The sequence below is a fragment of the Nakamurella sp. genome (assembly GCF_044224575.1).
Classification (GTDB): Bacteria; Actinomycetota; Actinomycetes; order Mycobacteriales; family Nakamurellaceae; genus Nakamurella.
Genome location: NZ_JBGAKE010000001.1, coordinates 1 through 57,671, shown reverse-complemented (window position 1 = coordinate 57,671; position 57,671 = coordinate 1). Strand labels below are relative to the sequence as shown.

The 57,671-nt window shown below is 71.5% G+C and carries 51 protein-coding genes, 2 tRNA genes and 1 pseudogene (1 of these 54 running past the window's edge); 40 read left to right on the top strand and 14 right to left on the bottom strand.

Going from position 1 to position 57,671, the window contains the following annotated elements; all coding sequences use genetic code 11:
- On the bottom strand, positions 1-860 hold the 5' portion of the coding sequence (locus ACILSK_RS00270; protein ID WP_395725109.1) for a PH domain-containing protein. 781 nt of this gene lie to the left of the window's left edge; the window shows 860 of its 1,641 coding nt (coding positions 1-860); its start codon is at positions 858-860; its stop codon lies off the left edge, out of view.
- Positions 850-1,461 carry a PH domain-containing protein gene (locus tag ACILSK_RS00265; protein ID WP_395725108.1) on the bottom strand — a complete coding sequence of 204 codons (612 nt, stop codon included), beginning with the start codon at positions 1,459-1,461 and terminating at the stop codon, positions 850-852. Before ACILSK_RS00265 ends, ACILSK_RS00270 begins: the two co-directional genes overlap by 11 nt.
- A 283-nt stretch (positions 1,462-1,744) precedes the next feature.
- Between ACILSK_RS00265 and ACILSK_RS00260 the strand changes: the two genes are divergently transcribed.
- From ACILSK_RS00260 to ilvC, 3 genes are all read left to right on the top strand, one after another.
- Complete coding sequence (locus tag ACILSK_RS00260; protein WP_395725107.1) at positions 1,745-3,547, top strand: acetolactate synthase large subunit; 1,803 nt, start codon at positions 1,745-1,747, stop codon at positions 3,545-3,547.
- 157 nt (positions 3,548-3,704) lie between these two features.
- Complete coding sequence (gene ilvN / locus ACILSK_RS00255) at positions 3,705-4,217, top strand: acetolactate synthase small subunit (protein WP_395725106.1); 513 nt, start codon at positions 3,705-3,707, stop codon at positions 4,215-4,217.
- Positions 4,218-4,265: 48 nt separating this feature from the next.
- The gene (ilvC, locus tag ACILSK_RS00250) at positions 4,266-5,294 is read left to right on the top strand and encodes a ketol-acid reductoisomerase (protein ID WP_395725105.1); all 1,029 of its coding nucleotides are present in this window, start codon (positions 4,266-4,268) and stop codon (positions 5,292-5,294) included.
- A gap of 78 nt (positions 5,295-5,372) precedes the next feature.
- Here the strand turns inward: ilvC and ACILSK_RS00245 are convergent, their stop codons facing one another.
- From ACILSK_RS00245 to ACILSK_RS00235, 3 genes are read right to left on the bottom strand one after another with little or no spacing between them, the layout of a single operon-like run.
- Positions 5,373-5,657: a hypothetical protein gene (locus ACILSK_RS00245; protein WP_395725104.1), complete on the bottom strand. Its 285-nt coding sequence runs from the start codon at positions 5,655-5,657 to the stop codon at positions 5,373-5,375.
- Positions 5,654-5,842, bottom strand: coding sequence for a hypothetical protein (locus tag ACILSK_RS00240; protein ID WP_395725103.1), 189 nt, complete (start codon positions 5,840-5,842; stop codon positions 5,654-5,656). The genes ACILSK_RS00245 and ACILSK_RS00240 overlap by 4 nt, the downstream gene beginning before the upstream one ends.
- Before the next feature lie 34 nt (positions 5,843-5,876).
- A complete protein-coding gene (locus ACILSK_RS00235) occupies positions 5,877-6,536 on the bottom strand; it encodes a hypothetical protein (protein WP_395725102.1) in 660 nt (219 codons plus the stop codon).
- 564 nt (positions 6,537-7,100) lie between these two features.
- Between ACILSK_RS00235 and serA the strand changes: the two genes are divergently transcribed.
- The 8 genes from serA to ACILSK_RS00195 all read left to right on the top strand — a co-directional run bounded on the left by serA (position 7,101) and on the right by ACILSK_RS00195 (position 15,362).
- On the top strand, positions 7,101-8,693 hold the full coding sequence (serA, locus tag ACILSK_RS00230) for a phosphoglycerate dehydrogenase (protein ID WP_395725101.1): 1,593 nt from the start codon (positions 7,101-7,103) through the stop codon (positions 8,691-8,693).
- 80 nt (positions 8,694-8,773) lie between these two features.
- Positions 8,774-9,796, top strand: coding sequence for a 3-isopropylmalate dehydrogenase (locus ACILSK_RS00225; protein WP_395725100.1), 1,023 nt, complete (start codon positions 8,774-8,776; stop codon positions 9,794-9,796).
- Between the two features lie 31 nt (positions 9,797-9,827).
- On the top strand, positions 9,828-11,501 hold the full coding sequence (gene cimA / locus ACILSK_RS00220; RefSeq protein ID WP_395725099.1) for a citramalate synthase: 1,674 nt from the start codon (positions 9,828-9,830) through the stop codon (positions 11,499-11,501).
- A 38-nt stretch (positions 11,502-11,539) separates the two neighbouring features.
- On the top strand, positions 11,540-12,313 hold the full coding sequence (locus ACILSK_RS00215; RefSeq protein ID WP_395725098.1) for a fumarylacetoacetate hydrolase family protein: 774 nt from the start codon (positions 11,540-11,542) through the stop codon (positions 12,311-12,313).
- 467 nt (positions 12,314-12,780) lie between these two features.
- Positions 12,781-14,307, top strand: a complete 1,527-nt coding sequence (gltX, locus tag ACILSK_RS00210; protein WP_395725097.1) for a glutamate--tRNA ligase — start codon at positions 12,781-12,783, stop codon at positions 14,305-14,307.
- Positions 14,300-15,073: an HAD family hydrolase gene (locus ACILSK_RS00205; protein ID WP_395725096.1), complete on the top strand. Its 774-nt coding sequence runs from the start codon at positions 14,300-14,302 to the stop codon at positions 15,071-15,073. Before gltX ends, ACILSK_RS00205 begins: the two co-directional genes overlap by 8 nt.
- Before the next feature lie 64 nt (positions 15,074-15,137).
- Positions 15,138-15,209: transfer RNA gene (locus tag ACILSK_RS00200), tRNA-Gln, on the top strand.
- An 80-nt stretch (positions 15,210-15,289) separates the two neighbouring features.
- Positions 15,290-15,362, top strand: a tRNA-Glu gene (locus tag ACILSK_RS00195).
- A 197-nt stretch (positions 15,363-15,559) separates the two neighbouring features.
- Here ACILSK_RS00195 and ACILSK_RS00190 read toward each other — a convergent pair.
- Positions 15,560-16,261, bottom strand: a complete 702-nt coding sequence (locus tag ACILSK_RS00190) for an IclR family transcriptional regulator (protein ID WP_395725095.1) — start codon at positions 16,259-16,261, stop codon at positions 15,560-15,562.
- Positions 16,262-16,375: 114 nt separating this feature from the next.
- On the opposite strand from ACILSK_RS00190, the gene leuC reads away from it, so the two are divergent.
- The 3 genes from leuC (at position 16,376) to ACILSK_RS00175 (ending at position 19,389) form a co-directional block, all read left to right on the top strand.
- The gene (gene leuC / locus ACILSK_RS00185) at positions 16,376-17,824 is read left to right on the top strand and encodes a 3-isopropylmalate dehydratase large subunit (protein ID WP_395725094.1); all 1,449 of its coding nucleotides are present in this window, start codon (positions 16,376-16,378) and stop codon (positions 17,822-17,824) included.
- A gap of 90 nt (positions 17,825-17,914) precedes the next feature.
- A complete protein-coding gene (gene leuD, locus ACILSK_RS00180) occupies positions 17,915-18,517 on the top strand; it encodes a 3-isopropylmalate dehydratase small subunit (RefSeq protein ID WP_395725093.1) in 603 nt (200 codons plus the stop codon).
- A gap of 218 nt (positions 18,518-18,735) precedes the next feature.
- Complete coding sequence (locus tag ACILSK_RS00175; protein ID WP_395725092.1) at positions 18,736-19,389, top strand: HU family DNA-binding protein; 654 nt, start codon at positions 18,736-18,738, stop codon at positions 19,387-19,389.
- Between the two features lie 166 nt (positions 19,390-19,555).
- Here ACILSK_RS00175 and ACILSK_RS00170 read toward each other — a convergent pair whose 3' ends face one another.
- Both ACILSK_RS00170 and ACILSK_RS00165 read right to left on the bottom strand, forming a co-directional pair.
- Complete coding sequence (locus ACILSK_RS00170) at positions 19,556-20,461, bottom strand: NUDIX domain-containing protein (RefSeq protein WP_395725091.1); 906 nt, start codon at positions 20,459-20,461, stop codon at positions 19,556-19,558.
- Entirely contained in the window at positions 20,451-22,775 is a 2,325-nt protein-coding gene (locus ACILSK_RS00165; RefSeq protein WP_395725090.1) for an RNA degradosome polyphosphate kinase, read from the bottom strand. The genes ACILSK_RS00170 and ACILSK_RS00165 overlap by 11 nt, the downstream gene beginning before the upstream one ends.
- A gap of 129 nt (positions 22,776-22,904) precedes the next feature.
- On the opposite strand from ACILSK_RS00165, the gene ACILSK_RS00160 reads away from it, so the two are divergent.
- The 3 genes from ACILSK_RS00160 to ACILSK_RS00150 all read left to right on the top strand — a co-directional run bounded on the left by ACILSK_RS00160 (position 22,905) and on the right by ACILSK_RS00150 (position 26,095).
- Positions 22,905-23,723: a lysophospholipid acyltransferase family protein gene (locus ACILSK_RS00160; protein WP_395725089.1), complete on the top strand. Its 819-nt coding sequence runs from the start codon at positions 22,905-22,907 to the stop codon at positions 23,721-23,723.
- Complete coding sequence (locus ACILSK_RS00155; RefSeq protein WP_395725088.1) at positions 23,720-24,739, top strand: NAD(P)H-dependent glycerol-3-phosphate dehydrogenase; 1,020 nt, start codon at positions 23,720-23,722, stop codon at positions 24,737-24,739. The genes ACILSK_RS00160 and ACILSK_RS00155 overlap by 4 nt, the downstream gene beginning before the upstream one ends.
- 252 nt (positions 24,740-24,991) lie before the next feature.
- A complete protein-coding gene (locus ACILSK_RS00150) occupies positions 24,992-26,095 on the top strand; it encodes a D-alanine--D-alanine ligase family protein (protein ID WP_395725087.1) in 1,104 nt (367 codons plus the stop codon).
- 3 nt (positions 26,096-26,098) lie between these two features.
- Here ACILSK_RS00150 and ACILSK_RS00145 read toward each other — a convergent pair whose 3' ends face one another.
- Positions 26,099-26,689: a DUF3515 domain-containing protein gene (locus tag ACILSK_RS00145; RefSeq protein ID WP_395725465.1), complete on the bottom strand. Its 591-nt coding sequence runs from the start codon at positions 26,687-26,689 to the stop codon at positions 26,099-26,101.
- Positions 26,686-26,919: an Lrp/AsnC ligand binding domain-containing protein gene (locus ACILSK_RS00140; RefSeq protein ID WP_395725086.1), complete on the bottom strand. Its 234-nt coding sequence runs from the start codon at positions 26,917-26,919 to the stop codon at positions 26,686-26,688. Before ACILSK_RS00140 ends, ACILSK_RS00145 begins: the two co-directional genes overlap by 4 nt.
- Positions 26,920-27,148: 229 nt before the next feature.
- On the opposite strand from ACILSK_RS00140, the gene ACILSK_RS00135 reads away from it, so the two are divergent.
- The 4 genes from ACILSK_RS00135 (at position 27,149) to ACILSK_RS00120 (ending at position 30,653) form a co-directional block, all read left to right on the top strand.
- Positions 27,149-28,102: a thiamine-phosphate kinase gene (locus tag ACILSK_RS00135; protein ID WP_395725464.1), complete on the top strand. Its 954-nt coding sequence runs from the start codon at positions 27,149-27,151 to the stop codon at positions 28,100-28,102.
- A gap of 117 nt (positions 28,103-28,219) precedes the next feature.
- Positions 28,220-28,891: a uracil-DNA glycosylase gene (locus ACILSK_RS00130; RefSeq protein WP_395725085.1), complete on the top strand. Its 672-nt coding sequence runs from the start codon at positions 28,220-28,222 to the stop codon at positions 28,889-28,891.
- Entirely contained in the window at positions 28,888-30,111 is a 1,224-nt protein-coding gene (locus ACILSK_RS00125; RefSeq protein ID WP_395725084.1) for an MFS transporter, read from the top strand. Before ACILSK_RS00130 ends, ACILSK_RS00125 begins: the two co-directional genes overlap by 4 nt.
- Positions 30,108-30,653: a potassium channel family protein gene (locus ACILSK_RS00120; protein ID WP_395725083.1), complete on the top strand. Its 546-nt coding sequence runs from the start codon at positions 30,108-30,110 to the stop codon at positions 30,651-30,653. Before ACILSK_RS00125 ends, ACILSK_RS00120 begins: the two co-directional genes overlap by 4 nt.
- A gap of 27 nt (positions 30,654-30,680) precedes the next feature.
- Here ACILSK_RS00120 and ACILSK_RS00115 read toward each other — a convergent pair whose 3' ends face one another.
- Positions 30,681-32,072: a chloride channel protein gene (locus ACILSK_RS00115; protein ID WP_395725082.1), complete on the bottom strand. Its 1,392-nt coding sequence runs from the start codon at positions 32,070-32,072 to the stop codon at positions 30,681-30,683.
- A 116-nt stretch (positions 32,073-32,188) separates the two neighbouring features.
- Positions 32,189-33,253, bottom strand: a complete 1,065-nt coding sequence (locus tag ACILSK_RS00110) for a nicotinate-nucleotide--dimethylbenzimidazole phosphoribosyltransferase (protein WP_395725081.1) — start codon at positions 33,251-33,253, stop codon at positions 32,189-32,191.
- Positions 33,254-33,437: 184 nt separating this feature from the next.
- Here ACILSK_RS00110 and ACILSK_RS00105 point away from each other — a divergent pair, with 184 nt between their 5' ends.
- The 7 genes from ACILSK_RS00105 (at position 33,438) to ACILSK_RS00075 (ending at position 40,158) form a co-directional block, all read left to right on the top strand.
- Positions 33,438-33,638, top strand: a complete 201-nt coding sequence (locus tag ACILSK_RS00105) for a hypothetical protein (protein ID WP_395725080.1) — start codon at positions 33,438-33,440, stop codon at positions 33,636-33,638.
- Between the two features lie 89 nt (positions 33,639-33,727).
- Positions 33,728-36,424, top strand: a complete 2,697-nt coding sequence (locus ACILSK_RS00100) for a valine--tRNA ligase (RefSeq protein ID WP_395725079.1) — start codon at positions 33,728-33,730, stop codon at positions 36,422-36,424.
- Positions 36,421-37,953, top strand: a complete 1,533-nt coding sequence (locus tag ACILSK_RS00095; RefSeq protein WP_395725078.1) for a bifunctional folylpolyglutamate synthase/dihydrofolate synthase — start codon at positions 36,421-36,423, stop codon at positions 37,951-37,953. Before ACILSK_RS00100 ends, ACILSK_RS00095 begins: the two co-directional genes overlap by 4 nt.
- Before the next feature lie 11 nt (positions 37,954-37,964).
- Positions 37,965-38,390: a DUF4233 domain-containing protein gene (locus tag ACILSK_RS00090; protein ID WP_395725077.1), complete on the top strand. Its 426-nt coding sequence runs from the start codon at positions 37,965-37,967 to the stop codon at positions 38,388-38,390.
- Positions 38,391-38,454: 64 nt separating this feature from the next.
- On the top strand, positions 38,455-38,865 hold the full coding sequence (gene ndk / locus ACILSK_RS00085; RefSeq protein WP_395725076.1) for a nucleoside-diphosphate kinase: 411 nt from the start codon (positions 38,455-38,457) through the stop codon (positions 38,863-38,865).
- Between the two features lie 89 nt (positions 38,866-38,954).
- The gene (locus ACILSK_RS00080; protein ID WP_395725075.1) at positions 38,955-39,443 is read left to right on the top strand and encodes a GNAT family N-acetyltransferase; all 489 of its coding nucleotides are present in this window, start codon (positions 38,955-38,957) and stop codon (positions 39,441-39,443) included.
- Positions 39,444-39,459: 16 nt separating this feature from the next.
- Positions 39,460-40,158, top strand: a complete 699-nt coding sequence (locus tag ACILSK_RS00075) for a cyclase family protein (RefSeq protein WP_395725074.1) — start codon at positions 39,460-39,462, stop codon at positions 40,156-40,158.
- 33 nt (positions 40,159-40,191) lie between these two features.
- Here the strand turns inward: ACILSK_RS00075 and ACILSK_RS00070 are convergent, their stop codons facing one another.
- Positions 40,192-40,476 carry a hypothetical protein gene (locus ACILSK_RS00070; protein ID WP_395725073.1) on the bottom strand — a complete coding sequence of 95 codons (285 nt, stop codon included), beginning with the start codon at positions 40,474-40,476 and terminating at the stop codon, positions 40,192-40,194.
- Between the two features lie 484 nt (positions 40,477-40,960).
- Here ACILSK_RS00070 and ACILSK_RS00065 point away from each other — a divergent pair, with 484 nt between their 5' ends.
- The 12 genes from ACILSK_RS00065 to ACILSK_RS00010 all read left to right on the top strand — a co-directional run bounded on the left by ACILSK_RS00065 (position 40,961) and on the right by ACILSK_RS00010 (position 56,269).
- Positions 40,961-44,179: an Rne/Rng family ribonuclease gene (locus tag ACILSK_RS00065; protein ID WP_395725072.1), complete on the top strand. Its 3,219-nt coding sequence runs from the start codon at positions 40,961-40,963 to the stop codon at positions 44,177-44,179.
- Between the two features lie 188 nt (positions 44,180-44,367).
- Positions 44,368-44,679: a 50S ribosomal protein L21 gene (rplU, locus tag ACILSK_RS00060; protein WP_395725071.1), complete on the top strand. Its 312-nt coding sequence runs from the start codon at positions 44,368-44,370 to the stop codon at positions 44,677-44,679.
- A gap of 34 nt (positions 44,680-44,713) precedes the next feature.
- Positions 44,714-44,992 (top strand): 50S ribosomal protein L27, encoded by a 279-nt coding sequence (gene rpmA / locus ACILSK_RS00055; RefSeq protein WP_395725070.1) that lies wholly within the window; start codon positions 44,714-44,716, stop codon positions 44,990-44,992.
- Positions 44,993-45,078: 86 nt separating this feature from the next.
- Positions 45,079-46,551 carry a GTPase ObgE gene (gene obgE, locus ACILSK_RS00050; RefSeq protein WP_395725069.1) on the top strand — a complete coding sequence of 491 codons (1,473 nt, stop codon included), beginning with the start codon at positions 45,079-45,081 and terminating at the stop codon, positions 46,549-46,551.
- Positions 46,548-47,774 (top strand): glutamate 5-kinase, encoded by a 1,227-nt coding sequence (proB, locus tag ACILSK_RS00045; RefSeq protein WP_395725068.1) that lies wholly within the window; start codon positions 46,548-46,550, stop codon positions 47,772-47,774. The genes obgE and proB overlap by 4 nt, the downstream gene beginning before the upstream one ends.
- Complete coding sequence (locus ACILSK_RS00040) at positions 47,761-49,101, top strand: glutamate-5-semialdehyde dehydrogenase (RefSeq protein WP_395725067.1); 1,341 nt, start codon at positions 47,761-47,763, stop codon at positions 49,099-49,101. The genes proB and ACILSK_RS00040 overlap by 14 nt, the downstream gene beginning before the upstream one ends.
- A 28-nt stretch (positions 49,102-49,129) precedes the next feature.
- On the top strand, positions 49,130-49,780 hold the full coding sequence (gene nadD, locus ACILSK_RS00035) for a nicotinate-nucleotide adenylyltransferase (RefSeq protein WP_395725066.1): 651 nt from the start codon (positions 49,130-49,132) through the stop codon (positions 49,778-49,780).
- Positions 49,777-50,175, top strand: a complete 399-nt coding sequence (rsfS, locus tag ACILSK_RS00030; protein WP_395725065.1) for a ribosome silencing factor — start codon at positions 49,777-49,779, stop codon at positions 50,173-50,175. Before nadD ends, rsfS begins: the two co-directional genes overlap by 4 nt.
- The gene (locus ACILSK_RS00025) at positions 50,172-50,819 is read left to right on the top strand and encodes a histidine phosphatase family protein (RefSeq protein ID WP_395725064.1); all 648 of its coding nucleotides are present in this window, start codon (positions 50,172-50,174) and stop codon (positions 50,817-50,819) included. Before rsfS ends, ACILSK_RS00025 begins: the two co-directional genes overlap by 4 nt.
- 21 nt (positions 50,820-50,840) lie before the next feature.
- Positions 50,841-51,710 carry a RimK family alpha-L-glutamate ligase gene (locus ACILSK_RS00020; RefSeq protein WP_395725063.1) on the top strand — a complete coding sequence of 290 codons (870 nt, stop codon included), beginning with the start codon at positions 50,841-50,843 and terminating at the stop codon, positions 51,708-51,710.
- A gap of 1,244 nt (positions 51,711-52,954) precedes the next feature.
- Positions 52,955-53,875 (top strand): ComEA family DNA-binding protein, encoded by a 921-nt coding sequence (locus ACILSK_RS00015; RefSeq protein WP_395725062.1) that lies wholly within the window; start codon positions 52,955-52,957, stop codon positions 53,873-53,875.
- A gap of 3 nt (positions 53,876-53,878) precedes the next feature.
- Positions 53,879-56,269, top strand: a complete 2,391-nt coding sequence (locus ACILSK_RS00010) for a DNA internalization-related competence protein ComEC/Rec2 (RefSeq protein ID WP_395725061.1) — start codon at positions 53,879-53,881, stop codon at positions 56,267-56,269.
- Between the two features lie 381 nt (positions 56,270-56,650).
- Here the strand turns inward: ACILSK_RS00010 and ACILSK_RS00005 are convergent.
- A pseudogene (locus tag ACILSK_RS00005) lies at positions 56,651-57,539 on the bottom strand (IS5 family transposase).
- Between the last annotated feature and the right edge of the window lie 132 nt (positions 57,540-57,671).

Sequence of the window (57,671 nt, the reverse complement as noted above, 5' to 3'; positions counted from 1 at the left end):
GCGACGATGCCGCGCGGCTCCACGGTGGACTTCATGATGTCGGCGGCCCGATCCGGCACGAACGAGGAGAACCGGAACCAGATGACCAGGGCCCCGGCGAAGATCAACGGGATCGTGTTGTTGGTGACCGTCGCCAACAGCATCTCCGGCGTGTTGAGCACCGCGATCACGTCCGGTCCCTTGCCGACGGTCTCGGTGTGCCGCCACGCGAGGTAGCGCCGGATGGTCTTGGACCGGCCCCGGTACTTCTCGTCGTCCCCGCCCTCGTGGGCGCGTCCGGATTCGAGCGCGACCCGCAGCTCGTCCAGCCGGCGGCCGGACAGGCTGGCCAGGCTGACCGCCGCGCCGGCCCCGTCGCCGGGGGATTGGACGTTGAGCCCCCAGACCCCGATGAGCCGCTGGACCAGCGATCGATGCGCCTCCAGCGCGGTGATCCGGCTGATCGGCACGATCCGCACCATCCGGTTGATCAGACCGCTGCGCACCCGGAGCACCCCGGCGATCACCGAGTACTTGCGGACGTACCACTGGGCCGTGGCCACCATCATGATCAGCGCAAACAGGGCGACGTTCACCTGCCACGGGGCGCCGCCCAGGATCGTGACCATCAGGAACGGAATGGCCTGCCGGAGCGTGTTGGCGGTCTCGGTGACCAGGTAGATCGGGTGCAGCCGGGTGTCCGGAACGGCGACGCCCATCGCGCTGGGCAGGCGCGAACCGCTCTCCACCATCGCCGGCCCGGCGGCCGGGGCCGCCTGCGTCAACGTGACCGGCCGGCGCGCCGTCGGGTCGGGCGCGGTCGGGTCGGGTGGGATCGGCTCGGACGGGATCGACGCGGAGGTCATCGGTTCAGACGTCATCGGCCACGTCCGCCAGTTCGGCGATCCGGGTGCACACCGCGTCGGCTTCGGGCCGGCCCAGTCCGGAAACGGACAGCGTGTCGGCCGCGGTGGAGATCCGCAGCGTGGCCATCCGGTAGTGGTCGGCGATCGGCCCGCGCTCCACCCGCAGGCTCTGCACCCGGTGCATCGGAATGACGCTGCGCTTGATGAACACGATGCCGTGCTGGATGTCGATCTCGGTGGGGGAGATGGCGTACCAGAAGACCCGGAACCGGATCGGCGGCAGCACGACGAGCGCGGCGATGCCGACCACCGCCAACACCGTGAACAGCGACCAGCGCATCCACCACTCGCCCCAGGGAATGACGATGGCCAGCGCGGCGAACAGTAACAACGTGGGGATCAGGCTGATCAGCCAGCGCCAGCGCCAGTAGGCGATCACCCGCCGGGACAGCCGATGCCGTTCCCCGACGGTGTCGCCGATCAGCGGTTGCATGCCGTCCGGATCGGCGTTCGCGGCCGAAGTGTCCGGGTCGGGCGGGCCGGCCGGCGTCGCCGGGACGGCGGCCGTCTTCGGTGGCGCCTCGTCGGGCACCCCGGGCGCGGGCCGGCTGGTCACGCGCATCAGGGTAAGGCCGCCGGATCGGCACGGATCCCACCCCAGCCGGGGAATCGGCGCCGCGCCGCCGGGCTGAGGAATTGACAGCGCATCGGACCGCGTCCTACTCTGCGCTCGTGGCTCAGAACCTCGTAATCACCTAGCGCGTCTTCGCCGAAACGGCGACGACGCGCAACCCCTTGGACACCGGACTCGGTGACGAGGGGTTTTTTGTTGTCCGATTGTGTCCCGGGCCCGTCACACCCACGCAACACGGCACGTCACTGAAGAAGAAGAGGATCCGATGACGCAGGGTCGCACCGCAGTCATACCCCCCGCCGCGAACGCCGCCGCCGCCCGCACGGTCGAGCGGGTCACCGGCGCGGCCTCCGTGGTGCGGTCGCTCGAAGAGGCCGGCGTCGACGTCGTCTTCGGCATCCCCGGCGGTGCGGTGCTGCCGGTCTACGACCCGTTGCTGGACTCGACCAAGGTCCGCCACGTGCTGGTCCGCCACGAGCAGGGTGCCGGGCACGCGGCCACGGGATACGCACAGGCCACCGGGCGCGTCGGGGTCTGCATGGCCACCTCCGGCCCGGGGGCCACGAACCTGGTCACCCCGATCGCCGACGCGCAGATGGACTCGGTGCCGATGGTGGCCATCACCGGGCAGGTCGGTCGCGCCATGATCGGCACCGACGGCTTCCAGGAGGCCGACATCTGCGGCATCACGATGCCGATCACCAAACACAACTTCCTCGTCACCGATCCGGCCGAGATCCCACAAACGATCGCGGCCGCGTTCCACCTGGCGGCAACCGGCAGACCCGGTGTCGTCCTGGTGGACATCCCGAAGGACGTCCTGCAGTCGGAGACCACCTTCGTCTGGCCGCCGGACCTCCATCTCCCGGGTTACCGGCCGACCATGCGGCCGCACGCGGGACAGATCGCCGCCGCCGCCAAGCTGATCGCGAACTCGCGGCGTCCGGTGCTCTACGTCGGTGGTGGGGTGTTGAAGGCTCGGGCGACCGAGTCTCTTCGACAGCTGGCCGAGTCGACCGGTATTCCGGTCGTCACCACGCTCATGGCCCGCGGGGCCTTCCCGGATTCGCACATCCAGCACCTGGGGATGCCGGGGATGCACGGCACCGTGGCGGCAGTGGCGGGCATGCAGCGGGCGGACCTGATCGTCGCCCTCGGTGCCCGATTCGACGACCGGGTCACCGGCCAGCTTTCGACCTTCGCGCCCGGCGCGACGATCATCCATGCCGACATCGACCCGGCGGAGATCGGCAAGAACCGGGTCGCCGACGTGCCGATCGTCGGTGACGTCGCCGAGGTCATCGCCGACCTGGTCGCCGCCGTCGCCGCCGAGCAGGCGGCCGGCGCGGTCGCCGACCTGACCGCCTGGTGGGCCGAACTCGACGACTTCCGCGACACCTTCCCGCTCGGCTACGACTGGCCGAACGACGGTTCGCTGTCGCCGCAGTACGTCATCGAGCGGCTGGGCCGGATCGCCGGCCCGGATGCGATCTACGCGGCCGGCGTCGGGCAGCACCAGATGTGGGCGGCCCAGTTCATCAGCTACGAGAAGCCCTACACCTGGCTCAACTCGGGCGGTCTTGGCACCATGGGGTACGCGGTGCCGGCGGCGATGGGCGCGAAGATGGGCCGCCCGGATGCGACCGTGTGGGCGATCGACGGCGACGGCTGCTTCCAGATGACCAACCAGGAGCTGGCCACCTGCGCGATCGAGGGCATTCCGATCAAGGTGGCCATCATCAACAACGGCAACCTGGGCATGGTCCGCCAGTGGCAGACGCTGTTCTACGGCGAGCGCTACTCGCAGACCGACCTGGGGACCCACAAGCACCGCATCCCGGACTTCAAGATGCTGGCCGAGTCCTACGGGTGCGTGGGCCTGCGCTGCGAGTCCAAGGAAGAGGTCGACAAGACGATCGAAGCCGCGATGGAGATCAACGACCGTCCCGTGGTGGTCGACTTCACCGTCGGCAAGGACGCCCAGGTGTGGCCGATGGTCGCCGCCGGTACCGGCAACGACCACATCATGGCCGCCCGCGGCATCCGGCCACTGTTCGAAGAAGAATGAGTCCGACGTCAGTGTCACTGCTCGACGAGGAGTAACCGCACCGCACCCGCGGGCGCGCAATCAGCGCGGCCGCGTGTGCCGGTGCGCCGTCCACCCGATAGCCTGACCGGTCGGCTGCCCTTCTGCCGGGCCCGACCTCACCGAGGAGTGCAATCCGTTGTCCCGCCACACGTTGTCCGTGCTCGTGGAGAACAAGCCCGGCGTGCTCGCCCGAGTGTCCTCGCTGTTCTCCCGCCGCGGCTTCAACATCCATTCCCTGGCGGTCGGGCCGACCGAGAACCCCGAGGTCTCCCGGATGACCATCGTGGTCGCGGTGGAGGGATTGCCGCTGGAGCAGGTCACCAAACAGCTGAACAAGCTGGTGAACGTGCTCAAGATCGTCGAGCTGGCACCCGCGCAGGCGGTGCAACGGGAACTGCTGCTGATCAAGCTGCGCTCCGACGGCACCACCCGGCCGCAGATCGTCACGATCGTGGACATGTTCCGGGCGCACATCATCGACATCACCCCGGAGGCGGTCACCGTCGAGGCCACCGGGACCAGCGACAAGCTCGAGGCTCTGGTGAAGATGCTGGAGCCGTTCGGCGTCCGGGAGATGGTGCAGTCCGGCATGGTCGCGCTCGGCCGCGGCCAGCGTTCCATCACCTCGTCCAGCAGCCGGGCAGAATAACCCCGCAGTTCACCGGTACCACAACACCAGAAAGCAGGAACTCAACCCATGGCCGTGGAGATCTTCTACGACGACGACGCCGACCTGTCGATCATCCAAGGGCGCAAGGTCGCCGTCATCGGCTACGGCTCACAGGGCCACGCGCACTCGTTGAGCCTGCGTGACTCCGGCGTCGACGTCCGCGTCGGCCTGCCCGAGGGCTCCAAGTCCCGGCAGAAGGCGGCGGACCAGGGCCTGCGGGTGGTCACCCCGGCCGAGGCCGCGGCGGAAGCCGACGTGATCATGATCCTGACCCCGGACCACGTGCAGCGGCACGTGTACGCCGAGTCGATCGAGCCGCACCTGACCGCGGGCAAGGCGCTGGCCTTCGGCCACGGCTTCAACATCCGGTTCGGCTACATCAAGCCGCCGGCCGATGTCGATGTCATCATGATTGCCCCGAAGGGGCCGGGGCATCTGGTCCGCCGCGAGTTCGTCGACGGCAAGGGAGTGCCCTGCCTCATCGCCGTCGAGCAGGACGCCACCGGTGGCGCCAAGGCGTTGGCCCTGTCTTACGCGCGGGCCATCGGCGGTACCCGGGCCGGCGTCATCGGAACGACCTTCCCGGAGGAGACCGAGACCGACCTGTTCGGTGAGCAGGCCGTGCTCTGCGGCGGTATGTCCCGGCTCGTCCAGCAGGGCTTCGAGACCCTGGTGGAGGCCGGCTACCAGCCGGAGATCGCCTACTTCGAGTGCCTGCACGAGCTCAAGTTGATCGTTGACCTGATGTACGAGGGCGGCATCGCCAAGCAGCGCTGGTCGGTGTCCGACACCGCCGAGTACGGCGATTATGTGTCGGGTCCCCGTGTTGTTGATGATCACGTCAAGGAGAACATGCAGACCATCCTGGCCGAGATCAAGGACGGCTCCTTCGCCGCCCGGTTCATCGCCGACCAGGACGCCGGGGCGCCGGAGTTCAAGAAGTTGCGCGCCGAGCAGGAGCAGCACCCGATCGAGGAGACCGGCCGCAAGCTGCGTCCGCTGATGAGCTGGGTCGCCGTCACCGACGACTACGAGGGCACCGCCGCCCGCGGCTGATCGCCATCGATCGCACCGACGACAACGGCGCCACCGGAGGTCGGGCCGGTGGCGCCGGGCGGACCGTGCCGGATCGGCTCAGAAGGTCTTGCCGCCGACCGACCGGAACCAGGTGCGCGAGCCGCTGTTGAGCATGAACACCACGATCAGCACCGGCACCACGACGCCGAGCAGGTAGCTGACGCCGAACGCCCCGGAGACGATCAGGCCGACGATGGCCAAGACCGCGTACAACGCACAGGCGATCACCAGGATCTGGCCGTTCTTGCCGTTGATGGCGGTGACGCCGCCGGCGATGAGCAGCGCGGCGACCACGATGAGCCCGATGGTGATCACGATCAGGAACATGCCGACCCCGCTCACCGCGTTGCAGGCATCCTGTGTCCAGAGTCGTAGTAGACCGAGTTCGAGTCGCAGACCGCGCTGCTGGCCGCGCTCGGCACGCTGCCGGCGAACAGCGCGATGATCGACCAGAGGATCCCAAGCCCGCCCCACACGAAGGCGAGCACGGCCCCGGCGGTGACCATCCCAGGCCGGCCGGCCTTCACCGGCTGCCCCGTAGCCGCCGGGGTAGCGACACGTCTACGGCCGCGCCGGATTGCGGTGGTGGCGGGTACTGTGCTCCACGTCACTATCCCGGCTGCCCGGGCGGCGGCTGCTGCTGGTAGGGCTGCTGCGGGTATCGGGTTGCTGGAACCCGCCGGAGATTGGGTGTGCCTGATTGCTGGAAGCCGCCCGACGGATAGCCGCCCGGCTGCTGGCCGGGCTGCGGGTCTTCGAGATCCGCTGCTGTCCGCCCTGCTGGGCGTACGGGTCGTTGGGATTGCCGGGGTAGCTCATCGTGCCGTCTCGTCTCTGCCTCGTCGCCGTTAGAAGCTCGGCCGCCCTTGCTCTTGAACCAGGCCTTGCTCGGCGGCTGGAGCAGCAGCGCGATGATCGCGGCAGAGATCGCCGAGCTGACGCCGAGCTACGGCCGGCGCCCGACCAGCTGCTGATCAGGCCGATCAGCTCGAGCACGGCAGCCACGATCGCCACGATCGTCAGGATCTTGGCGTTCTTGCCCTGCAGGGCCATCAGGCCGGACCAGATGTACAGCGCGCCCACCGCCAGGACCAGGATCGAGATGACGATGACGATGCCGCCGAGCAGGAAGCCAACGACGTAACCGGTCAGCGCGCTCCCGGCGAACAGCGCCAGCAGCCCGACCAGGATGGACAGGCCGCCGACAACGAAGGCGAGCACGGCCGCCGCCGTCACCATGCCGGGGCGGCCAGCAGCCCGCTCGGATGCGGCGCCGTAGGCCCCCGGCGGGTGGGTCCCCTGGGCCCCGTACGGCTGGCTTCCATAGGGCTGGCTCGTAGGGTACTGCCCCCGGCGGGGGTAGTCACCGGCCGGCGGGTAGCCGGTTGGCCGGGTCCGGCTGGCTCGGGGTTCAGCCGTACGGATCGTTGCCGGGGCCGGGGTAACCGGAGGGTGTGCTCATGGGGGGTCCGTTCTGTCGGAGCGCCGGCCGACACCTTGTCGACCACGATGCACGCAAGGACGATATCGCCGCGGGTCACCTTGAAGAACAAATTGAAATCGTGTTGATACCGCCATAGGTGTGAATCACTCGCGCGTGGTGGGGTGACCGCGCGCGGGCGTCCTCCCGGATACGGCTACATGATTGCCCGGACCATGGCCCGCCCCCGAGAACCGGTGTTGCCGTGCGCGGCCGCCACGGTCGCCGGGCGACGTCGGGTCGATCCTCGACCGGCAACGAACGGCGCGGTGGACCGAAAACCCAACTGTGGAGATGAACAAGCCGTGCCCAAACCCGTCGTGCTGATCGCCGAGCAACTGGCCCCTGCGGCCGTCGACCTGCTGGGGAGCGAGGTCGAGATCCGGCACGTGGACGGCGCGGACCGCGACGCGCTGCTGCCCGCGCTGAAGGAGGCCGACGCGGTCCTCATCCGGTCGGCCACCCGGATCGATGCCGAGGCGCTGGCCGCCGCACCGCAACTGAAGGTGGTCGCCCGCGCCGGCATCGGCCTGGACAACGTGGACGTGCCCGCGGCGACCGCCAAGGGTGTGCTGGTGGTGAACGCGCCGCAGTCGAACATCATCACCGCCGCCGAACACGCGGTCGCGCTGCTGCTGTCGGTGGCGCGCAAGGTGCCCGCCGCCGACGCCTCCATGCGGGCCGGGGAGTGGAAGCGCAGCACGTTCACCGGCGTGGAGATCGCCGACAAGACGGTCGGCGTGGTCGGCCTGGGGCGGATCGGCCAGCTGTTCGCCGCCCGGATCGCCGCGTTCGGCACCACCGTCATCGCCTACGACCCGTACCTGCAGCCCGCCCGGGCCGCCGCCCTGGGCGTGCGCCTGGTGGATCTGCCGACCCTGCTCGCGACGGCCGACATCATCTCGATCCACCTGCCGCGGACGCCGGAGACCCTGGGCCTGGTCGGCGCCGCCGAACTGGCGACCGTCAAGCCCGGCGTGATCATCGTCAACGCCGCCCGCGGCGGCCTGATCGACGAGCAGGCGCTGGCCGACGCGCTGACCGATGGCCGGGTCGCCGGCGCCGGTATCGACGTCTTCGTCAACGAGCCGCTGGACGCGAACAGCCCGCTGCGCACCGCGCCGAACACCGTGCTCACCCCGCACCTGGGCGCCTCCACCGCCGAGGCGCAGGACAAGGCGGGCACCGCGGTCGCCCGGTCGGTTCGGCTCGCCCTTCGCGGTGACTTCGTGCCGGACGCGGTCAACGTGCAGGCCGCCGGGCCGGTCGCGGACGAGCTCCAGCCGTGGATCCCGCTGGTCTCCCGCCTGGGCACCATCCTCACCGCGGTCACCGGTGGGGTGCCCAGCCAGGTGGTGGTCGAGGTGCGCGGTGACCTGGCCGCGATGGATACCTCGATCCTGCAGTTGGCCGCGGTCCGCGGGATCTTCGGCGGGGTCATCACCGACGCGGTCACCTTCGTCAACGCGCCCGCCCTGGCCGCCGAGCACGGACTGACCCTGACCGGGGTCTCCACCGAGGAGATCGGCGACTTCCGATCGTCGGTGCGACTGCGGGCGGCCATGGCCGACGGCGGCCAGCGCACGGTGTCGGGCACCCTGTCCGGCCCGCGACTGGTCGCCAAGCTGATTGAGATCAACGGCCGGCACTTCGACCTGCGGGCCGAGGGCGACCTGCTGGTCTTCGCCTACGCCGACCGGCCCGGGGTGATGGGCACCATCGGGGCGCTGCTGGGCGAGCAGCGGATCAACATCGAGGCGGCTCAGCTGTCCCAGGAGCTGGACGGGCACGCGGCGATCATGGTCCTGCGGGTGGATCGGATCCCGGATCAGGCCCTGCTGGATCGCATCGGAGTCGCGATCGAGGCGATCCAGGTCCGGGGCATCCCGGCCGGGTGAACGCCCGGAAATAGCGCGGTGGCGCGGACGGTACCCTTTGCCGGGCTCGGAACGGCATGAGCGCATGAGAGAGGTCAACAATGAAGCTGGCGGTCATCCCCGGTGACGGCATCGGTCCAGAGGTGGTGGCCGAAGGTCTCAAGGTGCTGCGCGGGGTGGTTCCCGACGTCGTGACCAACGACTACGACCTCGGGGCGGCCCGCTGGCACCGGACCGGCGAACTGTTGCCGGATTCGGTGCTGCGCGAACTGCGCGAGCACGACGCGATCCTGCTCGGCGCGGTCGGCGACCCGACCGTCCCGTCCGGCATCCTGGAGCGCGGGTTGCTGCTCCGGCTGCGGTTCGAACTCGACCACCACGTGAACCTGCGGCCGGCCCGGCTGTACCCCGGGGTGCCCGGCCCGCTGGCCGGCGACAAGGCGATCGACCTGGTCGTGTTGCGGGAGGGCACCGAAGGTCCCTATGTCGGCAACGGCGGCATCCTGCGCAAGGACACCCCGCACGAGATCGCCACCGAGGTGTCGCTGAACACCTATTTCGGCGTCGAGCGCGTCGTCCGCGACGCCTTCCGCCGGGCGGCCCGCCGGCCGCGCCGGCATCTGACCCTGGTGCACAAGACCAATGTCCTCACCCACGCCGGTCAGCTCTGGAGCCGGGTGGTCGAGGAGGTGTCCATGGAGTTCCAGGACGTCGCCGTTGCCTACTGCCACATGGACGCCGCGATGATCTACCTGGTCACCGACCCGGGCCGGTTCGACGTCGTGGTCACCGACAACCTCTTCGGCGACATCTTCACCGACCTGGCCGCGGCCGTGTCCGGTGGTATCGGGCTCGCCGCGTCCGGCAACCTGGACGTGTCCCGGGCCAACCCGAGCATGTTCGAGCCGGTGCACGGCAGTGCGCCGGACATCGCCGGCACCGGGACCGCCGACCCCACCGCGACCGTCCTGTCGGTGGCCCTGCTGCTGGACCACCTCGGCCTGCCCGAGGCCGCCCGGCGGGTGGAAGCGGCCGTCGCGTTCGACCTGGCCACCCGGCAGAGCGGGTCGGTCGCCCGCACCTCGGCCATCGGCGACCGGCTGGCCGCCCTGGCCGCCAGCTGACCCCGTTCCCTGTGAGAGTGCCGTGACCACCATGACTGCCCCGACCGCGCGTCCGGCCGTCCGCCGCAGCTCGCCGCTCGGCGACGCCTTCCACGTCTTCGACACGACCCTGCGGGACGGAGCCCAGCGGGAGGGCATCACCTACTCGGTGGTCGACAAGATCGCCGTCGCCACCCTGCTGGACGAACTCGGGGTTGGGTTCATCGAGGGTGGCTGGCCGGGGGCGATGCCCAAGGACACCGAGTTCTTCGCCCGGGCCGCGGCCGGTGAACTCTCGCTGACCACCTCGAAGCTGGTCGCGTTCGGCGCCACCCGCAAGGCCGGCGTCCGGGCCGACGCCGACCCGCAGGTGCGGGCCCTGCTCGACTCCGGCGCCGAGGTGATCACCCTCGTCGCCAAGTCCGACGTCCGGCATGTCGAGCGGGCGCTGCGGACGACCCTGGACGAGAACCTGGCCATGGTCGGCGACACCGTGCGGCTGCTGGTCGAGCACGGCCGCCGCGTGTTCCTGGACTGCGAGCACTTCTTCGACGGGTTCGCGGCCGACCGGGATTACGGCCTGCGGGTGGCCGAGGCCGCCGTGACGGCCGGCGCCGACGTGGTTGTCCTGTGCGATACCAACGGCGGCATGTTGCCGATGGGCATCGAGCGGGTGGTGCGGGAGGTTCGGCAGCGGGGCGGCTTCCGGATCGGCATCCACTGCCAGGACGACACCGGCTGCGCGGTGGCGAACACCGTGGCCGCGGTGCAGGCCGGGGCCACCCACGTGCAGTGCACGGCCAACGGGTACGGAGAACGGGCCGGCAACGCCGACCTGTTCGCCGTCGTCGGCAATTTGACCACCAAGATGGACCTGCCGGTGCTGCCGGACGGCGCGCTGGCCGAGATGATGCGGGTCTCGCACGCGCTGGCCGAGCTGGCCAACATCGCGCCGAACACCCACCAGGCCTACGTCGGCTCGTCGGCGTTCTCGCACAAGGCGGGTCTGCACGCGTCGGCCATCAAGGTCGACCCCGACCTGTACAACCACCTGGACCCGACCCTGGTCGGCAACGACATGCACATCCTGATCACCGAGATGGCCGGGCGGGCCTCGGTCGAGCTCAAGGCCAAGGAGCTGGGCGTCGACCTGGCCGGCCGGCCGGACGCGGTGGGCCGGATCGTCGATGCGGTGAAGGACCGGGAGGCGGCCGGCTGGTCCTACGAGGCGGCGGACGCCTCGTTCGAGCTGCTGATCCGGGACGAGCTGGCCGCGACCGATGCCGCCGCCGCCGATTCCGGCGCCGCGTCGGTTCCCCCGGTGCGGCCGTTCACCCTCGAGTCCTACCGGGTGATCGTGGAGAACGTCGGCGGGTCGGTCACCAGCGAGGCGACCGTCAAGGTGCACGTCGGCGGCCGGCGGATCATCGCCACCGCCGAGGGCAACGGGCCGGTGAACGCGCTGGATTCCGCGTTGCGCAACGCCGTCGCCGAGCAGTACCCGGAACTGAATCAGGTCGAGCTGATCGACTACAAGGTCCGCATCCTCGCCGGGCATGCCGGCACCGACTCCATCACCCGGGTGCTGGTCACCAGCGCGCAGCAGGGCGTGCCGAGTCCCGAGGAGTGGACCACCGTCGGGGTGCACGCCAACGTGGTCGAGGCATCCTGGCAGGCGCTGGTCGACGCGCTGGTCTACGTGCTGCCGGTGGGCAACCCGACCTGACCCGGCCCGATCCCGACCGACCCGACCTGAGGAGCCCCATGCGACTGGCCCGGATCGCCCATCCCGACGGCGTGGCCTTCGCGGCCGTCGACGGCCCGGACGGCGGCGAGCAGCGGGCCCGGGAGATCGCCGATCACCCCTTCGGTGCGCCGGTGTTCACCGGGAAGTCCTGGCCGCTGGCCGACGTCCGGCTGCTGGCGCCGATCCTGCCGTCCAAGGTGCTGTGCCTGGGCCGCAATTTCCGCGACCACGCCGCGGAGATGGGCAACCCGGTGCCGACCAGCCCGATCCTGTTCATGAAGCCGTCCACCAGCGTGATCGGGCCGCACGCGCCGATCCGGCTGCCCGCGTCGTCGAACCGGGTGGACTACGAGGGTGAGCTGGCCGTGGTGATCGGCCGGCCCTGCCGGGACGTCAAGGCCGATGACGCGACCTCGGTGATCCTGGGCTACACCGTCGCGAACGACGTGACCGCCCGCGACCAGCAGAAGGCCGACGTGCAGTTCACCCGGGCCAAGAGCTACGACACGTTCTGCCCGCTCGGCCCCTGGATCGAGACCGAACTGGACCCGTCGGACCTGCGGATCAGCACCGAGCTGGACGACAGGGTCGTGCAGGACGGGACCACCGCCGACATGGTGTTCTCGATCGGTGAGTTCCTGGAGTACGTCAGCGCCGTCATGACGCTGCTCCCTGGCGACGTGCTGCTCACCGGCACCCCGGCCGGCGTCGGCCCGATGGTGGCCGGCCAGAGCATCTCCGTCACCGTCGAGGGCATCGGCACTCTGACCAACCCCATCCAGGACCGCTGACCCCCAATCCCGCTGCACCAATCCCGCTGCACCAATCCCGCTGCACCGGTCCTGCTGCACCGGTCCTGCTGCACCGGTCCTGCTGCACCGGGCCCGTTGCACCGGCCCCGTTGATGCCGGCCCCGTCATTCCCGTGGCCGCCCTTGGCCGCGCGGATCAACGTCGCCGGCGCGGCTGAAGTCGTTGACTTCCGTCCCACCCGTCCCAATCCGTGCGAGATGATCCGCGCACAGGTCCACACCCGCGGGTGTGGATGCCCGCGCGGCTGAACGGGTTGACTGCAGTCCCAGCCTTCACATCCGGTGCAGTTTGATCCGCGCCGGCGCAGTTGATCCGCGCAGCAGGGCCGCGACCGCTATCCGCTACGCGCGGCGGGGGCGCCATGGGAGGTGCGGGCGGCGGGTCGGGGCACCGGCGGCGCGGGAATAGGGGAGTGGTTGCGGCGCGGGCGATAGGGTCAGCCTGCTATGACTCAGACACCTCCCGCGCCGGATCGCCCGGTACGCGCCCGCTTCTGTCCATCGCCGACCGGTACGCCGCATGTCGGCCTGGCCCGAACCGCGCTGTTCAACTGGGCGTTCGCCCGGCACCACGGCGGCACGTTCATATTCCGGATCGAGGACACCGATTCCGCCCGGGATTCGGAGGAGTCGTATCTCGCCATCGTCGACGCGCTGACCTGGCTGGGTCTGGATTGGGACGAGGGGCCCAACGTCGGCGGCCCGCACGCGCCGTACCGGCAGAGCCAGCGGGGCGAGATCTACCGGGAGGTGGTCGCGGAGCTCGTCGCCGCCGGCCACCTGTACGAGTCTTACTCCACCACCGAGGATGTGACCGCCCGGCATCTGGCTGCCGGCCGGGACCCCAAGCTCGGCTACGACAATCACGACCGTGCGCCGGACCCCGAATTGGTGCGGGCCGCGCAGCAGGCCGGCCGCGCGCCCGTGTTGCGACTGCGGATGCCGGACCGGGACATCGGCTTTCATGACCTCGTCCGCGGGGACATCACCTTCCCGGCCGGCACGGTGCCCGATCCGGTGCTGGTGCGCGGGACGGGCGAACCGCTGTACACGTTGGTGAATCCGGTGGACGACGCGCTGATGGGGATCACCCACGTGCTGCGTGGGGAGGACCTGCTGCCGTCCACCCCGCGGCAGATCGCCTTGTACGAGGCGCTCATCGACATCGGTCGGGCGCAGCTGGTGCCCGAATTCGGTCACATGCCCTTCGTCACCGGCGAGGGCAATCGCAAGCTGTCCAAGCGGGATCCCCAGTCCAACCTGTTCCAGTACCGGGACGACGGTTTCATCACCGAGGGCATGGTCAACTACCTGGCCTTGCTGGGTTGGTCGCTGCCCGCCGTCGGCGGTGAGGACCGGGACGTCTTCAGTCCGGCCGAGTTGGTCGCCGCGTTCGACGGCACCCGGATCTCCGGCAACCCGGCCCGGTTCGACCGCAAGAAGGCGACCGCGATCAACGGCGCTCACATCCGCCTGCTCGCCCCGGACGACTTCGCCGGCCGGCTGGGGGAGTACCTGAGCGGCACCGGTGTGCTGCCGGCCGACCCGTCACCGGAACAGCTCACGCAGGTGGCCGCGGTCGCCCCGCTGGTCCAGGAGCGGTCCGCGCTGCTGTCCGAGGCGGCCACCATGGCCGGGTTCCTGTTCGCCGGTGATGCTTTCGCCGTCGACGAGGCGGCCGCGGCCAAGGTGCTCAAGCCGGACGCCGCCGCCGTGCTGGACGAGGCGATCGAGGCCATGACGGCGGTGCCCGAGTTCACCGCGGCCGCGCTGGAGGCCGAGCTCAAGACGCGGCTGATCGACAAGCTCGGGCTCAAGCCCCGGGTCGCCTTCGGCGCGGTCCGGGTCGCCGTCACCGGACGGACCGTGTCCCCCCCGCTCTACGAGTCGATGGAGCTGCTCGGCCGGGACGTCTGTACGGTGCGCCTGCGCGCCGCCCGGTCGGCTCTCCCGGTGGACCCGGCTGGTGCCTGAACCCGGCGTCCGAACCGTCCTGTTCGACGTCGACGACACCCTCGTCGATTTCGCCGGTGCAGCCCGTGCCGCGCTGGCCGAGGTGGTCGTGGCAGCCCTGGGCGGCGATCCCGCCAGCACGCCGGGCGCCGGGGCCGGGGCGGACGAGGATCTGGTCGCGGCCGCCCAGCACGCCTGGCAGCAGGTGTCCGAGCACGAGTACTCGCGCTTCACCGCCGGCGAGCTCGACTTCGACCAGATGCGGCTGAGCCGGATGTCGGCGTTCCTGCGCACGATCGACCGGCCGGGGGCCCGGCGGCTGGATCACGAGCTGATGGAGCAGCGGCGGAACGAGGCGATCTTCGGGCACTTCCGGCTCTTCGACGACGTGCCGGCCGCACTGCACCGGTTGCGGGCGGCGGGGATCGCGGTCCGCGTCCTGTCCAACAGCGACGGGGCCTACCAGCGAGCCAAGCTGACGGCCGTGGGCCTGGGCGACCTGGCCGCGGACGGGTTCTTCTCCGGCGAGCTCGGCGTGGCCAAACCCGACCCCAGAATCTTCACGCTGGCCGCCGCCCGGCTGGGCCGGGCGCCGGCCGAGGTGGCCTACGTGGGTGACCGCTGGGAGGTCGACGTGCTGGGGTCACTGGCCGCCGGCATGGCGTCGGTGTGGCTCAACCGAGCCGGCGCGGACCGGCCGGACGGACAGCGTGCGACCGGTCCGGTCGCGCAGATCGCCACCCTGGACGAGCTCGTGGTCGCCGGCGGCGGGCTGCATTTGGGATGAGGGGCACCGGCCCGGTAGTATTGTCGGCCGGTGCCTCGCCCGGTCTGCCGGTCGAGATACCCAGTGGGGTATGGTGTAATTGGCAACACTAGGGATTCTGATTCCCTCATTCTAGGTTCGAGTCCTAGTACCCCAGCGCTCGATCGGCCGAGGCAACCCGGCTGGTCGTGTAGCATGTTCGAGGCTCGGCAATGATGCCGGTCGAGAATGTTCTAGGGCCCCGTCGTCTAGCGGCCTAGGACGCCGCCCTCTCACGGCGGTAGCGAGGGTTCGAATCCCTTCGGGGCTACAGAAGCACAGAACAGGCCGGACGCTCAGCGTCCGGCCTGTTCGCTTTTCCCGGCCCCCTTCTTCCGTGTTGATCATGGGCAGGCGGCCGTGTGACTCGTTTCAGAACGGCCGCCTGCCCATGATCAACACGAGAGTGCGGCCCGCCCGGAGGACACGAGGGGGGCGGCGTGCCCTGGGGAGGGGGCACGCCGACGGTCACATGGCCGCGGTCAGCGCCTGCGCCGCCTCGATCAGGTCGTCGGCCCACTTCGCCCCCGGTTGCCGACCGATCCGGTCCACCGGGCCGGACACCGACACCGCGGCGATCACTCCACCGCCCACCGCGCGCACGGGCGCCGACACCGACGCGACGCCGGCCTCCCGCTCCGCCACCGACTGCGCCCAGCCGCGCCGGCGCACCGCGTCCAGGGAGCGTTCGGTGAAGGACGCCTGCGCCAGCACCGCACGCCGGTAGCCGGCATCGGCCCAGGCGGTCAGCACCTGCGCGCCGGAGCCGGCCGTCATCGGCAGCCGGGCACCCAGCGGCACGGTGTCCCGGAGACCGGAGGCGGGCTCGGCGACGGCCACGCAGACCCGGGACAGGCCGTCCGCCCGATACACCTGCACGCTCTCGCCCGTCCGGTCGCGCAACCGGGGCAGCACCCCGGCCGCGGCCGCCACCAGTGGATCCGGGGTGCCGGCCGCCAGCGCCGCCAGGCCCGGGCCCTGGTACCAGCGACCACCCGCGTCCCGGGCCAGCAGGCCGTGCACTTCCAGTCCGACGGCCAGCCGGTGTGCGGTGGCCCGGGGCAGGCCGGTGGTTGCGCACAGTTCGGCCAGCGTCGAGGGCTGCGCGGCCGCCGCGGTCAGCACGGCGACGGCTTTGTCCAGAACGCCGATACCGCTATGCTGTCCCACGAGGCGATACTAGTTTCCCACATATTGAGATGTCCACCCGGCCGCCGAACGCCGCGGGCATCGGCGGTGGATCGGTTCGCCGGCAGCTTTCCGCACCTCGAAGGAGATCAGGCAATGGGGCTCACGCTGGCCGAGAAGATCTGGAACGCGCACGTCGTGCATTCCGCGGAGGGTGAGCCCGACCTGCTCTACATCGACCTGCACCTGATCCATGAGGTCACCAGCCCGCAGGCGTTCGACGGGCTGCGCCAGGCCGGCCGGAAGGTGCGCCGCACGGATCTGACGCTGGCCACCGAGGACCACAACGTGCCGACCCTGTTCACCGAGAGCGAGGTGGGCGGCATTCGCAGCCGCAACCTGCTCATCGACGACCCGGTCTCGCGGACCCAGGTGGAGACCCTGCGTCGCAACTGCGACGAGTTCGGCGTCCGGCTGTTCCCGATGGGCGACTTCGAGCAGGGCATCGTGCACGTCGTCGGCCCACAGCTGGGCATCACCCAGCCGGGCATGACGATCGTCTGCGGCGACTCGCACACCTCGACCCACGGCGCGTTCGGCGCGCTCGCGTTCGGCATCGGCACCAGCGAGGTCGAGCACGTGCTGGCTACCCAGACGCTGCCGCTCAAGCCCTTCAAGACCATGGCAATCAACGTGGAGGGCTCGCTCGCGCCGGGGGTCACCGCCAAGGACATCATCCTGGCCGTGATCGCCAAGATCGGCACCGGCGGGGGCCAGGGGTACGTGCTCGAGTACCGCGGGGCGGCGATCCGGGCCCTGTCCATGGAGGGCCGGATGACGATCTGCAACATGTCTATCGAGGCGGGCGCCCGGGCGGGGATGATTGCCCCGGACGAGACCACTTTCGAGTACGTGGCCGGCCGCGAACACGCTCCGACAGGTGAACTCTGGGAGCAGGCCGTCGAGTACTGGCGTTCGCTGCGCACCGACGACGACGCGACCTTTGACGCCGAGGTCGAGTTGGACGGTGCTGCACTGACCCCGTTCGTCACCTGGGGGACCAACCCGGGACAGGGTCTGCCGCTGTCCGACGTGGTGCCTGACCCCACGACGATGGCGGACGACAACGAGCGACTGGCCACGGAGAAGGCCCTGGCCTACATGGATCTGACCCCGGGCACCCCGCTGAGCGAGATCCATGTGGACACCGTCTTTCTCGGTTCGTGCACGAACGGCCGGATCGAGGACCTGCGGGCGGCCGCGGACATCCTGCGGGGCCGGCGGATCGATCCCACGCTGCGAATGCTGGTGGTGCCGGGGTCGATGCGGGTCCGCGCACAGGCCGAGGAGGAAGGCCTGGACAAGGTCTTCCTGGACGCGGGCGCGGAATGGCGCAGTGCCGGATGCTCGATGTGCCTGGGCATGAACCCCGACCAGCTGGCCCCGGGCGAGCGCAGCGCATCCACCTCCAACCGCAACTTCGAGGGCCGGCAGGGCAAGGGCGGGCGCACGCATCTGGTCTCGCCGCTCGTCGCGGCGGCGACCGCGGTGCGCGGCACCCTGTCCTCCCCTGCCGATCTCGAGCCGGCAACCGCCGGGGTCTGAGCCACCCCGCACCAGCCGCCGCCGGACGCGTGTCCGGTCCGCCCCGTCCCCGCCCTCGACTTTCCACAGACAACTCCCACGGAGACAACGATGGACGCCTTCCACACCCACACCGGGATCGGCATCCCGCTGCGCCGGACCAACGTGGACACCGACCAGATCATCCCGGCGGTCTACCTCAAACGGATCACCCGAACGGGCTTCGAGGACGGACTGTTCGCCGCTTGGCGCGGCGACTCCACGTTCGTGCTCAATCACGCCGAATTCGGCAAAGGATCGGTGCTCGTCGCCGGGGCCGACTTCGGCACCGGATCCTCGCGTGAGCATGCGGTTTGGGCGCTGATGGACTTCGGGATCAGGGTCGTCATCTCGCCTCGGTTCGCCGACATCTTCCGCGGGAATTCGGCCAAGGCCGGCCTGGTGGCCGCGCAGATCACCCAGGACGAGGTCGAACTGCTGTGGAAGCTGCTGGAGAACGAGCCGGGCACCGAGGTGACCGTCGATCTGGAAAAGCAGACGATCACCGCCGGCTCGCTGGTCATCGCATTCCAGATCGATCCGTACACCCGATGGCGCCTGCTGGAAGGCTGGGACGACATCTCGCTGACCCTGCGGCACGCCGACGAAATCGAGAATTTTGAGGGCAACCGGCCGGCGTACAAACCGGTGACCCGGCAGCCGTCGCCGTCCTGACCTCCGTGCGAGAACGGTTGAATCACAGCAGATTTCGCTGCGTCATCGGGTCGGTGAGGTGGTCCGGGGCCCCCTGGAGGGGGCCGCGGAGTTGCTGAGAACCGTTAGAACACACTGCATCCTGGGCGTGCCGCACTGGCGCTTTGGTCCAATTGCGCCTACCGTTTGCCACCAATCGGCCCCGACGTGCCGCGGGCCCGAAGTGCCCGGGAGGGACAGTGAACAAGACCGACCTCATCAACCAACTGGCGGACCGGTTGGATGGTGACAAGAAGCAGGCGCAACTCGCGGTGGAGGGGGTCATCGACCTCATTCAGCGTGAGGTCCAGAAGGGCCGGAACGTCTCGATCTCGGGCTTCGGCGTCTTCGAGAAGCGTGCCCGGGCGGCCCGGACCGCGCGCAATCCGCGCACCGGAGAGGCGGTGAAGGTCAAGAGGACCAACGTCCCTGCGTTCCGCCCGGGCAAGTACTTCAAGGACGTCATCGCCGGCACGGTCAAGCTGCCCAAGCCGACCGGTCAGGTGTTGACCGCCCGCGCGGCCGCGGCGCAGGCCCGGGCCGCCGCGGCGGCGGCGCCGGCCAAGACGACCACCCGGACCCGCGCGGCGGCGGCCAAGCCGGCGGCGACCACGACCCGCACTCGCGCTGCCAAGCCGGCCGCAACGGCCACCGCCGCCGCACCGGCCGCGACCACCCGGACCCGGTCCACCGCAGCCAAGACCGCGGCGGCGCCGAAGGCCGCCGCCCCGCGGACCCGGGCAACGGCGGCGAAGTCGGCCGCCGCACCGAAGGCGGCCGCGCCGAAGGCAGCCGCCACGAAGGCGCCTGCGCGTCGGGCCTCGGCCAAGGCCGCTGCGCCGGCGTCGAGCTGAACAACCTCCGAGGGGCCCCGGCGGCGCGGTTCCGACCGCGCCGCCGGGGCCTTCGGCTGTGCGGGGCGCCGCCCGTCGCTGCGACGGACCGCCGTCCGTGGCCTGCTGGCGCCCGGCCGATACAACAGCCGGCCGAGGCGGGACGGCCGACGCGGACCGGATCAGCTCAGATCGCCGGCGCCGGATACGGATCGGACTGCACCAGCCGGCGACCGTCGAACGACAGGAACCAGTAGGCCGCCTTGGGTGTGCTGACGCCGGCCACCGGCACGTCGTCGCGCGCCGCCAACGACTTCACCACTCCGGGGATCACGCCGCCCTGGCTGCAGACCACGGTGGTCGTCCCGGGTTCCTGCTCGGCGGCCAACTCGACCACCCGTCGCCGGGCGCCGGCCGGGTCGTCCCGGTACGACTCCTCGGACAGTGCGCGCTCCGTGCACACTCCGGTGCCGAGCTTCTCGGCCAGTGGGGCGACTGTGGCCCGGCACCGTTCCAGCGGTGCGCTGTGCACCGTCATCGGCGCGAATACGCTGAGTTCCCCGACGAGCGCGGCGGCCTGCCGGCGGCCCTTGGCGTCCAGCGGTCGACGGTCGTCCTCACCCGACCAGGCCTCCCGTTGTCCGGCCCGGGCGTGCCGGACCAGCAGCACTCCCTGCTGCACCGCGGGTTCCAGCGCGAAGGTGGCGAGCACGGCCCGGTCGAACTCGTAGCTCATCCGAGACCCGGCCTTGGCCACGGGCAGCCATTCGAGCTTGTCGACTTCCTTGTTGGGCGTGAAGAACCCGGTCATCCGCCGGGCGGCGAAGTAGTGCACGGTCTTCGGCCCGGCGCTGGTGGTGTACGACACCGTGGTCAGCGAGCGGCCGATGGCTGCCCGGAACCCCGTCTCCTCCTGGACCTCCCGGGCCGCCGTCACCTGGATCACCTCGCCGTGCTCGGCCTTGCCCTTGGGTAGGGACCAGTCGTCGTACCGCGGCCGGTGGACCAGGGCGATCTTGAGCCCCTCCTGCCGGGACGGCCGCCACAGCACCGCGCCGGCGGCCCGGATGATGCCCGGCGGCTCAGTCGCCACGAGCCACCGGACCCCGCAGGAGGACCTCCTGCACGTCGACGCCGGGGCCGTCGGCCGGGGACGGGCTCCAGCCGTCCGGACCCAGCGTCCAGCACCGCGTGTCGGGCGCGGTGATGAGGTCGAACAGGCGGGCCATCCGGTCGGTGGCGCTCTTGGCCTTGACCTGCACGAGCGCCTCCACCCGGCGATCCAGGTTGCGGTGCATCATGTCCGCACTGCCGATCCAGTACTCCTCGGTGCTGCCGCCCCCCTCGACCGGCTGGGCGCCGTTGCGGAAGTAGAAGATCCGCGAGTGCTCCAGGAACCGTCCGACAATCGAGCGAACGGTGATGTTCTCGGACAGCCCGGGGACGCCCGCGCGCAGCGCACAGATGCCGCGCACGGTGACGTCCACGCTCACCCCCGCCCGGGACGCCCGGTACAGCGCATCGATGACCCGTTCGTCCACGATCGAGTTCATCTTCAGCCGAACGAGGCCCCCACGGCCGGCCTTCTGGTGCTCGATCTCCCGCTCGATCCGGGTGATGATCCCCCGCCGGATGGAATGCGGTGCCACCAGCAGGTTCCGGTACTCGGTCTGCCGGGAGTACCCGGTCAGCACGTTGAACAGGTCGGTGAGGTCGGCGCCGATGTCCGGGTCGGCGGTCAGCAGGCCGAGATCCTCGTAGATGCGTGCGGTCTTCGGGTTGTAGTTGCCGGTGCCCAGGTGGCAGTAGCGCTGCAAGGTCTTGCCCTCCTGGCGGATCACCAGCGCCGTCTTGCAGTGGGTCTTGAGGCCGACGAGGCCGTAGACGACGTGCACGCCGGCCCGTTCCAGGGCCTTGGCCCAGGAGATGTTGGCCCGCTCGTCGAACCGGGCTTTGAGCTCCACCAGCGCAACGACCTGCTTGCCGGCCTCGGCGGCGGCGATGAGAGCGTCCACGATGGGGGAGTCGCCCGAGGTGCGGTACAGGGTCTGCTTGATGGCCAGCACCCGGGGATCCGCGGCGGCCTGCTCGATGAACCGCTGCACGGTGGTGGCGAACGACTCGTACGGGTGGTGCAGCAGCACGTCGCCGTCGCGCAACGTCGAGAACACGCTCTTGGGCGTCTCACCCTCGGCGAAGGCCGGATTGGTGGCCGGCACGAAGGGCGCGTCCTTGAGCAGGGGCTTGTCCGCTCCGTAGATCTGCCACAGGCTCGACAGGTCCAGTAGTCCCGGCACCTCCACGGAATCGGCCGGGTCGACGTCCAGCTCGGTCAGCAGCCAGTTCAGCACCCGCTCGCTGATCGTGTTGGTGACCTCCAGCCGCACCGGCGGGCCGAATCGGCGCCGGGCGAGTTCTCGTTCCAGCGCCTGCAACAGGTCCTCGTCCCGGTCCTCCTCGACCTCCAGGTCGGCGTTGCGGGTGAGCCGGAACTCCTGGTGCTCCACCACGTCCATGCCGGGAAAGAGTTGGCCCAGGTGGGCGGCGATCAGTTCCTCCAGGGGCAGGTAGTCGTACACCCCCCGGCGGACCTGGACGAACCGGTCGACGTTCGGCGGCACCTTGACCCGGGCGAACCGCTCGGACCCGCTCTCCGGATTCCGGACGACGACGGCCAGGCTCAGGCTCAGTCCCGAGATGTACGGGAACGGGTGCGCCGGATCGACCGCGAGCGGGGTGAGCACCGGGAAGATCTGCGCGGTGAAGTACTCGCCCAGCCGGGACCGGTCGGCGGCGTCCACCTCGCTCCACCGGACGATCCGGATGCCCGCCTCGGCCAGCGCCGGCCGGACCTCGTCGACGAAGCAGCGACCCTGCTGCTCCTGCAGCTCCCGGGTGCGGGCCGAGATCAACGCCAGCTGCTCGGATGCGGTCAGCCCGTCCGCGCTGGTGATCGACAGGCCCATGTCCCGGCGACGTTTGAGGCCGGCCACCCGCACCATGTAGAACTCGTCGAGATTGGAGGCGAAGATGGCCAGGAACTTGGCCCGCTCCAGCAGCTTCTGCCGCGGGTCCTGCGCCAGCGCCAGCACCCGGGCGTTGAAGTCGAGCCAGGACAGCTCCCGGTTGGAGAACCGGTCGTCGGGCAGCGGATCGTCCTCGATCTCGGCCACCACCGCACTGTCCAGCGCCACCTCGGACGGACCGCCGTGGAACGGTTCGACCAGTGTCTCGACGGTGGGATCGGCGGCGGCGGATTCCGCGGCGACCGCGGCATCCGCGGCGACCGCGGCATCCGCCGCCGCCGATCCCACCGTCGCCCGGGGCCGGCGGGTCCTCGTCGTGGCGCGCGCGGGCGCCCTGCCGTTACGGTCGGTCGTCGGTTCGGTGGCTTCGCTCGCGGTCACCGCGCCATTGTCCAGTCCGGGACGCACGGGGCGCTACATCCGAGGTGAACAGTGCGTCACGACGCGCCCGGTTCGGCGCGGGCCCGAGGGATAGGGTGACGGACGTCGTCGGCGCGAAGGAGCTTCAGGGTGGCCCGCAGTCCCGTGCACGAGAAGGGCAACGCCTGGCTCGTCTTCTGTCAGATCGTGATGTATCCGCTGGCGTTCCTCCTCGGGCGGCAGAAGGTATCGGGGGCCGAGCACGCGCGCCGGCGCGGCGGCTACCTGCTGGTGGCGAACCACATCTCCCACCTGGACCCGTTGTTCGACTCCGTCGCCGTCCGCAAGATCGGCCGCATCCCCCGATTCATGGCCAAGGCCTCACTGTGGAAGGTGCCGGTGCTCGGCCAGGCGCTGGCCAACTCCGAACAGATCCCGGTCGATCGGGCCGGGGCCGGCGCCGGTCAGAACAGCCTGGAGGCGGCGACGGCCGCCCTCCAGAAGGGCAAGGTCGTGCTCATCTACCCGGACGGCACGGTGACCCGGGACCCCGACATGTGGCCGATGAAGCCGCGGATGGGCGTCGGCGCGCTCGCGCTGGCCGGGGACTTCCCGGTGATTCCGGTGGCGCACTGGGGTTCCAACCACGTCTACACGTCCTACGTCGAGGGTCGCCGGTTCCACCCGCTGCCGCGCAAGGACGTCCACACCAGGTTCGGGGAGCCGGTCGACCTGGACGACCTGCGCGCCGGCCCGCACGATGCCCGGGCCGTGCGGGCGGCCTCGTTCCGGATCATGACCGCCGTCCGGGACCTGCTGGCCGAGGTCCGCGGCATCACCCCGCCGGCCGAGTTCTACGACCAGAAGAAGGCGGAGCGGCTGGCGCAGCGAGCCGCGCAGGTCGGCACGCCGTCGGCGACGACCGCTCCGACATCGCCGGTGTCGTCGCCGGAGACACCGGAGCGGTGACCGCCGACACCGGTGTCCTGGAACGGCTGGCGGTGCTCGGCGCGGGATCCTGGGGCACGACCTTCGCCAAGGTGCTGGCCGATGCCGGCCGCGACGTCACGCTGTGGGCGCGCCGCGAATCGGTGGCCACCGCGATCCGCGACACCCGCCGCAACCCGGACTACCTGCCCGGAGTCGACCTGCCCGAGAACCTCCATGGCACCTCGGATTTCGACGAGGCGTTGGCCGATGTGGACGCGGTGGTGCTGGCCGTCCCGAGTCAGGCGCTGCGGGAGAACCTGCGGGTGTTCCGGGACAGCCTGCCGCCCGTGGTGCCAGTGGTGTCGCTGGCCAAGGGCGTCGAGATCGGCACCGGCCTGCGGATGAGCGAGATCATCGCCCGGGTCGGCCAGGTCGACCCGGATCGCATCGTCGTGCTCACCGGCCCGAACCTGGCTGCCGAGATCGCGTTGGAACGGCCGACTGCCTCCGTGCTGGCCTGCACCGACCACGACCGGGCCCGCGCCGTGCAGGAAGCGTGCGCCACGCCCTACTTCCGGCCGTTCACCGTCACCGACGTGATCGGTGCGGAGATCGCCGGCACCGGCAAGAACATCATCGCGTTGGCGTGCGGTATCGCCGACGGCCTCGGGCTGGGCCTGAACGCGTCCGCCTCGCTGATCACCCGCGGGCTCAACGAGATGACCCGGCTCGGTGTGGAACTCGGGGCGACGCCGGCGACGTTCGCCGGCCTGGCCGGGCTGGGGGACCTGGTCGCCACCTGCTGGTCCCCGTTGTCGCGCAACCGGACCCTGGGCGGCCGGTTGGCCGCCGGCATCGGCCTGGACGCCGCGTTGGAGGCGGCCGGCGGGCAGGTCGCCGAAGGGGTGGTCAGCTGCCGGTCGGTGCGGGATCTGGCGGTGCGGCACCAGGTCGACATGCCGATCACCGAGGCCGTCTACCAGGTGTGTTACCGGCACCTGCCGCCCGGCCGGCTGATGGGATTCCTGATGGATCAGCCGCACAGCCCGGAGTGATCCCGGCCGCCCGGTGCATCGCTGTGTTGTGCCGGGGCCTGGCTCCGATGCCCCGATAGGGTTTAGCCATGAGCGAGGCTTGCCGAGCGAATCATCGATACCGCGGCGGCGCCCGCGGGAGGGGTGCGGAGCCTGCGAGCGCCCCGAGGAGGGCGGCGTCATGAGCGAGGCTTGCCGAGCGAATCATCGGTACCGCGGCGGCGCCCGCGGGAGGGGTGCGGAGCCTGCGAGCGCCCCGAGGAGGGCGGCGCAATGAGCGATGACCGGGTCCGGGTGGCCGTGGTGTTCGGCGGTCGCAGCGGTGAACACCCGGTGTCGTGCATCTCCGGTGCGGGAGTGCTCGCGAACATCGACACCGAACTGTTCGACGTCACCGCCATCGGCATCACCCCGGCGGGCCGTTGGCTGCACGTCGACGCCGCCGCCCTGCCGGCGGCGTCCGGACGTCAACTGCCGGCGGTGACCAACGGGTCGGTGGTGGCCCTGCCGGTCGATCCGACCGGTTCGACGCTGGTGTCCCTCGACCCGGCGGCGTCGTCGTGGGCCGCGCTCGACGTGGACGTGGTGTTCCCCGTCCTGCACGGTCCCTACGGCGAGGACGGCACGATCCAGGGCCTGCTCGAGCTGGCCGGTGTGCCCTACGTCGGCGCCGGCGTGCTGTCGTCGGCCGCCGCCATGGACAAGGAGTTCACCAAGAAGCTGCTGGCCGCGGAGGGCCTGCCGGTCGGCGATTGGGTCGTGCTGCGACCCGGCGCCGCGACGCTGACGGTCGAGCAGCGGGAGCGGCTGGGGTTGCCGGTCTTCGTCAAGCCGGCCCGGGCCGGCTCCTCGTTGGGGGTCAGCCGGGTGGCGGACTGGGCCGATCTGGACCGGGCGATCGCCATCGCCCGGGAGGCGGACCCCAAGGTGCTGGTCGAGGCGGCCGTGGTCGGCCGCGAGATCGAGTGCGGTGTCCTGGAGTATCCGGACGGCCGGATTGTGGCCTCGCCGACCGCGGAGATCCACGTCGGCGGCGGGCACGAGTTCTATGACTTCGACGCCAAGTACCTGGACGACACCGCGGCCACCTTTGACATCCCGGCCGACCTGCCGGACGCGGTCACCGCGCGCATCCATGAACTGTCCCGGCAGGCGTTCACCGCGCTGGACGCGCAGGGCATGGCCCGGGTGGATTTCTTCGTCCGGCCCGATGGCGACCCGGCCGACCGGGTGGTCATCAACGAGGTCAACACCCTGCCCGGGTTCACCCCGATCTCGATGTATCCGGCGATGTGGGCCAAGGCCGGCCTGTCGTACCGGGAGCTGATCACGGTGCTGCTGCGCACCGCGGTGGCCCGGGGCACCGGCCTGCGCTGAGCCCTATTCGCCGTCGGCGGGCTGCGGCACGCCACCCAGGCAGATGTCCCGCTTCGGCAGTGTCGCTGCGATGAGCGTGGACGCGTCCTGCCAGGGGCCGGTGGAGGTGACCTCACCGGGCACGGTCAGCGCGACCCGCACCGACCGGTCGACGACGAAGTAGGTGGTGTCGCCCCCGGTCGACAGCGGCAGCCAGGCGACCCCGTCGACCTCCTGGACGGCGGCCGTGCAGGTCAGCTCGGCCGGGGTCGGGATGCCGCAGCGCAGCACGACCGGCGGCTCGCCCCAGGCGGCCGCTCCGGTGAGCGACGGGTCGTCGCCGTGCTCGATCTGACGGCGCGGCAGCCCGCCGAGTTCCGCGGGCAACGCGGCGACGAGCGCGGCGCAGGCGGGGGTCGTGGCGCCGGGGGCCTGGACCCCGGCGAGCAGCAGCGGGTCGTCCACCGACCGGTCCGGCCGGTTGCTGACGATCCGGGCACCGACGATGACGCCGACCACGGCGATAAGCGCGACGGCGACCGCCGCGTAAACCCGCCAACGCGGGAAGCCACGCGGATCGGCCGGCGCCGATGGGGATGGGGGCGGCGCGGTCAGAGGTGCACCACGGGGCAGGTGAGCGTGCGGGTGATGCCGGCGACCCCCTGCACCCGGGCGACGACCAGCTTGCCGAGTTCGTCGACCGACTGCGCCTCGGCCCGCACGATGACGTCGTACGGACCGGTGACGTCTTCGGCGCTGGTCACTCCGGGCAGCTCGGCGATCGCCTGGGCCACTGCAGCGGCCTGACCGACCTCTGTCTGGATGAGGATGAACGCCTGCACCACGATGTGCCCCTTCCATCAGTCCGTGACGGTTCCGGGTCGCCCGATTCCGCCGCCTGAGCGTAGTCGGCCGAGCTGGCGGGGCCGCAATCGGGACGGTCGGCCGACCTGGCGGGGCCGCAATCGGGACGGTCGGCCGGCGGCGGGGCCCCAGGCGGGCCCGGATCGGCAATGATGAGCGCGGCGGATCGGCGAACCGCGATCGATCCGCATGTCACGAGCGAGGTGCCCCATCAGCAGCGAACCGCCCACCCTGGCCAGCACCGGCGAGTTCTCGGTGATCGACGCGCTCGTCGCCCGAACCGGCCAGCCGGCAAGCACCCTGCTCGGGCCCGGCGACGACTGTGCGGTGGTCAGCGCACCCGACGGTCGGGTGGTGGCGACCGTGGACGTCCTGGTCGACGGGGTGCATTTCCGCACCGATTGGGCGACCGGCGAGCAGATCGGCCGGCGGGCCGCCCTGGCGTCCTTGGCCGACGTGGCGGCCATGGGTGCGTCCCCGACGGCCCTGCTGGTCGGGCTGTCCGCCCCGGGTGAGACGCCGATCGAGCTGGTGATGGACATCGGCCGGGGACTCGACGCCGAGGCGAGCAGGGCGGGAGCGGGGATCGTCGGCGGCGACATCACCCGCTCACCCGTGTTGACCATCTCGGTGACCGCGCTGGGCGACCTGGCGGGCCGGGAGCCGGTGCGCCGGTCCGGGGCCCGGGTCGGCGACGTGGTGGCGGTCAACGGGCGGCTCGGCTGGGCCGCGGCCGGGTTGGCGGTGCTGTCCCGCGGGTTCCGCTCGCCCGCCGCGCTGGTCGGGGCCTACCGGGTGCCCGAGCCACCGCTGGCGGCCGGGGTCGCGGGGGCGCAGGCCGGGGCCACCGCGATGATCGATGTCTCGGACGGGCTGGTCGCCGATCTGGGGCACATCGCCGACGAGTCCGGGGTCGGCATCGAGGTCGCGACCAGGTCGCTGCCGGTGCACGACCGCCTCACCGAGGTCGCCTCGGCCCTGGGCCGGGACCCGATGCAGTGGGTGCTGACCGGCGGCGACGACCATGCGCTCGCGGCCACCTTCCCGCCGGGCCGCGCGCCGTCCGGTGACTGGGTGGTGATCGGCGTGGTGCGCGAGGGCAGCGGGGTGCTGGTCGACGGCACGCTCTGGGATTCGGCCGGCGGCTGGGACCATTTCGCCTGATCGGCGATTTCACGCGGCCTGCGGAACTCCGGCCGGTGTCAGGCCGGCGGATTTTCCGCGGGCATCCGGCCGGCGCCGGGTCCCGGCGGCCGGTCGGGGAGCCGATACCCTCCCCGCATGCCGGCACCGCTGAGTTCCCTGGTCGACCCGGAGTGGGCGCAGGCCCTGGAGCCGGTGGCCGGCCAGGTGTCGGCGATGGGTGATTTCCTCCGGGCCGAGGTGGCGGCGGGGCGGTCGTACCTGCCGGCCGGCAATCAGGTCCTGCGAGCCTTCGAACGTCCGCTGAGCAACGTCCGGGTGCTGGTGGTCGGCCAGGACCCGTATCCGACCCCGGGCCATCCGATCGGCCTCTCGTTCGCCGTCGATCGGCACGTGCGGCCGATCCCCCGGTCGCTGGCCAACATCTACCGCGAACTGTTGGCCGACACCGGCATCACAGCGCCCCAGCACGGCGATCTGACCGCCTGGTCGGACCAGGGGGTGCTGCTGCTGAACCGGGTGCTGACCGTGCAGCCCGGCAAGTCAGCCTCGCACCGCGGCAAGGGCTGGGAGCCGGTCACCGAGCAGGCGATCCGTGCGCTCGTCGAACGCGGCGGCCCGCTGGTCGCCATCCTGTGGGGCCGGGACGCGCAGACCCTGCGGCCCATGCTGGGCGACACCCCCATCGTCGAATCGGCGCACCCGTCGCCGATGTCGGCGGACCGCGGATTCTTCGGGTCCCGGCCGTTCTCCCGGGTCAACCGTTCGCTGGTCGAGCAGGGCGGCGAACCGGTCGACTGGACGTTGTGACGCCTGGTGCGGCGCCGGCCGCGGGATCCCGCGGCCGCCGGCCGGGCCGGCTGACCGCGGCGCTGTTCGCCGGTGGCATCGCCACGTTTGCCGAGCTCTATGCGGTGCAGGCGGTCCTGCCCGGGCTGGCCGCCGAGTTCGAACTGACCGAGTCGCAGGCGACCCTGGCGGTCTCGGTGGCCACCGGCGCACTGGCGATCTCCGTGCTGCCCTGGGCCGCCCTGGGTGATCGGCTCGGCCGGGCGCGGGCCATGCGGGTGTCCGCCGTGGTCGCCGCCGTCTCCGGCCTGCTGGTGGCCCTCGCGCCGACGTTCGCGGTCCTGCTCGCGTTGCGGGCGGTGTCCGGGGCCGCACTGGGCGCGTTGCCGGCGCTGGCCGTGGCGCACCTGGTGTCGTCCGCACCACCGGCCCGGGTGGCCGGGATCGGCGGCCTGTACATCGCCGGCACGACGATCGGCGGGCTGTCGGGTCGGGTGCTCACCGGCGCCGTCGGCGGTCTGTTCGGTTGGCGGTGGGGTCTGGTGACGACGGCCCTGTTCGTCGCGATCGCGGCGGCGGTTTTCGCGGTGCTGCTCGACTCCGGGCCGAAGGTCGGGGCCGACCCCCACGCCGCGGGCCAGTGGTCCCGGGTGCGGCTGGCGATGGCCGACCGGGTGGTCTGGGTGTTCTACGCGCAGGCGTTCCTGCTGATGGGGGCGTTCGTCACGGTCTACAACCTGCTGTCGTTCCGGCTGCTCGGCGACCCCTACCGGATGCCGGCCTCGCTGGTCAGCCTGCTGTTCCTGACCTATCTGGTGGGCACCGTCGGATCGTCCGGGGTGGGCCGACTGGTCGCCGCGTTCGGTCGCCGTCGGGTGTTGGCCGGAGCCGGCGCGACGATGGCGGTCGGCGCGGCGATCACCGTGCCGACGCCGCTGTGGTCGGTGCTGGCCGGCCTCATCCTGCTGACCTTCGCGTTCTTCGTCGCTCATGCGATCGCCGCGACCTGGGCGGGCGAGCGGGTGCCGGCCGCCCGGTCCCAGGCATCCGCGGTGTACTCGTTGGCCTACTACGCCGGGTCGAGCCTGGTCGGCCTGGTGGGGGCCGCGTTGTATGCCCGATTCGGCTGGACCGGTTCGACGGTGCTGGTGGTCGCCATCAGCGGGGCGGCCGCGGTCGTGGCGTTCCTCGGCGCGCCGCGCTCGGATCGGTGGGCGGAGCGGCAAAGTTCTACCTCGTGAGCGCCAGTGCGTCCCCACCCGACATTCCCGAGGGAATGCTCAAACCGTCGATCTGGATGTGCCTGCGGCTGTCGGTGTCGATCGTCGCGCTGCTGTGGGTCTACTACTCGATCCCGGTCAAGGGCGCCGATGGTGACTCCGACCTGCCCTGGCTGATCCTGGAGCTGGTCATCTTCGGCGCCATCGTCGGCGTGCAGGTGCCGCTGATCACCCGGGCCCGCTACCCCCTGCTGCGGGGCATGGAGTCGCTGGCGCTGACCATCCTGCTGTTCATCCTCATCTTCGCCCGGGTCTACCTGAGCAACTCGGCCGCCGATCCGGCGGTGTTCACCCAGCCCCTGGACAAGGACACGGCCGTGTATTTCACCGTCACGGTGTTCGCGACGGTGGGCTTCGGCGACATCGTTGCCGCGTCCAACCCGATGAAGCTGCTGGTGACCCTCCAGATGCTGCTCAACCTGGTGGTGTTCGGCCTGGTCATCCGGGTCATCTCGTCGGCGGCGCAACGCGGCGCGGCCCGCAAGAAGGCCGATTCGGGCTGAGCCGGTCAGCGCCCGGTCAGCGCCCGGTCACACCGGCAGGGCCGTGAGGGGCTTCGGTCCGGGAACCGGCAACAGGAAGGTCACCACGAACGCCACCGCGACCGCGATGACGACCTGCGGGGTCACCGAGATGCCGTCGGCGCCCAGCAGCAAGGTGGCCAACAGCGTGGATGTCATCGGCAGCCGCAGCATGGCCGCGCACATCGCGCCGATGCCCATCGCGATGGCCGGGGCCAACGCCATGCCCGGCAGTCCGGACGCGGCGATACCGATCGCGGCACCGATGAACATCGACGGGAACACCGGGCCACCGCGGAATGCGCTCAGCGACAGGCTGTAGGCGAAACCCTTGCAGATCACCAGCAGGATCAGCGCGCCGACGGAGTACTCGGTGGCGTGGCTGACGAGTTGCGGCAGCGCGTCCTGGCCGGAGAACAGCACCTGGGTGAAGCTGTTGCCGGTGACCAGCTGGTAGGTCATGGCACTCGCCCCGACGACCAGGCCCAGGCCGGCGGTGACCAGGACCCGGTTCATGTGCACCAGCGGCCGCAGGGACAGCCCGCCCCACCGGATCAGCCAGCCGAGACCGGCGCCCACGACCCCCATGACGATCGCCCAGCCGAGCGACCCGACGGTCGGGTCGACGTCGGGCGGCACGGTGCCCAGGGACAGCGAGAAGGTGCCCAGGCCGGTGACGTTGCCCAGGCCCAGAAAGATCAGGGCGCCGATCCCGGAGGCGAGCAGGCCGGGCAGGGCGACCAGACTCAGGGTGGCGCCGCCGATCCCGGCCACCTCCATGATCAGGAAGGCGCCGAGCACCGGCGAGCCCAGCAGCGTGCTGACCGCCGCGAAGCTGCCGGCCGAGGCCATGATGGTGGCCGCCATCGGCGGGGCGTCCTTGCGGACCAGATGCACGGTCAGCGCGGCCAGGCCGCCGCCGATGGCGATCAACGGGGCTTCCGGGCCGAGGACCGCGCCCAGGCTCAACGTGGTCAGCGCGGCCAGGAAGACCCCGACCAACTCCTTGCCGCTGGGCGGGCCGCCGCCGGCCTGGAAGCCGAAGGCCGGGGAGTGGCCGCAGTTGCCGGGCAGGTAGCGGACCGTCAACCCGGTGAGCAGGCCACAGAGCAGCAACCAGGGCAGGGGCCACCAGGCCGGGGCCGTCCCACCCATCGTGTCGTGGGGCAGCGTGGTGAAGATGTAGGTCTGGATCTTGCTGACCAGGGTCAGGAAGCCGTAGGCGACCGCGGAGATGGGGATGCCCAGGATCGCCGCGAGGATCAGCGCGGACAGGTACGCGGGGGAGCGGATGACCTTGCGGGGGTCCATCGCCGCGGGATCGGCCGCCGGTCCGGGTTTCGGCGCCGGTGCCGCTCCGGCGGGCGGTGATGCGGCCGGCGGGGTGGTCGAGTCGGCCATCGGGCACCTCTCGTGACGGAAGGGTTGTCCGAGCGGTCAACATATCCCGCCGCCTCACCCCCGGCCGAGCGCCGGTCGGCCACGTCCCCCGAGTTCACCCGAGGCGGATAGCTTCGCTACAGCAGGGTGGCGTCCCAGGTGCTGATGGCGTGCGGGGATCGATTGGGTCGCACCGTCCGGTCGATGCCGTCGAACGCGCCGACGGCGGCGAGCAACGACGGCAGCAGCATGAGCGCGCCGATCCCCGAATGCCCGGTCATCGACCAGTCGGTGAGCGGGTCGCGGCCCAGCAGTCCGAGCAACCGGGGGTGGCCCCGCTCCGGAGCCAGCGAGGACACGATGAAGTAGGTGTCCGCGCCCGGGGCGAGCCGATGGGCGAGCACAGCGGCGACCGTGCTCGGCAGGTCGTGGACGATCACCGGAGTGCGCCGGGTCGCCGCCTGCGCGACGAAGCCGGTCAGTGCGGCCAGGTCCGGTCCGCCGCCGACCCGGAGCATGTCCAACGAGTTGCCGCCGGCCCGGCGGACCCGGAACAGGCCGTCCCGGACGGCGGCGGCCTTGCGGATCCAGGCGTTGTCGTCGATGCCGGACCCTCGGGAAGTGGCGTCCACCGGCTCCATCCCGGTCAGCGCGGCGGTCAAGGCGGCCACCGGGGTGCTCACCCCGACCCCGCAGGTCGCCCCGATCAACAGATCCGAGCCGGCGTCGACGGCCGCGTCGGCACGGTCCCTCCCGGCCTGCACTGCCGCGGCCAGCCCGGCGGCGTTCATGGCGTCGACCAGGTCGATCCGGCCGGCCGGCCGGGCGCCGGCGATCCGGTCGGGCACCTCGGGGACGGGCTCGCGCAGGCCGACGTCGACGACCGAGACACAGGTTCCGCTCGCCGCGGCCAGCCCGGCGGCGACGCCGACCCCGGTCGCCAGGTCGGCCGCGCGACGACGGGTTTCGCCCGGCGGCGTGGCCGAGACGGACAGCTCGGCGATGTCGTGATCGGCCGCGAACACCGTCAGCCGCGGGCGCGGTCGCAGCGGCGCCTCGACGGACCCGCGGGCACCGGCCAGCAGGTCGATCACCGACGCCCAGACACCGAAGGCACCGACCGGCAACAGCTCGCGGACGTCCGCGGCGGTGAGTACGGCCTCATGGTCCAGGGCCGGCACCGGCGGCAGGTCGGCGTCCATCGGGCCCAGTATGCCGACCCGGGTCCGGCCGCCGACCGGGCGGGCTCGGCGAGATTGCCGATCGACGGTGCACCAGATCGTAAAGCGATGTGAAAAACCGCAGCTCACAGGGAACTGTCAGAGTTCCCGGTTACGGTCGGGCCACCGGATCGACGGTGATCCGGATCGACGGAAGGAGGACCCGATGGTCTACCTGTGGCGTTACGCCGATGAGGCGGGGGTCGTCGCCGATGGCCCGGACATCGCCTTCGCCTCCCAGGAGGAGGCCGAGGGTTGGCTCGGCGAGACCTGGCCGGAGCTCCTGGACCACGGCATCGCCGAGGTCTCCCTGTTCAACGATCACCAGGCGGTCTACGGGCCGATGGCGCTGGCCGAGTCGGCCTGACCGCGACGTCGCGGGGGCCGGCCCCGGGCCGGGCTCCGGCCGGTCAAAACCGGTGCCGGGCCCGGCAGCGGCCCACCTAGGATTGCCGGGTGAACTCCACCGTCGATCAGGGACCTGACCCCGCACCCGGTTCGGTGCCGAACCTGGCCAAGCAGTACGACCCGGCGGCGGTCGAGGTACCCCTGTACGAGCGGTGGACCAGGGCGGGCTACTTCAAGGCCGACGAGCAGCGGGTGCTCAGCGGTGAACGCCGGCCTTTCTCCATCGTGCTGCCGCCGCCGAATGTCACGGGCAGCCTGCACATCGGGCACGCCCTGGACCACACCCTGATGGACGTCCTCACTCGCTGGCACCGGATGTCCGGCGACGAGGCGCTGTGGCTGCCCGGCATGGACCACGCCGGGATCGCCACCCAGACCGTCGTCGAGCGGCAACTCGCGCTCGACGGCAAGACCCGGCACGACTACGGGCGCGACCTGTTCGTGCAGAAGGTCTGGGACTGGAAGCACGAGTCCGGCGGCGCGATCCTGGGCCAGATGAAGCGCCTGGGCGATTCCGTGGACTGGGATCGCGAGCGGTTCACCCTGGACGAAGGCCTGTCCGACGCCGTCCAGACCATTTTCAAGCGGATGTTCGACGACGGCCTGATCTACCGGGCCGAGCGGATCATCAACTGGTGCCCGGGGTGCCTCACCGCGTTGTCCGACATCGAGGTCGAGCACTCCGACGACGACGGCGAACTGGTCTCGATCCGCTACGGCTCGCCCGACGGCGGCGACGGCGTGGTGGTGGCCACCACTCGGGTGGAGACCATGCTGGGCGACACGGCCATCGCCGTGCACCCCGACGACGAGCGGTACCGGCACCTGATCGGCCGCACGGTGCTGCTGCCGATCGTCGATCGGGAGATCCCGGTCGTCGCCGACGACCACGTGGAGCCGCAGTTCGGCACCGGCGCGGTGAAGGTCACCCCGGCGCACGACCCGAACGACTTCGAGATCGGCCGCCGGCATGACCTGCCGGCGCTCACCATCATGAACGAGGCGGCCGAGATCACCGGCACCGGAACGCGGTTCGACGGCATGGACCGGTTCACCGCGCGGATCGCGGTGAAGGAGGAGCTGCGCGCGCAGGGCCGGATCGTCGCCGAGAAGGTCCCGTACGTGCACGCCGTCGGGCACTGCTCCCGCTCCGACGACGTCATCGAACCGCGGTTGTCCACCCAGTGGTTCGTCCGGGTGGAGTCCCTCGCGAAGGCGGCCGGTGACGCGGTCCGCGACGGCCGGACGACGATCCACCCGCCGGAACTGGCCGCGCGCTACTTCGACTGGGTCGACAACATGCACGACTGGTGCATCTCCCGGCAGCTCTGGTGGGGGCACCGCATCCCGGTCTGGTACGGCCCTGACGGGCAGATGCGGGCGGTCGGCCCCGGCGAGGAACCGCCGGGCGAGGGCTGGACCCAGGATCCGGACGTGCTCGACACCTGGTTCTCCTCCGGCCTGTGGCCGTTCTCGACCATGGGCTGGCCGCGGGAGTCGGACACGCTCAAGGCGTTCTACCCGACGTCGGTGCTGGTCACCGGCTACGACATCCTGTTCTTCTGGGTCGTCCGGATGATGATGTTCGGGCTCTACGGGACCAGCACCGACGACGGCGAGCCCCAGGTGCCGTTCGCCACGGTGGCCCTGCACGGCCTGGTCCGCGACCAGTACGGCAAGAAGATGTCCAAGTCCCGCGGCAACACGGTCGACCCGCTGAAGTGGATCGACACCTACGGGGCCGACGCGCTGCGCTTCACCCTGGCCCGCGGATCGAACCCGGGGGCCGACCAGGCGATCGCCGAGGAGTGGGTCGCCGGCGCCGGCAAGTTCTGCTCGAAGCTGTTCAACGCCACCCGGTTCGCGCTGCTCAACGGCGCCGTGGTGCCCGACGTGCCGCTGATCGAGTCGCTGCTGACCCCGGCCGACCGGTGGATCCTGGACCGGTTTGACGAGATGACCGTCGCCACCACGGATCTGCTGGCCGACTTCCAGTTCGCCAAGGCGGCCGAGGGGCTCTACCACTTCGCCTGGGACGAGGTCTTCGACTGGTACCTCGAGCTGGCCAAGGTCCAGATCTACGGCAACGAAGACGGTGCCGGCGCGGCCGACCGGCTGGTGACCACCCGGCAGGTGCTCGGCACCGTCCTGGACGGACTGCTCCGGTTGCTGCACCCGTTCGTGCCGTTCGTCACCGACACCCTGTGGACGACGTTGACCGGCGAGGAATCGCTGGTGATCGCCGACTGGCCGGCGCCGTCCGGTCGCCCCGTTGACCCGGCGGCGGCCGCCTGGGTGGCCGACATCCAGGTGCTCTCCACCGAGATCCGCCGGGTCCGGGCCGATCAGAAGGTGCCGCCGAGCCGGCCGCTGCCGGCCCGCATCACCGTGCCGACCGCCGGGCTGGACGCGGCGGCCCGCGCGCTGACCCGGCTCACCGAACCCGCAGACGGGTTCCACGCCACCGTGACGTTGCCCGTCCGGCTATCGTCCGGCACCGCCACGGTCGAGCTGGACACCAGCGGTGTCCTCGACGTCGCCGCCGAGATCGCCAGGGCCACCAAAGATCTCGCCGCCGCGTCGAAGGAGGTCGGGGACTGCGGGCGCAAGCTCGGCAACGCCGACTTCCTGGCCAAGGCACCCGACGCGGTGGTCGGCAAGATCCGCGGCCGGCTGGACAAGGCCGAGCAGGACGTCGCCCGGCTCACCGACCGGCTGCGGCAGTTGCGCGAGGGCGGACGATGAGCGGGGACCCGGGCCGCGATGGAGCGAACGACGACCCGCTCGGCTGGGACGCCGACGCGGTCGAACCGGCCGACCTCGGACTCGATCTCTCGGCGGACGACGCCGCCGACATCGCCGAGGCGACGGCCGACCTCGACGACCAGGCGCCGGACGGGACCACCGCGCTGGTGCCGGACTCGCCGCCGCTGACCCTGGCGTACGTCGAGTCGTTGCTCGACACCCGCCGCAACGAGGTGCAGATCTCGCCGACGCTGGACCGGATCACCGCGCTGCTGGACGTACTGGGCAACCCGCAGCGCAGCTACCCCGTCATCCTGATCGCCGGCACCAACGGTAAGTCGTCCACCGCCCGGATGGTCGACGCGCTGCTGACCCGGTTCGGCCTGCGCACGGGCCGGTTCACCTCGCCGCACCTGCAGTCGGTGACCGAGCGGATCGCCCTGGACGGCGAACCGATCAGCGCGGACCGTTACGTGCAGACCTATGAGGACGTGGCCCCTTTCATCGACATCGTCGATCAGGGATCGGCCCGGGCCGGCGGCGTGCCGTTGTCCAAGTTCGAGATCCTCACCGCGATGGCCTACGCCGTCTTCGCGGACGCCCCGGTCGACGTCGCCGTGGTCGAGGTCGGGTTGGGTGGCACCTGGGACTCGACCAACGTCGTCGACCCCGCCATCGCGGTCATCACCCCGGTCGGCATCGATCACACCGAGTTCCTCGGCTCGACGCTGCGGGAGATCGCGACGAACAAGGCGGGCATCGTCAAGGCCGATTCGGTGGCGATCGTCGGGCCGCAGGAGCCGGACGCGATGACCGCGATCCTGCGCCGGACGGTCGAGGTCGACGCGGCGGTCGCCCGGTTCGGCAGCGAGTTCTCCGTGCTCGACCGGTCGTTCGCGGTCGGCGGGCAGCGGCTGACGCTGCAGGGGCTGGGCGGGGTCTACGAGGACGTCTTCCTGCCGCTGGCCGGTGAGCACCAGGCGGTCAATGCGGCCCTGGCGCTGGCCGCGGTCGAGGCGTTCTTCGGCGCCGGCGCGGCCCGGCAGCTGGACCTCGCGCCGGTCCAGGACGGGTTCGCGGCGGCCTCGTCGCCGGGCCGGTTGGAGCGGGTCCGCGCCTCGCCGACGATCCTGGTGGACGCGGCGCACAACCCGCACGGCGCCGCCGCGTTGGCCGCCGCGTTGGCGGCCGAGTTCTCCTTCGTCCGGCTGGTCGGGGTGCTCGCGGTGATGGCCGACAAGGACGTCACCGGCATCCTGGACGCCCTGGCGAACACGTTCGACGAGGTGGTCGTCACCCGCAACTCCTCGCCGCGGTCGATGGACCCGGCGGAGCTGGCCGCGCTGGCCGAGGACGTCTTCGGCGACGGTCTGGTGCATGTCGCCGCGCGGATGGACGACGCGATCGAGCTCGCCGTGCAACTCGCCGAGACCGACGTCGCGGACGTCGCCGGGACCGGAGTGGTGATCACCGGCTCGGTGGTGTCCGCGGGTGACGGGCGCGCGCTGGCCGGTTTGGCGCCGGCATGAACGAGACCGGCATGAACGAGGCCGGCCCCCAGCCGGACGCCGCCGCGCGCGAGTACGCCCGGCGCGAGGCGGCGATCAACAAGGGCCTACGCGGGGTGATGTCGGCCACCCTGGTGCTCGAGGCCATCGTGGTGTTGCTGGCGCTGCCGGTGGCGATCAACACCGACGGCGGCGTCGGCCCGGTGTGGGTGGTGCTCATCTGCCTGCTGGCGGTCGCCCTCATCGGCTGCTGCGTGATCATCCGGCGGCCGTACGCGCTGACCACGATCCTGGTGCTGCAGGCGTTGATGATCGCCGGCTGGTTCATCACCCCGACCCTGGGGGTGATGGGGCTGGTCTTCGCCGCCGTCTGGGCGTTGATCCTGTGGTTCCGCGCCGAACTTCGTCGGCGGCTGGCGGCCGGTACGCTGCCGGAGCCGCCGCCCAGTGGTTCCTGAGCGGTCGGCCGACAGCCCGTCTCCGACCCGCACGCTCTCAAACACTCAAGGAGTGGTTCTCGCCATGTCTGAACGCACGCTCGTCCTGATCAAGCCCGACGGTGTCGAGCGGCACCTGGTCGGCGAGATCCTGTCCCGGATCGAGCGCAAGGGCCTGTCGCTGGTCGCCCTGGAGTTGCGCACCGTCGAGCTGGCGGTCGCCGAGGAGCATTACGCCGAGCACAAGGGCAAGGGTTTCTACCAGGGCCTGCTCGACTTCATCACCGGCGGCCCGCTGGTGGCCGCGGTCGTCGAGGGTCCCCGCGCGGTGACCGCGTTCCGGCAGCTGGCCGGCGGCACCGACCCGGTGGAGAAGGCCGCCACCGGCAGCATCCGCGGCGACTTCGGCCTGGAGACCCAGTACAACCTGGTGCACGGTTCGGACTCGCCGGAGTCGGCGGCTCGGGAGATCGCGCTCTGGTTCCCCGGCCTGTGACGGCAGAGCCGGGGTTGGATTCCGCGGTCCCCGTCATCCGGCGGGTCGGCCCCGGCCTTCGGGCATCCTCGGCGGAGTCGGCTGCTTCCATGGCCGCCGACAGCTCTTTCGGTGTCGCGCTGGTCGGCCTGTGGCACGAGGTGGCGCAGGCCGGCGGCGGGGTCGGCTTCACCGACACGACCGATCGGGCGGACGTGGCCCGGCTGGTCGCGCCGATCGTCGATGATCTGCGCAGGGGCCGGGCCCTGGCGGTGGCCGTCGACCAGGGCCGGCGGCTGGTCGGCGCGGCGGTGCTGCACCCGGGGCCGGGCGCCCGCGCGCACACCGGCCGGCTCGACCTGCTCGTGGTGGAGCCGGCGCTGACCGGCTGCGGACTGGGCCGGGCGATGCTGACCGCGCTGCTGGACGATGCCCGAGCCCGTGGGCTGGACCGGGTCGGTGTCGAATTCGGGCAGGATGACCGGGTGCAGCGGTTCTTCGAACGGTTCGGCTTCCAGGTGTGGGGCCGCCGGCCCGGCTGGCAGCGACTGGGCCCCGGCGTCGACCGGGACGAGACCATCATGGGGTTGGTGCTGTGAGCATGGGGGTCGTGCAGTGAGTAGCGCCTCCGGCCGGCGAGTCATCGACCTGTCCCACGTGATCGTCGAGGGCATGGTCACCTACCCCGGTATCCCGGGCCCGACCCTGGGCTGGCATCTCACGTTCGACGAATCGGCCGCGCACTACGCCGCCGGCACCGAGTTCGCCATCGGCACCATCTCGATGGCGGCGAACACCGGCACCTACCTGGACACCCCGGCGCACCGTTACCGGGACGGGGAGGATCTGTCCCGGCTGAGCCTGGACAAGATGGTCGACCGGCCCGGGGTGGTGGTCCGGGTGCGGAACCGGGACACGCGCGATGGGCGAGCGATCGGCGAGGCACAGCTGCGGGCGGCGCTGGGCGACGTCGATCCCGTCGGGATGGCGGTGCTGGTCGAGACCGGGCACAGCGACCGCTGGGGCACACCGGCGTACTTCGCCGAGCATCCCTACCTGACCGACGACGCGGTCGAGTTCCTGATCTCGACCAAGCCGTCCCTGGTCGGCATCGACTCGCTGAACATCGACTCGACGCACACCGGCCGGCGGCCGGCGCACAGCTGGCTGCTGGCGGCGCGGATCCCGGTGGTCGAGCATCTGACCGGACTGGCCGACCTGCCGGACACGGGGTTTCGGTTCACCGCGGCGCCACCGGCGGTGCGGGGAATGGGGACCTTCCCGGTGCGGGCGTTCGCCGTCGTCGGCGGCTGACCGGCCTCGCCGGGTCGGGATCGTCGCGCCGGGTCAGCGGTGCTGGCCGCGCCGCCCGGTGGCCAGGAAGGCCCAACCGACGGTGACGGTGCCCATGAGCAGCAGGCCGAGCCCCAGCACGACGGGCCAGACGATGTCCAGGCCGGTGCTGGCCAGGACCATCGCGGTCGGGACCGGCTCCCCGGTCGGTTCGGTGACCGGCGTCCACACGGTGGCGGCGGCAGCTGCGCCGGCGGACAGCACACTCAAGGCCATCAGCGACACCGACAGCACGCCGGCGGTGAGCCACCGTCGGACGCTGGGGGTCCTGGTCTTCATGGCCATCGTGGGGTCGCAGTGTCCTGTCTGTGGTCGCGGGCGAATCGTGGGGTCACGGTGAAGACGTGTGAGGCCGCCGTGTGGTTGCCTCTCGAGTCGACCTGAATGGACAGGATGTCCAGTGTGGTCAACCAGCCAGTGTAGGAACCTCGGGGCGGGAACGGTCACGGCGCGCCGATCGACGACCGTGGTGGGGGCGCGCGCGGCGCCGCGACCCGCGCGGCCGGGCTGTGGGATAATCATGGCGACGCGTCGCTGGCATGGGTCAGCGGTGCGTTCGGGCGGGTCGACTTCAGCATCCGCCGCGCCGATCGGCGATCCGTGTTTCTTACCCGGAGACCGCCAACCGGGCCGCGGCGGAAATGGCGTCGTTCGTTCGACCACCAGACTTCCCGGAGGCCTACCGGCCCCGGTCCATTGACCCGTAGGGCCCCTGTGCGGACGCGTTTTCACGCGCCCGGGGGTCCGTGAGAGGAACGTCGCGATGACGCTGACCCTGGAATCCGCACTGGCCGACCTGCCCGCCAAGCCTCGCGTGCACGAGTTGTCCAAGCGGGTGGGCACCACCAGCAAGGAAATGATCGCCGTGCTCAACGAGCGCGGCCTGACCGTGAGCAGCGCCTCGGCCTCCGTGCCGCGCGCGGTTGCCATCGCGGTCATCGAGCACTATCTGGGCGTGCCGGTGCCGATCGAGCCGGACGAATCGCCGACCGAATCGCCCACCGCGGGGGACTCGGCGGTCGGGGCCCCGGCTCACCAACGGCCGCCGGTCGAGTCGACCGCGGTCGAGCGGCCGGTCGCCGATGACCCCGGTACGCGCAAGCCGGCAGGCGACCCCCTGGCCCCGCTGTTCCTGCCCCCGAGCGAGACGGTCACCGTGCCATCCGAGGTCCGGCCGGCCGAGGATCGTGGCCGACCCGATGAGGAGGACGGGGCCGAGGAGGCGCCCGCCAAGCGGTCCCGGCGGCGGCGTGGCCGCCCGGCCGGCCGCAGATCCGAGCCGGAGGAGGCCACCGAAGCCACCGAAGCCACCGAGGCCGTCGAGGCCGCGACACCGGAACCGGAGGCGGACGAGGCCGAGGCGCCCGCCGATCAGGGCCCCGATCCCGATCAGGACGAGTCCTCCGACGGCGGTGCCCGCCGTCGTCGTCGCCGCGGTCGGCGCGGCCGCGGCCGGACGGTCGATACGGACGAGCAGGATGAGGACGACGCCGGGGAGGACCAGACCCCCGCCGGACCGACCGACACCGAGGAACCGGCCGAGTCCGAGGACGATGCCGAGGACGCCGCGACCGAGTCGGCCGCGGGCGCCGAGGTGGACGCCGAAGAGGACAGCGGCGGCGGCGGTGGCAGCCGTCGCCGGCGTCGTCGTCGCCGGCGCACGTCCGGTGATGAAGGCAGCACGCGTGAGGACGACCCCGACAACACCGTCGTGCACGTGCGCGAATCGCGGGCGGCCGCCCCGGCGGTCAACAACGAGGTCCAGGGCGTCCGCGGGTCGACCCGGCTGGAGGCCAAGCGGCAGCGCCGGCGCGACTCCCGCGATTCGTCCCGGCGTCGCCCGCAGATCCTGACCGAGGCCGAGTTCCTGGCCCGGCGGGAGTCCGTCGAGCGGGTCATGGCGGTGCGTCAGCGCGGCGACCTGGCCCAGGTCGCGCTGCTCGAGGACGGCATCCTGGTCGAGCACTTCGTGTCGCAGACCGGCGCCGATTCGCTGATCGGCAGCGTCCTGCTGGGCAAGGTGCAGAACGTGCTGCCGTCGATGGAGGCGGCGTTCGTCGACATCGGTCGCGGCCGCAACGCGGTCATCTACGCCGGCGAGGTCAACTGGGATGCGGCCGGCCTCGGTGGCAAGGCCCGGCGCATCGAATCGGCGCTGACCAGCGGCGACACCATCCTGGCCCAGGTCTCCAAGGACCCCGTCGGGCACAAGGGTGCGCGGCTGACCACGCAGATCTCGTTGCCCGGCCGATTCCTGGTCTACGTGCCGGGCGGGGGCGCGACCGGCATCTCCCGCAAGCTGCCGGACACCGAGCGCAAGCGGCTCAAGGCCATCCTGGACCGGATCGTCCCGGAGGACGCCGGAGTGATCATCCGGACCGCCGCCGAGGGTGTGTCGGAGGAGGAACTCGCCCGCGACGTGGAGCGGCTCAAGGCGCAGTGGGAGGAGATCTCCCGCAAGGCCGAGGCGAAGGGCAGCGCACCGACCCTGCTGTACGCCGAGCCGGGCACGCTCATCAAGGTCGTCCGGGACCTGTTCAACTCCGACATCACCCGGCTGGTCGTGGACGGCGACGAGGCCTGGGAGCCGGTCGCCGAGTACGTCAACGCGGTGGCCCCGGAACTGGCCGACCGGCTGGTCCGCTGGGACCACGAGGGCTCCGACGTCTTCGCCAACTACCGCATCGACGAGCAGATCGCCAAGGCCCTGGAACGCAAGGTCCACCTGCCATCGGGCGGTTCGCTGGTCATCGACCGCACCGAGGCGATGACCGTCGTCGACGTCAACACCGGCAAGTACACCGGCTCCGGCGGAAACCTCGAGGAGACCGTCACCAAGAACAACCTCGAGGCGGCCGAGGAGATCGTCCGTCAGCTGCGGCTGCGGGACATCGGCGGCATCATCGTCGTCGACTTCATCGACATGGTGCTGGAGTCCAACCGCGAGCTGGTGTTGCGCCGGCTCACCGAGGCGCTCGGCCGGGACCGGACCCGGCACCAGGTCGCCGAGGTGACCTCGCTCGGCCTGGTGCAGATGACGCGCAAGCGGATGGGCACCGGGCTGGTCGAGGCGTTCTCCGAACCGTGCCCGCACTGCGGTGGCCGCGGCATCATGCTGCATGAGGGTCCGGTGGCGACCCTGGCCGAGCCGGCGCCGGCCGTCGAGCGGCGCGGCAAAGGCCGCCGGCGGGGCCGGGACGGCGGCCGGACGGCCGAGGAGATCGTCATCCCCCGGGTCGACCCGGCTGCCGGCCGGCGGCCGGATCCCCGCGGGCCCAGGCCGCCGAGCGTGCCGGCCCATCACGAGACCGAGGCGCCGCCCGCGGACGGACCGGACGAGCAGGATCTGCCGGACGTGGCCGGTGCCGCGGCGGCGCAGGGCCGGTTGATTGCCGCGGTGGCGGATGCGGCCGATGCGGCGGCCCTGATGGCCGACGAGGCCGGCGAGCCGGTCGATGTCGTCGTCGAGGCAGACGTCGACGGGGCGCCGGCCTCGATCGGCGTGGACGGCCCTGGGCACGGCAACGACGGCCATGGGCACGGCGAGGACGGACCGGACGACGAACTCGTCGTCGAGGCGGTCCCGGGCGAGGTGCTGGCCCGCCCCGAGGGCGAGCCGGAACCGGCCGTGGTCCACGAGCCGGAACCGGCCGCACCGACTGCGCCGGCCGTCCCGGCTGCATCGGTGCCGACGACGGCGGCCGAGCCCGCGCCGCCGGTGCGCCGGCGCCGGGCCGCCGGCCGGGCCGCGGGTGCGCCCCCGGCCGCGGCGGCGGTCGACATCGTGGTGGCTCAGCCGTCCGGCGACGGTGACGGCGACGGATCAGCGGCCACTGTGCCGTCCGGCGGCTATCTGGTCAGCGACGACGGCGCGGCGACCAGGCCGCGCCGGCGGGCGGCGTCCCGTCCCGCCGGACCGTCCGCCGCCCCCGACGGTTCCGATGGGGTGGTGGCGCCGGTCGACACGGAAACCGTGTCCTGAGCGCGGACCGGGCCGGTTTGCCCCGGCTCACCGGGCCGCGTACTCTGAACAATCGGCACGCTGCGACGCAGCGCGCTTCGTACTGCCTGGGTTTCACCCGGTCGAATCCCGCGGTGAACGCGGCGCCGATCGGTGTCCGCGGGCGGGACCACGACACTGGCACGACAAGAGGCAGGAAGGCGCGTCTGATGTACGCGATCGTCAAGACCGGCGGCAAGCAGTACAAGGTCGCCGAGGGCGACGTCATCGAGGTCGAGAAGCTCGATGGCGATCCCGGCGCCGCGGTGACCCTGCCCGCAGTTCTGGTGGTGGACGGGTCCGCCGTCACCGCGCAGGCCGATGCGCTGGCCAAGGTTTCGGTGGCCGGTGAGGTCGTCGCGCACACCAAGGGCCCGAAGATCGTCATCCACAAGTTCAAGAACAAGACCGGCTACCACAAGCGCCAGGGGCACCGTCAGCCGCTGACCAAGGTCCGGGTCACCACCATTTCTGTCGGCTGACGCCGGTCGATCGGGTAGTAGAGGAGAAGCCGACATGGCACATAAGAAGGGCGCGTCCAGCTCCCGCAACGGTCGTGACTCCAACGCCCAGCGGCTCGGGGTCAAGCGCTTCGGCGGGCAGCAGGTGAACGCGGGCGAGATCATCATCCGGCAGCGCGGCACCAAGTTCCACCCCGGTGAGGGCGTGGGCCGGGGCCGTGACGACACCCTGTTCGCGCTGGTCGCGGGCGAGGTCACGTTCGGCAGCAAGCGTGGTCGCAAGACCGTCAACATCACCGTCGCGGAGCCGGCCGCCCAAGCGGCCGCCGTCTGACGCGACACCTCGACAGGGGCGGCCCGTTTCGACGGGACGCCCCTTTCGTGCGCTCTGAGCGCTGATCCAAGGAACGGAGGCGAGAAGTGGCCCGCTTCGTCGACCGCGCCGTCCTGCACCTGCAGGCCGGCAACGGCGGTCATGGGTGCGCCTCCGTGCACCGGGAGAAGTACAAGCCGCTCGGCGGCCCGGACGGTGGCAACGGCGGCAACGGCGGTGACGTCACGCTCATCGTCGACAGCAACGTGCACACCCTGCTGGACTTCCATTTCCGGCCGCACGCCAAGGCCGGCAACGGTCGGCCCGGCCAGGGCGACAACAAGGACGGCGCCAACGGCGACGGCCTGGAGTTGAAGGTGCCGTCCGGCACGGTCGTCCGGACCGCCGCCGGTCAGGTGCTCGCCGACCTCGTCGGCACCGGCTCGCGGTACGTGGCGGCCAAGGGCGGTCGCGGCGGGCTCGGCAACGCCGCGCTGTCCTCCCGGGCCCGCAAGGCCCCCGGATTCGCGCTGCTCGGCGAGCCCGGTGAGTCCGCCGAGGTCGTGCTGGAGCTCAAGTCGGTCGCCGACGTCGGCCTGGTCGGCTTCCCCAGCGCCGGCAAGTCGTCGCTGGTCTCGGTGCTGTCCGCGGCCCGGCCGAAGATCGCCGACTACCCGTTCACCACCCTGGAGCCCAACCTGGGCGTGGTCACCGCCGGTGCGGAGGTGTTCACCGTCGCCGACGTGCCCGGGTTGATCCCCGGCGCGAGCCAGGGCAAGGGCCTTGGCCTGGAGTTCCTGCGGCACATCGAGCGGTGTTCGGTGCTGGTGCACGTCATCGACTGCGCAACCTACGAATCGGGCCGCGACCCGATGTCGGACATCATGGCGCTGGAGTTCGAGCTCGCCGAGTACGGCGCCGGGCTGGCCACCGACCTGACCAGTAAGCCACGGCTGGTCGTGCTGAACAAGATCGACGTGCCCGAGGCGCGGGAGCTGGCCGAGTTCGTGCGGCCCGACCTCGAGGCGGCCGGCTATCCGGTGTTCGCGATCTCCGCGGCCACCCACGAGGGGCTGGCCGAGCTGAAGTTCGCCATGGCGCAGACCGTGGCGGCCGACCGGGCGGCCCGACCGGCCGCGGTGGCGCCGCGGATCGTGGTGCGGCCCAAGCCGGTCGATTCCGAAGAGTTCCAGGTGGCCGTCGATCCCGAGGTCGATGGTGGCTTCGTCGTCACCGGCGCCCGGCCGGAACGGTGGATCCGGCAGACCGACTTCGACAACGAGGAGGCCGTCGGCTACCTGGCCGACCGGTTGGCCCGGCTCGGGGTGGAAGAGCAGCTGGCCGCCCTCGGTGCCGAGGCCGGCGCCCCGGTGACCATCGCCGGCGTCACCTTCGACTGGGAGCCCACCACGTTGGCCGGGGTCGACACGGTGCCGACCGCGCGCGGCACCGACGAGCGGATCTCGCGCACCGACCGGGTCGGCGCCGCGGAGCGCAAGGCCATGCATCGGCTGCGTCGCGGACTGGACGTGGAGGGTCACACGCTCGACCGGGGAATGGCGGACGGGTCCGAGTCATGACCGTCCAGCAGGCGCTGTCCGGGCTCGGGTCGGCCCTGTCCGAGCCCCGGCAGGCCATCGGACAGGCCCGCACCGTGGTGGTCAAGGTCGGCTCGTCGTCGCTGACCACGGCGACCGGCGGGCTGGATCCGGACCGCTTGGACACCCTGGTCGACGCGATCGCCGGGCGGGTCGCGGCCGGCTCCCAGGTGGTCCTGGTGTCGTCCGGGGCGATCGCCGCCGGGTTGTCGCCGCTCGGCCTGGCTCGTCGCCCGCGGGACCTGGCCACTCAGCAGGCGGCCGCATCGGTGGGGCAGCAGCTGCTGGCCCACCGGTATGCCAGCTCGTTCGCCCGGTACCGGCTGACCGTCGGACAGGTGTTGCTGACCAGCGACGACGTGGTCCGGCGGGCGCACTATCGCAACGCGCAACGCACCTTCGGCAAGCTGCTGGCGTTCGGCGTGGTGCCGGTGGTCAACGAGAACGACACGGTGGCCACCGCGGAGATCAAGTTCGGGGACAACGACCGGCTGGCCGCGCTGGTCGCGCATCTGGTCGGCGCGCAGGCGCTGATCCTGCTGTCCGACGTCGACGCGCTGTACGACGGCGACCCGCGGCTTCCTGGGTCGAGCCGGGTGCAGGAGGTCCCGGACGCCTCGGTGCTGGCCGGGATCGGCATCGGCGGGTCCGGCAGTGACGTGGGGACCGGCGGCATGGAGTCCAAACTGACCTCGGCGCTGACGGCGACCGGCGCCGGAATCCCGGTGTTGCTGGCGTCGGCCGCCGACGCCGGCGCCGCCCTCGCCGCGGCTTCCGCGCCGGTGCCGGGGCCGGTGGTGGGAACCGCGTTCGCGCCGGCCACCCGGCGCACCCCGGCGCGGCTGTTCTGGTTGCGGCACGCGGCCACCTCGGCCGGTTCGATCGGACTGGACGCCGGCGCGGTGCACGCCGTCGTCCAGCGGCGCAAGTCGCTGCTGCCGGCCGGGATCACCCACTTCTTCGGCGATTTCGAGTCCGGTGACGTGGTCGACCTGCTGGCGCCGACCGGCGAGGTCGTCGCCCGTGGCTTCGTCGGGCACGACGCGGGCGAACTGCCCGGCATGATCGGCCGCTCGCTGTCCGAACTGCCGGACGGGCTCCGGCATCCCGTCGTGCACGCCGACGACCTCATTGCCGTCACGCCAACTATGGTCGATTCAGCAGCCTCCCAGCGCAGTGAAGGGTCGGAGCATGTCCATTCTTGAGCAACCGGTCATCAACGCCGGGGTGCCGGTTCCGGTCGCGAAGCGGGAGACGGTGCCGGCCACCCGGGACGAGGTGCTGGCGTCGGCGCGCCGGTCCCGGGCGGCGGCGGCCGAGCTGGCCGTGCTGACCCGGTCGGTCAAGGACGGTGCGCTGCGGGCGATGGCCGACGCGCTGCTGGACCGTCGGGACGAGATCCTGGCCGCCAACGAGAAGGATGTTGCCGCCGCAGTCGCCTCGTCGACGCCGGATTCGTTGGTGGACCGGCTGCGGTTGACGGTGTCCCGGGTCGACGCAATGGCCGCCGGCCTGCGCGAACTGGCCGGTCTGCCGGATCCGGTCGGCACCGTGGTGCGCGGGTCCGTGCTGCCCAACGGGCTGCGGCTGGACCAGGTGCGGGTGCCGATGGGCGTCGTCGCGATCATCTACGAGGCGCGACCGAACGTCACCGTGGACGCTGCCGGGATCGCGCTCAAGGCGGGCAACGCGGCCCTGCTGCGCGGATCGGCGTCGGCGTACGAGTCGAACCGGGTGCTGGTCGACATTCTCGCGGAGAGTGCAGCCGCCGCCGGCATTCCCGCCGCCGCCGTGCAGTTGGTGCCCGGCACCGACCGGGAGTCGGTCACCCACCTGATGACCGCTCGCGGGCTGGTCGACGTGATCATTCCCCGGGGCGGCGCCGGGCTGATCCAGGCGGTCGTGAACGGCTCGACGGTGCCGGTGATCGAGACCGGGGTCGGCAACTGCCACGTCTACGTGGACGCCGATGCGGACCACACGATGGCCCTGCAGATCCTGGTGAACTCCAAGGCCCGGCGGCCCTCGGTGTGCAACGCGGCGGAGACCCTGCTGGTGCACGCCGACGCGGCGGCCTCCTTCGTGCCGGCCGCGGTGGCGGCGCTGCGCGAGGCCGGCGTGGTGGTGCACGCCGACGACGCGGTCCGCGACCTGGTCGGGGACGTGCCCGGGGTGGTGCCGGCGACCGACGCGGACTTCGACACCGAGTACCTGTCCCTGGATATCGCGGCCCGGGTGGTCCCCGACATCGACGCGGCGATCGAGCACATCGGCGCCCACGGCACCGGGCACACCGAGGCGATCGTCACCTCGTCGCTGGCCGCGGCCCAGCGGTTCACCGCCCGGGTCGACGCCGCCGCGGTGATGGTCAACGCGTCGACCGCGTTCACCGACGGCGGCGAGTTCGGATTCGGCGCCGAGATCGGCATCTCGACCCAGAAGCTGCACGCCCGCGGGCCGATGGGCCTCGCCGAGCTGACCAGCACCAAGTACGTGGTCACCGGCAACGGTCAGATCCGGTCGGCCTCATGAGCTTTCCACTCCGTCAGCGCCGCGCTGGATGACCGGGCCGGCGCGCCGGATCGGGGTGATGGGCGGCACCTTCGACCCGATTCACCACGGGCACCTGGTCGCCGCATCGGAAGTGGCGCACCAGTTCTCGCTGGACGAGGTGGTCTTCGTACCGACCGGGAACCCGTGGCAGAAGGCCGGCGAGAGCGGTGCCGAACACCGTTACCTGATGACGGTGATCGCCACCGCGTCCAACCCGCGTTTCCGGGTGTCCCGGGTCGACATCGACCGGCCGGGGCCGACCTACACCCGGGACACGCTGGAGGACCTGCGGGAGGCCAACCCGGGCGCCGAGCTGTTCTTCATCACCGGCGCGGACGCGCTGGCCGCGATCCTGTCCTGGAAGGACCCCGAGGAGGTGGCCGGGCTGGCCCACTTCATCGGGGTCACCCGGCCCGGGTACCAGCTGTACGACCCGCAGCTGCCGGGCGGCCGGGTGACGCTGATCGAGGTTCCGGCGCTGGCGATCTCGTCGACGGACTGCCGGGAACGGGTGCGGTCCGGCGCGCCGGTCTGGTACCTGGTGCCGGACGGGGTCGTCCAGTACATCGCCAAACACGGCCTGTACCGGTCCGCGTCCGACTCCGCAGCCACCTCCGAACGTGAGTGTGAATCCGACACAGATAGAGGTATTTCATGAGTGCCACCCCGGACAGCATCGAGCTGGCCACGGTCGCGGCCCAGGCCGCGGCCGACAAGAAGGCGACCGACATCCTGCTGGTCGACGTCTCCGAGCGGCTGGCGATCACCGACGTGTTCGTGATCGTCACCGGCTCCAACGAGCGGCAGGTCGGTGCGATCGTGGACGAGATCGAGGAGCAGATGCGGGTGGCCGGCTGCCGGCCGCCGCGCCGGGAGGGCCAGCGCGACGGACGCTGGGTCCTGCTCGATTTCGTCGACATCATCGTGCACGTGCAACATCCGGAGGAGCGCGTGTTCTACGCGCTGGACCGGCTCTGGAAGGATTGCCCGGTGATCCCCTTCACCGACCGGGCGTTGGCCGACGCCGACCCGGAAGCCGTCGGCACGTCGTGACTCTCGAGCACCTCATCCTGATGCGGCACGGCGAGACGGATTGGAACCGGAACCAACGGCTGCAGGGCCACCGCGACATCCCGCTCTCCGACGTCGGCCGCATGCAGGCGATCGACGCCGCCCCGTCGGTGTCCGCGCTGCGGCCGGAGGTGATCGTCGCGTCCGACCTGGGCCGGGCACGGGAGACCGCCGAAGCGGTCGCCGCCGTGCGGGAACTGCCGGTGACCGTCGACCGGCGGCTGCGGGAGACCTCGATGGGCAAGTGGGAGGGGCTCACCCGGGACGAGGTCGTCGCCGACTGGTCGCGCGAGTGGAACGACTGGCGCACCACCTCGGCCCATGCGTCACCGCCCGGGGGCGAGTCCCGCTGGCAGGTCGCCGCCCGGGCCGCCGCGGTGGTCTACGAACTGGACTCCGGCTCGGTGACCCGCGCGTTGCTGGTGTCGCACGGCGGCACCATCGTCGGGCTGACCGGGCGGTTGCTGGTGCTGCCCGAGGATTCCTGGGGCACCCTGGTCGGGATCGGCAACTGCCACTGGGTCGTCCTGCACCGGTATGCCGGGGCGTGGCGGCTGCACTCGTACAACGCCGGGCTCGGTGGCCTGGTGCTGCCCAAGGGTGAGGACCAGGTCGCCGGCACCTGAGTGCCCACTACCCTGGCCGCCATGCGCGTCGCCATCGTGTCCGCCACCCCGGCTCTGGGCACCGACGACGACGAGGCGCTGCTGCTACCCGCGCTGCGGGCGGCCGGCGCCGAACCGGTGGTGGTGGTCTGGGACGACCCGGTCCTGGACTGGGCGGCGTTCGACGTCATCGTGCTCCGGTCCACCTGGGACTACACGATGCGCCGGGACGAGTTCCTGGCCTGGGTGACGGCGACCGACGCGGTGACCCGGCTGCGGAACCGGCCGGACGTCGTGCGGTGGAACAGCGACAAGACCTACCTGCGCGAACTTGCCGGATACGGGCTGCCGGTGGTGCCGACCGAGTTCTTCAGCCCGGGCGACCGGCCCGCCTTCCCGGCCGGGGTGCCGTTCGTGGTCAAACCGACGGTGTCCGCCGGCAGCCGCAACACCGCCCGGTACGACCCCGACGAGCACGACGTCGCCCGCGGGCACGCCCGGCGCCTGCTCGACCGGGGCCGCACGATCATGGTGCAGCCGTATGTCGCCAGCGTCGACGAGCGGGGCGAGACGGCCCTGGTGTTCGTCGGCGGCCGGTACAGCCACGCGGTGATCAAGGAGGCGTTGCTGGTGCCGGGGGAGCGGGCCACCGAGGACAAGCTCTTCGCGACCGAGAAGCTGCATCCGGTCGAGCCTTCGGGCGCCGAGCTGGCGGTGGCCCAGGCGGTGCTGGCCGCCATCCCGTTCCCCCGCGACGAGTTGCTCTACGCCCGGGTCGATCTCGTGATCGGCGCGGACGGCACCCCGGCCGTGCTCGAGCTGGAGCTGGTCGAACCGTCGTTGATGCTGCCGCAGGCGCCGCCGGGGGCGGCCGATGTGCTGGCGCGGGCGATCGTCGAGCTGGGGTCATGAACGGACACCCGCAGGCGGTCCTTCAGTGCGGGACGTTCGCCACCGCCACCATCACGAGGAGGCCGATTCCGAGGAGCACCCACAGGCCGGACGAGCGCGCGCCGCGACCATCCGAGCGCTTCGCCACGGGCTCGCGAGTGGATCGCGAACGTCGAAGGTCCTGCTGACGGCGGTGCCGTTCGCGAGCGGCGCGTCGGCGCAGCTGTTGCCGGGCGTCTCGCGGTGCCAGCGACCAGCGATGCCGGCCGTCATACGACCACCGAGCCTGACAACCTCGCTGCAGAAGGCGGTCGCCGCACATGAGGTAGGCGACGCGGCCGTTCGCACGCGCCATCAGTCGGCCCCGTCGGCAGACCGGACACCGGTCACCAGCGCGTACTCGCTTCACGGCACCTCCCTGTTCGGAGGACGAAGAAGTCACTGTAGCGCCGAAAATCGGCGGGGGATATGGGTCAACCGGGCCGGGTTCCGCTCATTCGTGCAGGGGGCGTTGGTCGCTCTCAGCCGATGCGGCAGATCGAGCCCACAGGACCGCGCCGGTAGGCACCGGGTTCCGGTCCGGGAGGTTGCGGTCCCTGTCGACGGGTTGCTGGGTCCCGCCGGGGAGTTGTGCACATCCGCCGGACCTCGGCCGGCTCGCGGGTGTCGTGCAGACTCGGCCCGGTCCGCACTGACCCGCGGAGTTGTCCCCATGTCCGATATCCGTGCACATTCGCGGTCGGCGGACCCGGGGCGGGTCGCCCGCCTCCTAGCGTCGGGGTGTGCGTTCTCGACCTGATCCGCGACCCCGGCTGGCGCCGTTGCGCCGTCCGCCGGCCTCCGCCGGCACCGCCCCCGCGGTCGGGCATCAGGCCGGCGAGATGATGCCGGCGGGGCCGGAACTGGGCGGCTGGGTGCCTGTGGTCGATCGCGCGCCGGACGATGACGACCTGCTCTCGGAGTGGGCGCCCCGGCCCGGACGTGATCCGGGCCGGCACCGCACCCCCGCTGCGGCACCGGCGTCGGACCGGTCGAGCGGACCGTCCGGGCGGGATGGCCGGGGGCCGGCCGTCGACCCACCGGTGCTGCGGCTCGTCCCGGTAGACCGGGAGGGGTGGCCGGACGACGGCTCGGCCGGCCGGGACGAAGAATGGTCCATCGACGACTGGCCGGACGATGACGGCCGAGGCGAGGACCGTGTGCCGGCTCCCGCTTCCGATGAGCCGCCGGGGTCGTCCGGTGCAGACGCGGCGGCTCCTCCGCCCGTGGATCCCGACAGTGACCTCGCCACCGGCACCGTCGAACCCGACATCGACGCGGACATCGACCTCGGGGTCGACACAGCTCCCGACGCCGATGCCGACCTCGGGGCCGACGAGGTTCCCGACCCCGAGGCCGGGGAGCCCGCCCGGGCGCGGGTCCACCGGATCAACGGCCGGTGGGGCAGATTCGCCGAATTGTGGGTCCCCGAGTCGATGCGGGAGGCACGGGTCGATCCCGGCCGGCGGGGGATGCTGGTGCTCGTTCTGGTGGCCGCGGTCGCGGCCGTCGTTGCCGCGGTCGGGGTGTGGCGGGACCGGCCGGAACCGCGGCCGATCGAGACCGCCGTGGTCGCGGCGGCATCCGGGCCGCTCGCGGCGCCGGTCTCGGAGGCGGCGGCGTCCCCGGCCGCCGCCGTCGGCGCCGCCGGGACGGCCGGGGTGGTCCCGGTGTCGGGATCGGCCGGGGCGCCGGTGACCGAGATCCTCGTCTCGGTCACCGGTCTGGTAGCCAGCCCCGGGGTGGTGCGGTTGGCGCCGGAAGCCCGGGTGGCCGACGCGATTGCCGCGGCCGGCGGCACCCAGCCGGGGGCCGATCTGACCGGGATGAACCTGGCGGCCAAGCTGGCCGACGGCGACTCGGTGGTCGTCTCCGACACTGCAAGCACGGCAGCCGCATCGGGCGGCGGCCCGGCCGGTGGGTCGGGCGGTGCGGCGACCCAGCCGGCGGGAGGTCTGGTCAACCTCAACACGGCCGACGAGGCAGCGCTGGACACGCTTCCCGGGGTCGGGCCGGTAATGGCGCAGAACATCCTGGCCTGGCGGGAGACCAACGGGAAGTTCAGCAGTATCGAGCAACTCCAGGAGATCAGCGGTATCGGGCCATCCCGGTACGCGCAGCTCGCCCCGCTCGTGACCGTGGGGTGAGACGTGTTTCGCGCCGTGGCGGACGAGGAGAACGCGGTCCCGCCGGATCTGCGTTTGGTACCTGGCGCGCTCGCCCTGTGGGTCGGAACCGTCGTCGTCCTGCTGGGGGGTCCGCAGCTGGCCTGGTGGATCGCCGGTCCGGCCACCGTCGGGGTGTTGGGCCTGTTCCTCATCCGGCCGGTCGGCTGGACGGTCGGGCTGCCCGTGCTGACCTTCCTGATCGCGGCGGCCGCCATCGCCGGCCTGCGGGAGGGTGCGCGGTCCGGTGACTGCGTCACTCTCGGCGCCGGCCAACGGTCCTGGGCCCACCTGACCGGGACCGTCGTCGGGTTTCCCGAACGGGTCGCGTCCGGCTTCGGCGCGGGGGACGGGACCGTGCCCGCCGATCGCGGCGCCCGCCCGGATATGCAGCGCTGGCGGGTGCCGATCCGCGTCGACACGGCCGAGATCGCCGGGCGGGCGTCCACCAGCACGGTCGGCGTCACCGTCATGGGCACCGGCGATGGGTGGGCGACGCTGCTGCCCGGGCAGCAGATCGACACGTCCGGACGGCTGGCCGCATCGATGTTCGCCGGCCGGCCGAGTGTGTCGCTCGCCGCCCGTGACCCACCCGACGTTCGGGATCCGGCCCCGGCCGCCTACCGGCTGGCCGGCACGGTCCGATCGGCCTTGCACGACACGGCCGGCCGGCTCGATGGGGATGCGGTGGGTCTGTTGCCGGGGCTGGTCGTCGGCGACACCGGCGGCATCGACGAGCGGCTCGACACGGACGCCAAGGCGACCGGGATCTCCCACCTGCTGGCGGTTTCCGGCTCGCACTTCGCGGTCCTGTGCGGGTTCGTGATCGTCGTCCTGCGGCGGTTCGGGCCGCGGGTGGCCGCGTCCGGCGCGGCGGTGACGCTGGTCGGGCTGGTGATCTTGGTCGGGCCCGAGCCGTCGGTGCTGCGTGCGGCGGTGATGGGTGGAGTCGGCGTGCTGGCGCTGTTCTCCGGCCGCACCCGGACCAGCCTGCCCGCTCTCGCCGCCGCCGTGATCCTGCTCCTGCTGCTCGATTCGGACCTGGCGGTCAGTGCCGGGTTCGCGCTGTCCGTGCTGGCCACCGGCGGACTCGTGCTGCTCGCCCCGCTCTGGTCCAAGGCATGGCAGCGGCGCGGGCTGCCGGCCGGATGGGCGGACCTGCTGGCGATTCCGATCGCCGCTCAGGTGGTCACGATGCCGGTGATCGTGGTGATGTCGGGGTCGGTCTCGATCGTCGGCGTGCTGGCCAACCTGCTGGTCGCGCCGGTGGTCGCCCCCGCCCTGGTGCTCGGCATGCTGTGTGCCCTGATCGGCCCCTGGTGGCCCGGCGCCGCCGACATGCTCGCCCAGGTGGTGGCTCCCCTGCTGAACTGGATCGCCACGGTGGCGCACACGCTGGCCCGCTGGCCGCAGGCGACGGTGCCGTGGCCGGCGACCCCGGTCGGGGCGACGCTGCTGATCGCTGCGACCGTCGCCATCGTGGTGCTGCTGCGCCGCCGGTGGTTCCGCTTGTTCGTGGTCGCCGGGCTGGCCGGGGTGACGGTCGTGCTGGTGCCGATCGGGGTGGTCGCCCCGGGCTGGCCGGTCGACGGGTGGCTGCTGGTCGCCTGCGAGGTCGGCCAGGGGGATGCCCTGGTGCTGTCCACCGGCGAACCGGGCACGGCGATCGTCGTGGACACCGGACCGGATCCCGGACTGGTCGACGGATGCCTGTCCCGGCTCGGCGTCGGCAGCATCGCGCTGATCGTGCTGACCCACTTGCATGCCGACCATGTCGATGGGCTGTCCGGCGCCCTCGACGGGCGCAGCGTCGGGATGATCGCGGTCGGTCCGGGCCGGGAACCGGCCACGGCCTGGCGTGAGGTCAACGGCCTGGCCGCGGAGCGCGGGGTGCCCGTCACGCAGTTCCGGCCGGGCGATGTCGCCTCTGTCGGCGACGCCACGCTGGCTGTGCTGGGTCCGGCCGGGGAGTTCCGGGGCACCGACTCCGACCCGAACAACGATTCGTTGGTGATCATGGCCGACCTGGGTGGAACCCGGATCCTGCTCACCGGGGACATCGAGATCGAGGCCCAACAGGCCCTGCTCAACGCCGGCGTCGACCTGGACGCCGACGTGCTCAAGGCGCCCCACCACGGGTCGTCCAAGCTGCTGGAGCGGTTCGTCGACCAGGTGTCGCCGGAGGTGGCCGTCATCGGGGTCGGAGCCGACAACGACTACGGTCACCCGTCACCGAAGGCGTTGAGCCTGCTCGATCGGGAGGGCGTGCGGACCGTGCTGCGCACCGACACCCAGGGCGATGTCGCCGTCGGGCGGCAGGACGGCGACCTGGTTGCGGCGGAGCGTGGTCCCACGCTGCGCAGCCGGCCGGGCTGACCCGGACGCGGATCCGGCCGGGTTGCGCCGGGGCGTGCCGCCGTCCGGATCTCGCCGACTCGTGCCATACGCATGTTCTGGATCGATCCCGAACCTGCGGATGAGGCTAGTCGGTGGACGAGGGAGCGCGCTGCCTGCCCGCGGTTGCGCCGAGCATGCCGCAGTGGTCTTCGGGAACGACCTGGTCGTCCCGACCGTGTTGCCCGGCCCCCTTCCCCACCTCGCCCGGAAACGACCGGACCGGGGCCGCATCGGGTGAGCCCGGCCTGCCGGCTGCGCAGCGTGGGACCACGCTCGGCCGTCGGTTGCATCTCCGGCCCGCTGTCCTGATCCTGGACGACTTCGCACTCCGGGAGCACACCGCCGCCTAGAGCCTGTCGACTAATTCGTTCGTAGGTGGATGAGGGTCGAGGCAAGTGTGATGCCGCCCAGGTAGGTCAGGGCGTGCTTGTCGTACCGGGTGGCGATGCCCCGCCACTGCTTGAGCCGGAGAAATCCGCGTTCGACGGTGTTCCGCTGGGCGTAGATCTTGGGATCGAACGCGGGTGGTCGACCGCCGGCGGAACCCTTAGCCTTTCGCCGCTCCTTCTGGTCTGTGCGTTCCGGGATCGTGTGCGGGACTCGCCTGTGTCGCAGTTCCTTTCGACTGCTCGGGTGGGAGTAGGCCTTGTCTGCCAGCAGCCGGAACGGGGGCCGCGGGCCGGGCAGTCGCTGGTTCTCGTGGAGGTCCAGCAGCGGCTGTAGTTGCGGGTTGTCACCGGCCTGCCCGGGCGTGAGGATGACCGTCACTGGGCGGGTACCTGCGTCGGTCAGCGTGTGGATCTTGGTGCTCAACCCACCCCGAGACCGGCCCAGAGCATGATCAGCAGGCTCAAGGGGCGGATTCGTGTAGTTCGACCTGCCCCCCTGTGGTGTCCGGGAGCTTCGACAGGTCCTCCGCGGCAGCGCTGGTCTTGCGGGCTCCGGCGGCGTGTTGGTGCGCGCGGACCACGGTGGAATCGATCGAGAGGATGCGGTCGAGTTCCTCGCTGGCACTGACGCCGAGCAGTCCTGCTGACCGGGCGGCGTCGAAGAGCTTCTGGTAGGTCCCGTCGTTCGACCAGCGGAAATGCCGTTTCCATACGGTCTGCCAGGGACCGAACTCGTCCGGGAGGTCTCGCCATGGGGACCCGGTGTGGTACCGCCAGGCGATACCTTCTAAGGTTGTTCGGTGACACGCCCACGGCCGGCCCCGGCGGCCGGTCGAGGACGGCAGCACGGGCTCGACGATCGTCCAGAAGTCATCGGGGGGGTGTCACGACAACTGTGTAAGGACCTGAGGCCTCAAGATCATCTAGCTTGACGGACCCCAGGAAGGCACCCACTGTGACACAGACCACACCGACGGCGGACGACTCGACGG

Bases quoted from the DNA above. Each gene is read 5' to 3' on its own strand.
- rplU (WP_395725071.1), top strand. From the start codon at position 44,368: ATGTACGCGATCGTCAAGACCGGCGGCAAGCAGTACAAGGTCGCCGAG.
- ndk (WP_395725076.1), top strand. From the start codon at position 38,455: ATGTCTGAACGCACGCTCGTCCTGATCAAGCCCGACGGTGTCGAGCGG.
- leuC (WP_395725094.1), top strand. From the start codon at position 16,376: ATGGGGCTCACGCTGGCCGAGAAGATCTGGAACGCGCACGTCGTGCAT.
- ilvC (WP_395725105.1), top strand. From the start codon at position 4,266: ATGGCCGTGGAGATCTTCTACGACGACGACGCCGACCTGTCGATCATC.
- cimA (WP_395725099.1), top strand. From the start codon at position 9,828: ATGACTGCCCCGACCGCGCGTCCGGCCGTCCGCCGCAGCTCGCCGCTC.
- ACILSK_RS00090 (WP_395725077.1), top strand. From the start codon at position 37,965: ATGAACGAGGCCGGCCCCCAGCCGGACGCCGCCGCGCGCGAGTACGCC.
- ACILSK_RS00040 (WP_395725067.1), top strand. From the start codon at position 47,761: ATGTCCATTCTTGAGCAACCGGTCATCAACGCCGGGGTGCCGGTTCCG.
- ACILSK_RS00225 (WP_395725100.1), top strand. From the start codon at position 8,774: ATGAAGCTGGCGGTCATCCCCGGTGACGGCATCGGTCCAGAGGTGGTG.
- ACILSK_RS00065 (WP_395725072.1), top strand. From the start codon at position 40,961: ATGACGCTGACCCTGGAATCCGCACTGGCCGACCTGCCCGCCAAGCCT.
- ACILSK_RS00260 (WP_395725107.1), top strand. From the start codon at position 1,745: ATGACGCAGGGTCGCACCGCAGTCATACCCCCCGCCGCGAACGCCGCC.
- nadD (WP_395725066.1), top strand. From the start codon at position 49,130: ATGACCGGGCCGGCGCGCCGGATCGGGGTGATGGGCGGCACCTTCGAC.
- ACILSK_RS00105 (WP_395725080.1), top strand. From the start codon at position 33,438: ATGGTCTACCTGTGGCGTTACGCCGATGAGGCGGGGGTCGTCGCCGAT.
- rsfS (WP_395725065.1), top strand. From the start codon at position 49,777: ATGAGTGCCACCCCGGACAGCATCGAGCTGGCCACGGTCGCGGCCCAG.
- leuD (WP_395725093.1), top strand. From the start codon at position 17,915: ATGGACGCCTTCCACACCCACACCGGGATCGGCATCCCGCTGCGCCGG.
- ACILSK_RS00130 (WP_395725085.1), top strand. From the start codon at position 28,220: ATGCCGGCACCGCTGAGTTCCCTGGTCGACCCGGAGTGGGCGCAGGCC.
- ACILSK_RS00215 (WP_395725098.1), top strand. From the start codon at position 11,540: ATGCGACTGGCCCGGATCGCCCATCCCGACGGCGTGGCCTTCGCGGCC.
- gltX (WP_395725097.1), top strand. From the start codon at position 12,781: ATGACTCAGACACCTCCCGCGCCGGATCGCCCGGTACGCGCCCGCTTC.
- ACILSK_RS00080 (WP_395725075.1), top strand. From the start codon at position 38,955: ATGGCCGCCGACAGCTCTTTCGGTGTCGCGCTGGTCGGCCTGTGGCAC.
- rpmA (WP_395725070.1), top strand. From the start codon at position 44,714: ATGGCACATAAGAAGGGCGCGTCCAGCTCCCGCAACGGTCGTGACTCC.
- proB (WP_395725068.1), top strand. From the start codon at position 46,548: ATGACCGTCCAGCAGGCGCTGTCCGGGCTCGGGTCGGCCCTGTCCGAG.
- ACILSK_RS00150 (WP_395725087.1), top strand. From the start codon at position 24,992: ATGAGCGATGACCGGGTCCGGGTGGCCGTGGTGTTCGGCGGTCGCAGC.
- ACILSK_RS00115 (WP_395725082.1), bottom strand. From the start codon at position 32,072: ATGGCCGACTCGACCACCCCGCCGGCCGCATCACCGCCCGCCGGAGCG.
- ACILSK_RS00020 (WP_395725063.1), top strand. From the start codon at position 50,841: ATGCGCGTCGCCATCGTGTCCGCCACCCCGGCTCTGGGCACCGACGAC.
- ACILSK_RS00070 (WP_395725073.1), bottom strand. From the start codon at position 40,476: ATGAAGACCAGGACCCCCAGCGTCCGACGGTGGCTCACCGCCGGCGTG.
- ACILSK_RS00095 (WP_395725078.1), top strand. From the start codon at position 36,421: ATGAGCGGGGACCCGGGCCGCGATGGAGCGAACGACGACCCGCTCGGC.
- ACILSK_RS00110 (WP_395725081.1), bottom strand. From the start codon at position 33,253: ATGGACGCCGACCTGCCGCCGGTGCCGGCCCTGGACCATGAGGCCGTA.